Origin of the sequence: Undibacterium sp. Di27W (genome assembly GCF_049340345.1) — a bacterium.
GTDB lineage: Bacteria > Pseudomonadota > Gammaproteobacteria > Burkholderiales > Burkholderiaceae_D > Undibacterium.
Map to the genome: position 1 here is coordinate 172,485 of NZ_JBMPOS010000006.1, position 57,671 is coordinate 230,155.

The 57,671-nt window shown below is 50.3% G+C and carries 40 protein-coding genes, 1 tRNA gene and 2 pseudogenes (2 of these 43 cut by a window edge); 20 read left to right on the forward strand and 23 right to left on the reverse strand.

Annotated features, from left to right (window positions below):
* Positions 1-193, reverse strand: the 5' portion of a protein-coding gene (gene mutM / locus ACO0LF_RS14260; RefSeq protein ID WP_423014987.1) for a bifunctional DNA-formamidopyrimidine glycosylase/DNA-(apurinic or apyrimidinic site) lyase. The gene continues 629 nt to the left of window position 1, outside the view; 193 of the gene's 822 nt are visible here — the first part of the coding sequence; it begins with the start codon at positions 191-193; the stop codon falls past the left edge of the window.
* Positions 194-303: 110 nt separating this feature from the next.
* On the opposite strand from mutM, the gene ACO0LF_RS14265 reads away from it, so the two are divergent.
* The 7 genes from ACO0LF_RS14265 to ggt all read left to right on the forward strand — a co-directional run bounded on the left by ACO0LF_RS14265 (position 304) and on the right by ggt (position 7,591).
* Positions 304-2,178, forward strand: a complete 1,875-nt coding sequence (locus tag ACO0LF_RS14265) for a tetratricopeptide repeat protein (protein ID WP_423014989.1) — start codon at positions 304-306, stop codon at positions 2,176-2,178.
* 105 nt (positions 2,179-2,283) lie between these two features.
* Complete coding sequence (gene lolB, locus ACO0LF_RS14270; protein ID WP_423014991.1) at positions 2,284-2,907, forward strand: lipoprotein insertase outer membrane protein LolB; 624 nt, start codon at positions 2,284-2,286, stop codon at positions 2,905-2,907.
* Positions 2,904-3,791, forward strand: coding sequence for a 4-(cytidine 5'-diphospho)-2-C-methyl-D-erythritol kinase (gene ispE / locus ACO0LF_RS14275; protein ID WP_423015315.1), 888 nt, complete (start codon positions 2,904-2,906; stop codon positions 3,789-3,791). The genes lolB and ispE overlap by 4 nt, the downstream gene beginning before the upstream one ends.
* A gap of 33 nt (positions 3,792-3,824) precedes the next feature.
* Positions 3,825-3,901, forward strand: a tRNA-Gln gene (locus ACO0LF_RS14280).
* Positions 3,902-4,023: 122 nt separating this feature from the next.
* The gene (locus tag ACO0LF_RS14285) at positions 4,024-4,986 is read left to right on the forward strand and encodes a ribose-phosphate pyrophosphokinase (RefSeq protein WP_186956001.1); all 963 of its coding nucleotides are present in this window, start codon (positions 4,024-4,026) and stop codon (positions 4,984-4,986) included.
* Positions 4,987-5,099: 113 nt separating this feature from the next.
* Positions 5,100-5,687, forward strand: coding sequence for a 50S ribosomal protein L25/general stress protein Ctc (locus tag ACO0LF_RS14290; protein ID WP_423014993.1), 588 nt, complete (start codon positions 5,100-5,102; stop codon positions 5,685-5,687).
* Positions 5,688-5,824: 137 nt separating this feature from the next.
* Positions 5,825-7,591: a gamma-glutamyltransferase gene (gene ggt, locus ACO0LF_RS14295; RefSeq protein ID WP_423014995.1), complete on the forward strand. Its 1,767-nt coding sequence runs from the start codon at positions 5,825-5,827 to the stop codon at positions 7,589-7,591.
* A gap of 35 nt (positions 7,592-7,626) precedes the next feature.
* Here ggt and ACO0LF_RS14300 read toward each other — a convergent pair whose 3' ends face one another.
* From ACO0LF_RS14300 to ACO0LF_RS14335, 8 genes and pseudogenes are all read right to left on the reverse strand, one after another.
* Positions 7,627-10,653: a tetratricopeptide repeat protein gene (locus ACO0LF_RS14300; protein ID WP_423014997.1), complete on the reverse strand. Its 3,027-nt coding sequence runs from the start codon at positions 10,651-10,653 to the stop codon at positions 7,627-7,629.
* 508 nt (positions 10,654-11,161) lie between these two features.
* Positions 11,162-11,623: a pilin gene (locus ACO0LF_RS14305; protein ID WP_423014999.1), complete on the reverse strand. Its 462-nt coding sequence runs from the start codon at positions 11,621-11,623 to the stop codon at positions 11,162-11,164.
* A gap of 708 nt (positions 11,624-12,331) precedes the next feature.
* Positions 12,332-12,943 (reverse strand): FHA domain-containing protein, encoded by a 612-nt coding sequence (locus ACO0LF_RS14310; RefSeq protein WP_423015001.1) that lies wholly within the window; start codon positions 12,941-12,943, stop codon positions 12,332-12,334.
* A gap of 29 nt (positions 12,944-12,972) precedes the next feature.
* Positions 12,973-13,779: a Stp1/IreP family PP2C-type Ser/Thr phosphatase gene (locus tag ACO0LF_RS14315; RefSeq protein WP_423015003.1), complete on the reverse strand. Its 807-nt coding sequence runs from the start codon at positions 13,777-13,779 to the stop codon at positions 12,973-12,975.
* Positions 13,780-14,072: 293 nt separating this feature from the next.
* On the reverse strand, positions 14,073-14,954 hold the full coding sequence (sucD, locus tag ACO0LF_RS14320) for a succinate--CoA ligase subunit alpha (RefSeq protein ID WP_186947208.1): 882 nt from the start codon (positions 14,952-14,954) through the stop codon (positions 14,073-14,075).
* Positions 14,955-14,972: 18 nt separating this feature from the next.
* Complete coding sequence (gene sucC / locus ACO0LF_RS14325) at positions 14,973-16,157, reverse strand: ADP-forming succinate--CoA ligase subunit beta (RefSeq protein WP_423015317.1); 1,185 nt, start codon at positions 16,155-16,157, stop codon at positions 14,973-14,975.
* 31 nt (positions 16,158-16,188) lie between these two features.
* Positions 16,189-16,773, reverse strand: coding sequence for a DUF2889 domain-containing protein (locus ACO0LF_RS14330; protein ID WP_423015319.1), 585 nt, complete (start codon positions 16,771-16,773; stop codon positions 16,189-16,191).
* 253 nt (positions 16,774-17,026) lie between these two features.
* Positions 17,027-17,322: pseudogene (locus ACO0LF_RS14335) on the reverse strand (transposase); the annotation flags it as partial.
* Positions 17,323-17,510: 188 nt separating this feature from the next.
* On the opposite strand from ACO0LF_RS14335, the pseudogene ACO0LF_RS14340 reads away from it, so the two are divergent.
* Positions 17,511-18,068, forward strand: a pseudogene (locus ACO0LF_RS14340) (IS66 family transposase); the annotation flags it as partial.
* 192 nt (positions 18,069-18,260) lie between these two features.
* Here the strand turns inward: ACO0LF_RS14340 and ACO0LF_RS14345 are convergent.
* The 3 genes from ACO0LF_RS14345 to recA all read right to left on the reverse strand — a co-directional run bounded on the left by ACO0LF_RS14345 (position 18,261) and on the right by recA (position 23,339).
* Positions 18,261-20,987: a choice-of-anchor tandem repeat GloVer-containing protein gene (locus ACO0LF_RS14345; protein ID WP_423015005.1), complete on the reverse strand. Its 2,727-nt coding sequence runs from the start codon at positions 20,985-20,987 to the stop codon at positions 18,261-18,263.
* Positions 20,988-21,735: 748 nt separating this feature from the next.
* Positions 21,736-22,194 carry a recombination regulator RecX gene (gene recX / locus ACO0LF_RS14350; RefSeq protein WP_423015007.1) on the reverse strand — a complete coding sequence of 153 codons (459 nt, stop codon included), beginning with the start codon at positions 22,192-22,194 and terminating at the stop codon, positions 21,736-21,738.
* Positions 22,195-22,295: 101 nt separating this feature from the next.
* Positions 22,296-23,339 carry a recombinase RecA gene (recA, locus tag ACO0LF_RS14355; protein ID WP_422952273.1) on the reverse strand — a complete coding sequence of 348 codons (1,044 nt, stop codon included), beginning with the start codon at positions 23,337-23,339 and terminating at the stop codon, positions 22,296-22,298.
* A 413-nt stretch (positions 23,340-23,752) separates the two neighbouring features.
* Between recA and ACO0LF_RS14360 the strand changes: the two genes are divergently transcribed.
* From ACO0LF_RS14360 to ACO0LF_RS14370, 3 genes are read left to right on the forward strand one after another with little or no spacing between them, the layout of a single operon-like run.
* Positions 23,753-24,019 carry a hypothetical protein gene (locus ACO0LF_RS14360; RefSeq protein ID WP_423015009.1) on the forward strand — a complete coding sequence of 89 codons (267 nt, stop codon included), beginning with the start codon at positions 23,753-23,755 and terminating at the stop codon, positions 24,017-24,019.
* Positions 24,020-24,026: 7 nt separating this feature from the next.
* Positions 24,027-24,491 carry a hypothetical protein gene (locus ACO0LF_RS14365; protein WP_423015011.1) on the forward strand — a complete coding sequence of 155 codons (465 nt, stop codon included), beginning with the start codon at positions 24,027-24,029 and terminating at the stop codon, positions 24,489-24,491.
* On the forward strand, positions 24,484-25,218 hold the full coding sequence (locus ACO0LF_RS14370; protein ID WP_423015013.1) for a hypothetical protein: 735 nt from the start codon (positions 24,484-24,486) through the stop codon (positions 25,216-25,218). The genes ACO0LF_RS14365 and ACO0LF_RS14370 overlap by 8 nt, the downstream gene beginning before the upstream one ends.
* Positions 25,219-25,244: 26 nt before the next feature.
* Here ACO0LF_RS14370 and ACO0LF_RS14375 read toward each other — a convergent pair whose 3' ends face one another.
* The 3 genes from ACO0LF_RS14375 to ACO0LF_RS14385 all read right to left on the reverse strand — a co-directional run bounded on the left by ACO0LF_RS14375 (position 25,245) and on the right by ACO0LF_RS14385 (position 28,410).
* Positions 25,245-25,601 carry a DUF4238 domain-containing protein gene (locus ACO0LF_RS14375; RefSeq protein ID WP_423015321.1) on the reverse strand — a complete coding sequence of 119 codons (357 nt, stop codon included), beginning with the start codon at positions 25,599-25,601 and terminating at the stop codon, positions 25,245-25,247.
* A gap of 599 nt (positions 25,602-26,200) precedes the next feature.
* Positions 26,201-26,431: a helix-turn-helix domain-containing protein gene (locus ACO0LF_RS14380; RefSeq protein ID WP_423015015.1), complete on the reverse strand. Its 231-nt coding sequence runs from the start codon at positions 26,429-26,431 to the stop codon at positions 26,201-26,203.
* A gap of 215 nt (positions 26,432-26,646) precedes the next feature.
* Positions 26,647-28,410: a DUF4214 domain-containing protein gene (locus ACO0LF_RS14385; protein ID WP_423015017.1), complete on the reverse strand. Its 1,764-nt coding sequence runs from the start codon at positions 28,408-28,410 to the stop codon at positions 26,647-26,649.
* A 486-nt stretch (positions 28,411-28,896) separates the two neighbouring features.
* On the opposite strand from ACO0LF_RS14385, the gene ACO0LF_RS14390 reads away from it, so the two are divergent.
* The 5 genes from ACO0LF_RS14390 to ACO0LF_RS14410 all read left to right on the forward strand — a co-directional run bounded on the left by ACO0LF_RS14390 (position 28,897) and on the right by ACO0LF_RS14410 (position 36,424).
* Positions 28,897-29,571 carry an HAD family hydrolase gene (locus ACO0LF_RS14390; RefSeq protein ID WP_423015019.1) on the forward strand — a complete coding sequence of 225 codons (675 nt, stop codon included), beginning with the start codon at positions 28,897-28,899 and terminating at the stop codon, positions 29,569-29,571.
* A 156-nt stretch (positions 29,572-29,727) separates the two neighbouring features.
* Positions 29,728-31,899 carry a TonB-dependent receptor plug domain-containing protein gene (locus ACO0LF_RS14395; protein ID WP_423015021.1) on the forward strand — a complete coding sequence of 724 codons (2,172 nt, stop codon included), beginning with the start codon at positions 29,728-29,730 and terminating at the stop codon, positions 31,897-31,899.
* Between the two features lie 584 nt (positions 31,900-32,483).
* A complete protein-coding gene (locus tag ACO0LF_RS14400; RefSeq protein ID WP_423015023.1) occupies positions 32,484-32,651 on the forward strand; it encodes a hypothetical protein in 168 nt (55 codons plus the stop codon).
* Between the two features lie 28 nt (positions 32,652-32,679).
* Positions 32,680-34,269 (forward strand): hypothetical protein, encoded by a 1,590-nt coding sequence (locus ACO0LF_RS14405; RefSeq protein WP_423015025.1) that lies wholly within the window; start codon positions 32,680-32,682, stop codon positions 34,267-34,269.
* Positions 34,270-34,303: 34 nt separating this feature from the next.
* On the forward strand, positions 34,304-36,424 hold the full coding sequence (locus ACO0LF_RS14410; protein WP_423015026.1) for a hypothetical protein: 2,121 nt from the start codon (positions 34,304-34,306) through the stop codon (positions 36,422-36,424).
* 206 nt (positions 36,425-36,630) lie between these two features.
* On the opposite strand, the gene ACO0LF_RS14415 is transcribed toward ACO0LF_RS14410, so the two are convergent.
* Entirely contained in the window at positions 36,631-38,043 is a 1,413-nt protein-coding gene (locus tag ACO0LF_RS14415; protein ID WP_423015028.1) for a diguanylate cyclase domain-containing protein, read from the reverse strand.
* 556 nt (positions 38,044-38,599) lie between these two features.
* Between ACO0LF_RS14415 and ACO0LF_RS14420 the strand changes: the two genes are divergently transcribed.
* Positions 38,600-41,440 carry a choice-of-anchor Q domain-containing protein gene (locus ACO0LF_RS14420; protein WP_423015030.1) on the forward strand — a complete coding sequence of 947 codons (2,841 nt, stop codon included), beginning with the start codon at positions 38,600-38,602 and terminating at the stop codon, positions 41,438-41,440.
* Positions 41,441-41,895: 455 nt separating this feature from the next.
* Here the strand turns inward: ACO0LF_RS14420 and ACO0LF_RS14425 are convergent, their stop codons facing one another.
* Both ACO0LF_RS14425 and ACO0LF_RS14430 read right to left on the reverse strand, forming a co-directional pair.
* A complete protein-coding gene (locus tag ACO0LF_RS14425; protein WP_423015032.1) occupies positions 41,896-43,641 on the reverse strand; it encodes a WD40 repeat domain-containing protein in 1,746 nt (581 codons plus the stop codon).
* Between the two features lie 224 nt (positions 43,642-43,865).
* Positions 43,866-45,932, reverse strand: coding sequence for a hypothetical protein (locus ACO0LF_RS14430; RefSeq protein WP_423015034.1), 2,067 nt, complete (start codon positions 45,930-45,932; stop codon positions 43,866-43,868).
* A gap of 459 nt (positions 45,933-46,391) precedes the next feature.
* Between ACO0LF_RS14430 and ACO0LF_RS14435 the strand changes: the two genes are divergently transcribed.
* Positions 46,392-48,083: a chitinase gene (locus tag ACO0LF_RS14435; RefSeq protein ID WP_423015036.1), complete on the forward strand. Its 1,692-nt coding sequence runs from the start codon at positions 46,392-46,394 to the stop codon at positions 48,081-48,083.
* Between the two features lie 123 nt (positions 48,084-48,206).
* Here ACO0LF_RS14435 and ACO0LF_RS14440 read toward each other — a convergent pair whose 3' ends face one another.
* The gene (locus ACO0LF_RS14440) at positions 48,207-49,247 is read right to left on the reverse strand and encodes a cupin-like domain-containing protein (RefSeq protein ID WP_423015038.1); all 1,041 of its coding nucleotides are present in this window, start codon (positions 49,245-49,247) and stop codon (positions 48,207-48,209) included.
* A 123-nt stretch (positions 49,248-49,370) separates the two neighbouring features.
* The gene (locus tag ACO0LF_RS14445; protein ID WP_423015040.1) at positions 49,371-51,401 is read right to left on the reverse strand and encodes a glycosyl hydrolase family 18 protein; all 2,031 of its coding nucleotides are present in this window, start codon (positions 51,399-51,401) and stop codon (positions 49,371-49,373) included.
* A gap of 748 nt (positions 51,402-52,149) precedes the next feature.
* On the opposite strand from ACO0LF_RS14445, the gene ACO0LF_RS14450 reads away from it, so the two are divergent.
* Together ACO0LF_RS14450 and ACO0LF_RS14455 are read left to right on the forward strand one after the other, a co-directional pair.
* The gene (locus ACO0LF_RS14450) at positions 52,150-53,022 is read left to right on the forward strand and encodes a helix-turn-helix transcriptional regulator (protein ID WP_423015042.1); all 873 of its coding nucleotides are present in this window, start codon (positions 52,150-52,152) and stop codon (positions 53,020-53,022) included.
* A 46-nt stretch (positions 53,023-53,068) separates the two neighbouring features.
* Positions 53,069-53,710, forward strand: a complete 642-nt coding sequence (locus ACO0LF_RS14455) for a glutathione S-transferase family protein (protein WP_423015044.1) — start codon at positions 53,069-53,071, stop codon at positions 53,708-53,710.
* On the opposite strand, the gene ACO0LF_RS14460 is transcribed toward ACO0LF_RS14455, so the two are convergent.
* The 3 genes from ACO0LF_RS14460 to ACO0LF_RS14470 form a co-directional block, all read right to left on the reverse strand.
* Entirely contained in the window at positions 53,626-53,916 is a 291-nt protein-coding gene (locus tag ACO0LF_RS14460; protein ID WP_423015046.1) for a carbohydrate-binding protein, read from the reverse strand. The two genes, ACO0LF_RS14455 and ACO0LF_RS14460, sit on opposite strands and share 85 nt — an antisense overlap.
* Before the next feature lie 42 nt (positions 53,917-53,958).
* Positions 53,959-55,476, reverse strand: a complete 1,518-nt coding sequence (locus tag ACO0LF_RS14465; RefSeq protein WP_423015048.1) for a tryptophan halogenase family protein — start codon at positions 55,474-55,476, stop codon at positions 53,959-53,961.
* Positions 55,477-55,724: 248 nt separating this feature from the next.
* On the reverse strand, positions 55,725-57,671 hold the 3' portion of the coding sequence (locus tag ACO0LF_RS14470; protein ID WP_423015050.1) for a TonB-dependent receptor. 1,188 nt of this gene lie beyond the right edge of the window; only the last 1,947 of its 3,135 coding nucleotides appear in the window; its start codon lies beyond the right edge, outside the window; it ends in the stop codon at positions 55,725-55,727.

Here is a 57,671-nt window from a genome sequence, read left to right on the forward strand (position 1 = left end):
GGAAATGCAATAAAAGATATTTACCCCGGCGTCCGGTCGCCAGTATGCGCTGGCCACTTAACAAGTCGGCTAAATTTGCCGGGAAGGGCCAGCGCAGGCCAGCACGACGCAAAATCACATCGGTGACTTGCTTGTCGGTCAGATGCGGCGCTACGCCGCGACGTGTCACTTCTACTTCAGGTAATTCTGGCATGGAGGGGAACTTTTACCATTACAATTTGACACAGTGTATAAGCGCTGCAGAACCCACAGTTCTCCAGCTTCAGCGTAAAATCAGTTATCAACGTCAAATCCGGACTCGTTTTGAAAACACTGCCTACATTATTATTCAAGCCTATTGTATCCGCTATCGTATCGACTATCACGGCTTCGCTATGGCGGCCCGCAACGATACTCTTAAGTGTGGCACTGGTCAGCGGATGTGCGACCGTAGGCAAGCAAAGTAGCCAGGCTGTCGATGACACCCATCATGTCAGCGACGCGGCCCAGGCGGCCCTGTCTGCAGAGCAAACCCTGCACGGAGTCAGCAGTCCGCCAGCCTACGAAGACAAATTGCCGGAAGTGGCGCTGTCAGAAGAATTATTCTACAAAATCATTACCGCTGAAGTTGCCTACCAGCGCGGTAGCTGGCAAGGGGCTTATGTCACCCTGTACTCGGTTGCCCAGCAAACCCGCGATCCCCGCCTTGCACGACGCGCCGCTGAAATCGCCCTGTCTGCCAAGCAATCGGGGGAAGCCCTGCAAGCTGTGCGCCTGTGGCGCGAACTGGCACCGAATTCCAACGAAGCTACCCAGTATTACCTGGGCTTCATGGTCATGAACAATAACCTGGCGGAAATCCAGAGCGTCTATGCCGAGAAGCTGAAGGCCGCCGACCCCAAACAATTGGGTGTGACGATGTTGCAAGCCCAGCGTCTGCTGTCACGTGCACGCGATAAAAACGCTGCCTTCAGCACTCTGGAAACCCTGCTCGAACCCTATAAAGATAGTACTGATGCACATATGGCCCTGGCCCAGGGTGCCTATACCAAGGCCGACAACCAGCGCGCCATTACTGAGGCACAGGCAGTCTTGAAGAACAAGCCGGATTCGCAACTGGCCGTGCTGACAATCGCCCAGGCATCACCACAGCCTGAGGCAGCCAAGGCCTTATCTGCCTTTCTGGTAAAAAATCCGACTGCACGCGATGTCAGACTGGCCTATGCCAGCATCCTGATAGACCTGAAGCAACTCGATCAGGCCACCCATGAGTTTGAAACCCTGTCGCGTGATAAACCCGACGATGTCAGTGCCATCTATACTCTGGGTGTATTGGCAATGGAGCGCAATCAGGCGCAAAAAGCTGAAGCCTATTTCCTGCAATACCTGAAAGCCCTGGATGGCAAGTCTGGTGAAGAACGTGATCCGACGACCGCGCTGGTGAACCTGTCGCGCATCGCTGCCGAACGCAAGGATTATAAAGCGGCACAAGACTGGCTGGCCCAGGTCGAAGCTTACGACGGCCGCAACCCGGCCTGGTTCAATGTGCAGATACGCCGCACTTTCTTGCTGGCCAAAGAGGGCAAGCTGCTGGAAGCACGTGCCTTCATACAGCAAATCAAGGCCAGCAATGAAGCTGAGCAAATTCAGTTGATACAATCAGAAGCACAGCTCTTGCGTGATGCTGGTCTGCCAGAGCAGGCCAAGACCGTGCTCGAAGAAGGCATCAAGCAGCAACCCAATAATCCTGATTTGCTATATGACTTTGCCATGCTGGCTGAGTCGCAAAAAGACATCAACGGCATGGAAACATCCTTGCGTAAAGTCATAGAGCTGGCACCGACCAGCCAGCATGCCTACAATGCCCTTGGTTATTCCTTTGCCGACCGTAATGTACAACTCGACGAAGCCAATACCCTGATAGAAAAAGCCAATCAACTGGCGCCGGATGATCCTTTCATTCTGGATAGCCTGGGCTGGGTCAAGTTCAGGCTGGCCAAGTATGACGAAGCCGAACAGGCTTTGCGCCGCGCTTATCAAATGCGCCCTGACGCCGAGATCGCCGTCCATCTGGGTGAGGTTTTGTGGACCAAGGGGCAGAAAGATGATGCAAAAAAAATCTGGCGCGATGCCCAGAAAAAAGACCCGGATAATCAAACCCTGAAATCAACACTGGAAAGATTAAAAGTCAAACCCTGATTGATGTACTAGGTTTGATGCCAAGGCGGACAGATACTGTCCGCCTTATTTATTGATACTCTGCCATACAATTTATACGATACCTACTGAATCAACTTAGCCCCCATGCCATCTTCTACTCATTTCAAGCTTGTGGCTTCTGCCCTTTTTTTAACACTGCTCAATACCGGTTGTGCCAGCCTGCATAGCCAGGTGCCAGCACCGCATCCCTTGACAGCCAGCACTCAGGCAGCGAATACCCGGCAATACCAGCCGCAGATACAAATCAGCGGCAAGATCTCCATACAATACCAGCAAGCTAACAAGCCACAAAGCCTGCCTGGCAGTTTTGAATGGGAACAGGATGCCCAGGGCATACGTATCAATCTGTTGTCGCAGTTGGGTCAGGTCATGGCCCGCATCAACCAGAATGCGCTAGGGGCAACACTGGAACTCAATGATAAGAGCACGCGCAGCGCCAGCGACCTCGACCAACTCTTGCAAGATACCCTGGGCTGGACTTTGCCAGTAGCAGGTTTGCGTGACTGGTTGCAAGGCTTTGTCGCCATCGATGGCAAACAGACCGTCGCCGTCAAGGCAGAAGACCAGACCCTGAATATTCAGGGCTGGAAACTGCGTTACGCCAGTTGGCATGAACAGCCCAGCTTTCCCAAACGTATAGACTTGCAAAGATATACTGAGCAAGCAGGTGATGTCTCTATCCGCATCGTGGTGAATGAATGGAAATGAAGCGACTCGACAATTGCCCGGCCCCGGCCAAACTGAATCTCTTCCTCCATGTGACTGGCCGCCGCGCCGACGGTTATCACTTGCTGCAAACCGCTTTCCAGCTGATAGACCGTTGCGATTACCTGGATGTGGAAGTACGTGCCGATGGCCAGATCTGCCGGACCAATGAAATAGATGGCGTGCCTGCCGACAGTGACCTCATCGTCCGCGCTGCCAGCTTATTGCAAAACCATACAGGCTGCCCGCTTGGTGCCAATCTGACACTGCGCAAACATTTACCCATGGGCGGCGGTCTGGGTGGCGGTTCATCCGATGCAGCAACGACTTTGCTGGCCCTGAATCACTTATGGGAAACCGGCTTGCAGCGAGAAGAATTGATGCGACTGGCACTGCAACTGGGTGCCGACGTGCCTTTCTTCCTGTTTGGTGAAAATGCCTTTGCTGAAGGCGTGGGTGAAGAATTGCAAACCCTGGTAACGCCAGAGGTCTGGTTTGTGGTGCTGGAACCGGGTGTACAAGTCCCCACGCCTGCAATTTTTTCGGCAAAGGAGTTGACAAGAGACACGAAGCCCGTCAGAATAGCGGACTTTCCTGGTGATGCAAAGCAAACTTGGAAAAACGATCTGCAAACAGTTGCCTGCGCATTGTTTCCGCAAGTTGATGCAGCCATACAATGGCTCTCACAATACGGCGATGCAAAGATGACAGGATCAGGGGCTTGCGTTTTTTGCGCTTTTGCTGAAGAATCAGCAGCTGAGCAAGTGTTACAGCAAGTATCGGATCGCTGGGTATCATGGAAAGCAAAAGCACTGAGCCGCCACCCGATGGCGAAAAAATTGGGATCGAAAAATATTTGGCTTGAAGCCGGTTTAACGCTAAAATAGCGGCGAACTTGGAAACAGGCAAAACGGTTGTGTAGGGGAGTCGCCAAGCTGGTTAAGGCACCGGATTTTGATTCCGGCATGCGAAGGTTCGAATCCTTCTTCCCCTGCCATTAAATTAAAGCCGCCGCATAGATTGTGCGGCGGCTTTTTCAGTTTTATCAGCGGCTTGTTTTGTATAAAACCCATGCAAAATAAGCCAGACCCACAAAATCTCAGCCGATAGGTCCCAGCCATGGCAAATGCGCGCGCAAATGACAACATGATGGTTTTCACTGGCAACGCCAATCCTGCACTGGCTGCCGGTGTTGCCAAACAACTAGGCATCCCCCTCGGCAAAGCAGACGTTTCCAAATTCTCTGACGGCGAAGTGATGGTCGAGATCAATGAAAACGTCCGCGGCAAAGATGTCTTCGTCCTGCAATCCACTTGCGCACCTACCAATGACAACCTGATGGAAATCATGTTGATGGTCGATGCCCTGAAACGCGCATCTGCCGGTCGTATCACTGCTGCCATCCCTTATTTTGGTTATGCCCGTCAAGACCGTCGTCCACGCTCTGCGCGTGTGGCGATTTCTGCCAAGGTCGTTGCCAATATGCTGGAAGAAGCCGGTGTAGGCCGCGTCCTGATCATGGACTTGCATGCTGACCAAATCCAGGGTTTCTTTGATATCCCTGTCGACAATATTTACGCTTCACCTATTTTGCTGGGCGACCTGGTTGCCAAGAATTACGAAGACTTGCTGGTAGTGTCCCCTGACGTAGGCGGCGTAGTACGTGCCCGCGCTCTGGCAAAACGCCTGGGTTGCGACCTGGCCATTATCGACAAACGCCGTCCAAAAGCAAATGTTTCTGAAGTCATGAACATCATTGGTGAAGTTGAAGGCCGTAACTGCGTCATCATGGATGACATGGTAGACACTGCCGGTACACTGACCAAAGCAGCTGAAGTATTGAAAGAGCGCGGTGCCAAAAAGGTATTGGCGTATTGTACTCACCCTGTCTTGTCCGGCCCTGCGATACAACGTATTTCGCAATCACCGCTGGATGAACTGGTCGTGACCGATACCATCCCCCTGTCTGAAGCTGCTCGTGCCTGTCCCAAGATTCGTCAATTGTCTTGCGACAGCCTGCTGGCCGAGACTTTCCGTCGCATCACCAAGGGCGAGTCTGTCATCTCCCTGTTCACGGACTAAATCATTTCCGGCCCTGCCATCTGTTAGATGGCAGGGCTATTTTCTGGGCCCCTGGTCGCGGGGGCTCAATACCGCAAAACAAATCAATGTTTTGCATTTTTTGGAGTAACACCATGAAAGTAATCGCATTTGCACGCAATGTACAGGGGACCGGAGCGAGCCGCCGCCTGCGCCTTGCTGGCCAAACACCTGGCATCATCTACGGCGGTACAGAAGCACCAGTCGCCATCACTCTGGATCACAATGCGCTGTACCATGCATTGAAAAAAGAAGCCTTCCACTCTTCCATTCTGGATCTGGAAGTTGATGGCAAAGCAGAAAAAGTATTGTTGCGCGACTTCCAAGTCCATGCGTACAAACAACTGGTTTTGCACGCTGATTTCCAACGCGTAGATCCTAACCAAAAAATCCACGTTAAAGTGCCTCTGCACTTCATCAACGCTGACGTATCCCCAGCTGTGAAACTGTCTTCTGCAGTGATCAGCCACGTTGCCGTTGAACTGGATGTTTCCTGCTTGCCAGCAGACTTGCCAGAATTCGTTGAAGTTGACCTGTCCAAACTGGAAGCCGGTCAATCCATCCACGTATCTCAACTGACATTGCCAAAAGGCGTGACAGCTGTTGTACACGGTGGCGACGCTACTGTTGCTATCGCAGTTGTGCCAGCTGGCGCAACTTCTGCAGAAGCTGAAGCAAAATAATTTGCATTTGCATGCAAATTGATGAAAGCCGCCTTCGGGCGGCTTTTTTATTTTGTTGACCCGGGATACTTTATCCGCATGCCATGTCAGAATTGGTATTACTATTTATGCCATCACTGATTTCCGGAGTTATTCGCATGCCCTTTCCCTCCTCCTCCTTCGTCTCCTCTTCCTCCCGCAAGCTATACCTGAGTCTGCTCATCCCCCTGTGTTTCGCTGTAGTCAGCCCTGTCAGTCAGGCACAACTCGCTGCCGGCATCAAATACGACACCAGCTATCCCATCATCAGCCCAGTCTATGCCAGACAAGGCATGGTGGCGACTGAGCAGGCGCTGGCAAGCCAGGTGGGTCTTGAGATACTCAAGCGTGGCGGCAATGCGGTCGATGCGGCAGTGGCAGTTGGCTTTGCCCTGGCTGTGGTCTTGCCGAACGCCGGCAATATTGGTGGCGGTGGTTTCATGATGATTCATGACAGCAAATCAGGCAAGGATATCGCTCTGGATTTCCGTGAACTGGCACCAGAAAAAGCCAGTCGCGACATGTACCTGGATGCGAAAGGCAATGTCATCTCCGGCAAATCCCTGTACAGCCATCTGGCCGTCGGCATACCCGGCACCGTGGCAGGCATGGACCTGGCATTGCGCAAATATGGCAGCATGAAATGGAAAGACGTCATCGCCCCGTCGATACGCCTGGCCGAGCAGGGTTTCGAGATCAGCCCACACTTGGCAGAGCTGATCGATTCCAGTAAAAACCAGCTGGGAAAATGGCCGGCCAGCCGGGCGATTTTTTTCAAGGATGGCAAGCCCTTGCAGGCAGGTGAGCGCTTGCTACAAAAAGACTTGGCGCAATCCTTGCGCCTGATTGCAGAACAAGGGCCATCAGCATTTTATGAAGGTGCGGTCGCAAAAAAAATCGTCGCTGAAATGCAGCAGCATGAAGGCCTGATTTCTGCCAGTGACCTGAAGAATTACAAGGCCGTGGAACGCATCCCGGTGCGCGGCAATTATCGTGGCTATGAAGTCGTATCGATGCCGCCACCGAGTTCCGGCGGCGTGCATATCATACAGATGCTGAACATGCTGGAACACTACCCGCTGAAAGAACAAGGGGCCAACAGTGCGCAAACCCTGCATCAACTCAGCGAAGTTATGAAACTGGCCTATGCTGACCGCTCTGAATTCCTGGGGGATCCTGACTATTACAAAGTTCCCCTTAAGGGCCTGACTTCGCGCGCCTATGCGGATGAGCTGGTCAAGAAAATACAACCAGACCGCGCCACCCCTTCCGCCGAAATCAAACCTGGCAAACCCCTGCCCTATGAAAGCGACCAGACCACGCATTACAGCGTGGCCGACAAGTTCGGCAATGTGGTGGCCACGACTTATACCCTGAACCTGAACTTCGGCAGTGGCATCGTTGCCACCGGCACCGGCATCGTTCTGAATAATGAAATGGATGATTTCTCGGTCAAGGCTGGCGTACCGAATGCCTTTGGCTTGCTGGGCGGTGATGCCAATGCGGTACAGGGCTGGAAGCGGCCCTTAAGCTCGATGTCCCCCACCATCGTATTGAAAGATGGCAAACCCTTCCTGGTCACCGGCAGCCCTGGCGGCAGCCGCATCATCACGACGACACTGCAAACCATCTTGAATGTCATTGACCATGGCATGAACGTGGCCGAAGCCACGATCTCACCACGCATACACCAGCAATGGATGCCGGATCAGTTGCGCTATGAAAGAGGCATCAGCATCGATACCCTGCGTCTGCTGGAGCAAAAAGGCCAGGTGCTGCGTCCAACAGGAACCCTGGGTAAAACCCAGACCATACAAGTACTGGAACAGGGTTTTGCCGGATACTCAGACCCCCGCAATCCGGACGGTAGTGCGCTAGGGTTTTAAGACTACTTTAATCAGCCTGGATGGCTTGCTGCCGTTCAGGCCGGAGTATCACACCATTTCTGCCACATGGCGCGATAGGCACTTTCCACTTCGCGGGTGAAACCAGCTTCATCCATCAAGGCACTGTTTTGCATTTCTTCGCGCAGAGTTGACCTTGTCTCAGCCAGTTTTGGAATGTCTTGCGCCAAAGCCACGACTTTTTCCACGTATTCCTCTTCTGTATTTGCTATCCACTCTGGATGCCCTGCGGCAATTAATATGCTACCGCCCAGGCGCCCTACACTGGGACGTCCCGCCAGCGTGACGAAGGGCACGCCCATATAAAGAGTTTCAAACAGCGTTGTCCCGGAATTATGCGGAAAACAATCCAGCCCTATATCCAGCGACCTCAGGGTATTCCAGGGTGGCGTATGAAAGCCAATATCCAGCTGTGAGGCATCAACACCATGGGCTGCAAACTTATCAATCAGCGCCTGGCGTAATTCTGCATCTTGATAATTCGCGCTATCAACGACCAATACAGCATTGTCAATTCGCTTCAAGATGGCAGCCCAGGTGCGTATGGTTTTATGGTTAATTCTTATTGATCGTGTCAGAGTACCTATCCTGATTTTTTGACCAGTCAGTGCCGGCAGGGGGCTGACTTCACCCATACCGGGGGCAGGCCGGTAGACGATGAATGGCGTATTGAGCCGCCACACTTGCTCAGCAAATAAGTGCTCACTACCTGGCGGAGCACTCATATGATCAGTCAGGTAGTAGTCTATCGCCGTTAAACCTGTCGTATAGGCGAATCCTAACCACGACACCTGCACAGGTGCGGGCCGGCGCGCCAATACCGACAAGCGGTTATTGGCAGTATGGCCTGCCAGATCAATCAAGATATCAATGCCGTCATCACGGATGCGCTGGGCCAGGGCATCATCGCTGTAGCCGCCGGTGGGGACCCAGTGCTCAGCATATTGTTTATAGCGTTTGGTGACATGATCTTCCTTGCTTAGTTGTGCATAGGCATACACTTCAACCAGGGCTTTATCATGCTGGCTCATTAAAGGTTCCAGAAAATACTGGACAGGATGATGGCAAAAATCTGGCGATATATAGCCTATTTTCAAGCGTCGCTGAGCATCTCTATCGTTTTTAAAAGCTGACCACTCGCTCTTGTAGTGGAGTGCATAGCGTTTTTCATAATCCTGATAGGCAGCGAAAATATCTTCTGCACTGCGGTCAGGATCATAATTAAGCGCAAAAAGTAAATTACTATAGGTTTGAGCAAAATCCGGGGCAAGCTCGACTGCATGCAAGCTGGCGCTGGTTGCCTCATCAAATTTTCCTTGACCAGCATACAGATTTGCCAGGTTGGTATAGACTTTTGTCACCTCACTGCTCATCTGCAAAGCCTTGGCATAGCAAGCTTCAGCATCATCAAAACGATTGATGGCACTATAAGCATTACCGAGATTGCTATATAAAGTGACAGAAATGGCATCATTGGCGATGCCTTGTTCATACACCGCGATCGCCTCCATGCACCGCTTGCGTTCATATAAAAGCGCACCCAGATTGCAATACGCAGCTGGATTATTTACTTTTACAGCAATGGCACGGCGATAAATCGCTTCCGCCTCTGCTGGCAAGTTTTGCTTGGTATAGACATTACCCAAACCTATCATTGCCTCTACAAAATCAGGGCGCGATTCCAAAACCTGCCTGAAATAAGCGTGTGCAACATCCAGGTGCTCAAGTTTAAGTTCCGTCAGGCCCAGATTGTGGATAGTCTCGATATGCCCGGGATTACTCTGCAGAGATAGCAAAAAGTTTTCACGTGCCAGGTCGTACTCAGCTTTTTGCATGTACAGCAAGCCAAGATTTGAATAGGTAGGTACCTGATCCTGACTACTGACACCCACCATGGCACCATCCATGTCCTGTGCCTTACTACCCAGTTGCAATGCCTTGCGATAGCAAATCTCTGCCTCAGACATACGATTCAAAGAACTATAAGTATTGCCAAGATTATTGTAAAGCAAGACAGATTGCGCATCATTGCTTATGCCTTGCTCATAAATCTCTATCGCCTCTGCATATCGTTTTTGCTCATGCAATGTGATGCCCAGATTGCAATAAGCAGCAGGGTGCTTTGGTCGCACATCTATCGCCTGACGATAACTAGCCTCTGCTTCTTCGAGTTTGTGCTGCATCTTATAAGCATCTCCCAGGCTAAGTATTGCATCTGCATACCCAGGGTGTAAGTTCAATGCACGTTGAAAATAATCAACGGCGGCATCTGCTTGTTCAGTATCAAGCGCAAGCTTGCCCAGATTGAAAACCGTCTCCAGATGCTGAGGATTGATGTTCAAGGATAACAATAATTTCTCACGCGCCTTGCTATACTCCCGCCTCGCCAGGTATAGCAAGCCCAGATTACAGCAAGCCAAAAAATGCGTGGGATTAGTGGATAAAGTCTGTAGGTAATGCGTCTCAGCGTCAATTAATTTACCTTGGCGCTGTAGCAAAATGGCCAGATTAAAATGTGCATGACTAAACTCAGGCCTGATATCCAGGGCCTTTTGGTAAGCCGCCTGTGCCTCAGCGACATGCCCAAGCGAGGTCTGTGACACTGCAAGATTGTAATAAGCGATGTGATGATCCGCCTGCATCTGTATCACGTGCTGATAACAGGCCAGGGCATCCTGATAACGCCCGACGGCATCCAGGCACAAACCAAGATTAATCTCTGCATCCAGAAAATCCGGCTTTAATTCCAAAGCACGACGATATTGTGCTTCAGCAAGTGAATATTGGTTCTGCTCATAAAAAACATCACCCAGCTTATTACATAGGATAGGGTTAGTAGCCTCAATTGAGAGTGCCTGTTGAAAATACGCGGCTGCAGCGGGCAAGTTACCCTCTTTGAATTGCAAGTCACCTAATTGCTCAGCGCCAGGTTCTGGCTTGCTATTTGTCTCAGGAACAGAAATATCCGTCTGTTTTTCTTTTTTTTCAGCCTCAGATATCTTTTGTTCTATCGGGGAAAACCGTTTCTTCAACCAGCTCAGCATGAGCGAACTCCCATTTTGAAATTTACAAGATCACAGGTTTATGGATGCCATACCCATTCTCCATGAAGCAAGCAAGTTTACTCATTTCCTATGAGTCTGCTCATAAAAATAGCCTGATATTTCGAATATATGGGCACACAGAGGAAAGAGGAAGAGCAGTAGACTACTATTGACGATGTCATCCTGGAACATTTATCTATTCAGGACGATTAAATATGGGCTCAGGAAAAAATTGCTTAGCGATACGCGATCAATTATCCAGGCCACTTTCCAGTAAGGGCAGATTCTAGCTACTTACAAGAAGGTCTACAGCGGCACAAAGAGAAAGCAAACATGATTTGAGAGCAGACTCATGCACAAGCACCTGAGGGATACTCCATGTTGGCCTGCAAATTTCCTCAGCAAAATTTACCCGCAATGAACCCAGAATCGTAGAAAGGATAAAAAAGAGGATAAAAAAATGCCCTTCATATAGAAGGGCATTTTTGGGTGCAGCTATGCTAATTGATTAGCAACCGCCGGAACCAACTTTCAGACCGCGGTTACCGTTACAGATAGTACCGGCGTTAGACCAGATCATGTTAGCTTGGTTAACAACTGTAGATGCAGTCAGAACACCTGCCAATTGTGTAGTATCGCTAGTACTTACTGTTGCTGTAGAAGTGAAACTCACAGAACCAGCAGCCAATACAGGAGTAGTAGCCATGAATTTGGTGACTGCAACGATAGGAACACCGTTACTACCACTTGTTATGCAGTTAGTCCAAACACCATTGTCACCTTGTACGCACAAAGCCATACCTGTCAAAGTGCTTTCGATCTCAGCCCTTGCACCAGTAGCGCGAGTACGGGATGTGTAATCGGAGTACTGAGGAATAGCGATCGCTGCCAGAATACCGATAATTGCAACAACAATCATCAACTCGATCAATGTAAAGCCGCGTTGCAGCTGTTTAGGGATAGATTTCATCTTGAACTCCAATAAAAAGTTAAATTCGGGAACAACGCTTTCTCTTAAGCAATCGCCGTGCCAACTCCTTGCAAACAGTAAAAGCAGGGCATTTTGTGATGGAAATAGATATCTTTTGATGTTTACTCAGAGCAACTGACAAAATGCGTCAACAGTTTCCAAAATCCCTTTGCAATTTTTTGTCATTTCTTATGTCAAAATATAAATATGACTGACGAGAATGTCACTCCTGTAACCTAAGTTACATTTCCCCGCATTTTTATTATGTAAATAATAAAAATTTACTATACAAGATGGCAGGTTTAAACAAATGTTGGTGATGTCTGGCCGCGCAGAACAGGTAGCACAGAAATAAAAATAAGCGTCGCCACGCAGATCTCCTCATACGCTGGGGAAAACTGTCATAACAAACTGACTATTTAATACAAATTCTGGTTCAAGGTGGCTGATGGTATCTATTGCTCTTGAGCTACCGAATGGCTATGGCGGCACTTTCAGTGGCTGTTACCCTGTCAAAATAGAGGTGAGTAGCAGGCAAGCAGGAGCAGGATGCATGTCTGACATAGTTAAGGGAATATTTGTACTTATACTCATATTCCCCTTACCTGCCAGCAAGCTCGCATTGGAGCGTCGCTGTCAAAGGCGAACTAGCCAGTGTATATCAGATATAAAAAGAGAAATGTTACTGGACGGTCCAGTCTGGCTTGTTCAATAAAAGATGACAGCCATCTTCGTGCCCGACATCTCTATCATGTCAGCGTGCTTCAAGGTGTGCGGCTTGTCCTTGATGGAGACGGTATTGACGGTTGCCGCAGCACTGCCCTCAACCTGGGCAATCACGTAGTCCTTGCCTTGCTGAGTAATGGCAATGACCTGAGTACCGGGGCTGCCTATGGTCGTAACGGCTTTGACAAGCGTCAGCTCCTTACCCACATTCGTGCCATTCATGACCTTGATCTTGGCCCTTTGCTTGTCGACGATCGCTGGTGGCTGCACTTGACCTGGCTCGGGCACAAAAGTCTGTTTGCCAGACTGCTCCACCTGGAATCTTAATTTGTATTTGCCGATGTCGATAACATCATCATCTTGCAGCAAATGTTTTTTGACCGGTTGGCCATTGACCATGGTGCCATTGGTACTGCCCAGGTCAAGAACAAAAGAACCATTCGACGAAGTATCAATTGCGGCATGCTGACCACTCACCGTCAGATGATCGATGACAATGTCATTGCTGGGTCGCCGTCCTATCGTCAGGCGTGATTTACTGATAGTGATTTCTTGCTGAACCAGACCATTAAAGGTGACGATAATTTTCGCCATAAATCTCTCATCAATTCATAAGCCCCGGACTACCGGGTAAATGTTCTTTGCAACCAGGACTTGTTTTTTTCACCAACCAGGCCAAACAAGACTACCGAAATATTATCCAGTCCCCCTCTGTCCTTGGCCCTGTCTATCAGCGCTTCGGCACAACGATCAAGATCAGATCCATACATCCTGATCAGACTCTGGATTTCATCATGCTCCAGCATATCGGTCAATCCATCCGAGCACATCAGATACAAATCTTCTTCTTCGGTATGGTGCGTATGCAACTCGGTATGCACCTCATCAAGCGTACCAACAGCGCGGGTGATCAAATTCTTGATGGAAGAAAAACGCGCATCTTCTTCCGATATCAGACCGGCATTGATTTGCTCCTGCAATACAGAATGATCCTGAGTCAAGCGACTCAATATACCATCACGAAAGCGGTAAGCACGTGAATCACCGACGTGTGCAAGTAAAAGCTTGTCTTGCAAACAGCATGCCACCACCACTGTGGTGCCCATGCCTGAGCATTCGGGATTGGTTTGCGCTGCATACAGCACGTTGCGGTTGGCCAGTTCAACAGATTCGGTAATCCAGCGCGCCATAGCCAAAGGCCGGGGCCCCATGGAAGGGAACCAGATGGCATCCATCTTGCTGCATAAATATTCTGCAATGATTTGCGCCGTCATGGCGCTGGCGACTTCACCGGCGTTATAACCACCCATGCCATCGGCCAGAATGGCGCAGCCGTAGTCGGCACAAACGATGATGGCATCTTCGTTGTGCGACCTGACTAAGCCCGTATCAGACAGGGCGGCAAATTCTAGAACACGCTGGTATGGCATCAATAAACGCTGGGAATTATCCTGAAGTGTATAAATTTATAATATTTTTAAACCTGTATTCACAGGCTGGTTTCATTCGCCGCTTTTTCTGCTTTTTATTCTGCTTCTTTTGCGCTGCTGCCTGCGGTTAACCATGAATTCAATCACAATTCAATTGTGAACTGTACATCTTGCTTAAGCTTAACATTAAGGAAATCTATTTGCACGGATATCCACAAGAAACCCCGCTATAAACAAAAAAGAGTCGCAAAATTTGCGACTCTTTCTTGCAAAGCAGCTTTACAGCCTCTTGCTTACAGCATGGCTTTCAACAAACGCGCCATTTCTGACGGGTTTTTAGTGGCCTTAATGCCGCATTCTTCCATGATGTCGAGCTTGGCTTGTGCAGTATCAGCACCGCCAGAGATCAGCGCGCCAGCATGGCCCATGCGTTTGCCCGGAGGCGCAGTCACACCGGCGATGAAGCCAACAACTGGCTTCTTCATGTTGTCGCGTACCCAGTAAGAAGCATTGGCTTCATCCGGACCACCAATTTCACCGATCATGATGACAGCATCAGTATCCGGATCATCATTGAACATCTTCATGATGTCGATGTGTTTCAGACCATTGATAGGATCACCACCAATACCAACAGCAGAAGACTGACCCAGACCCAGTGCAGTCAATTGACCCACTGCTTCATATGTCAGTGTACCGGAACGGGAAACCACGCCGATACGACCTTTACGGTGGATATGGCCTGGCATGATGCCGATCTTGATTTCGTCTGGTGTGATCAGACCTGGGCAGTTAGGGCCGAGCAATTTTGTTTTGCTGCCGGACTTAGCCATGCGGTCTTTCAACATCATCATGTCACGGACAGGGATGCCTTCAGTAATGCAAATTGCCAGGTCCAGGTCAGCTTCTACGGCTTCCCAGATGGCAGCGGCTGCGCCTGCTGGTGGTACGTAGATAACGGAAACTGTCGCGCCAGTAGCCGCTTTAGCTTCAGATACGTTAGCGAAAATCGGGATGCCTTCGAAATCTTCGCCAGCTTTTTTCGGGTTCACGCCAGCGACGAAACAGTTTTTACCGTTTGCGTAGTCGCGGCACATGCGAGTATGGAACTGGCCAGTTTTGCCAGTGATACCTTGGGTGATGACTTTAGTGTCTTTATTGATCAGGATGGACATATCTGTTCCTTGCGATTATTAAGCTTGAGCTGCAGCAGCTGCAACAACCTTCTGTGCTGCTTCTTCCATCGTGTCAGCCGCGATGATAGGCAGGCCAGAGTCAGCCAGCATCTTCTTGCCGATGTCTTCGTTAGTACCCTTCATACGCACAACCAGTGGTACTTGCAGGGAAACTGCCTTGGATGCAGTGATCACGCCTTCAGCGATCACGTCACAACGCATGATGCCGCCGAAAATGTTGACCAGGATGGCTTTCAGGCCTGGGTTTTTCAACATGATCTTGAAGGCTTCAGTGACTTTTTCTGCCGTCGCACCACCACCTACGTCCAGGAAGTTGGCTGGTTCGCCGCCGAACAGTTTGATCGTGTCCATGGTTGCCATCGCCAGACCAGCACCGTTCACCAGGCAGCCGATATTGCCGTCGAGGGAGATGTAAGCCAGGTCAAATTTGGAGGCTTCGATTTCAGCTGGATCTTCTTCATCCAGATCGCGGTAAGCCACGATTTCTGGTTGACGGAACAAGGCATTCGCATCGAAATTGAATTTTGCATCCAGTGCGATCACTTTGCCGGAGCCAGTCAGGATCAAAGGATTGATCTCAGCCAGGGAGCAGTCAGTTTCCATGAAGGCTTTGTACAAACCTTGCAACTGTACGCGCGCATCAGCAATGGATTCTTCAGGCACGCCGATTTTACGGGAGATGTCATCCGCTTCAGCATCTTGCAAGCCAGCAGTCGGGTCGATTGCCAAGTTGTGGATCAGTTCTGGATGTTTTTCTGCCACTTCTTCAATATCCATACCGCCTTCGCTGGAGGCCATCAAGACCACGCGCTGGCTGATACGGTCAGTGACCATACTCACATACAGTTCTTTTTTGATATCTGCGCCTTCTTCGATCAACAGGCGACGAACCTTTTGACCTTCAGCACTGGTCTGATGCGTGACCAGTTGCATGCCCAGAATCGCGTCAGCGTATTCACGCACTTGTTCCAGGGATTTAGCGACTTTCACGCCACCACCCTTGCCACGGCCACCGGCGTGTATCTGTGCTTTAACAACCCAGACTGGTCCGCCCAGCGTTTCAGCCGCTTTGACAGCTTCGTCAACAGACAGGCATGGAATACCGCGTGGTACTGTCACTCCGAATTTGCGGAGGATTTCTTTACCCTGATACTCATGAATTTTCATACGACTTCCCTTCAGACACTGAGGTATAAATAATTAAACAAACAAACTAGCTGGGTGATTTCGCGTCAGGCGATACTTTTGCCCAACGCGGGTAATATTGAACAACTGCAGGCCCGTCTATACGAAGAGCGTGACAGCGATCAAGTTGAAAAGGTTGTTGCGCCTGCTGGCCACGATCGGTCGCCCCATCACGAGTATCGATCACATCGCCAGCAAAAGCCTGGACAGCCGCAGTCGGCAGAATTTGTGCCATTTCCGTCAGATGGGTGCAACCCTGCACACCAGCCATGCGTTCTTTGACGCCCTGACGGAACTGTCTCATCAAATTCAAACCGATGAGTTTTTTATAATCTGGAGTAATAGCTTCGCAATAACCCGGATAAGGTACAGCGTCTGACGACGCTTCCACATCAACGATGTTCAATTGCAAGTCTATGGTAATGCGCAGGCTGAGGTCATGCAGCGCGCTGCCATTCAAGCGCACGCCGGATGCGAGCGTAATATCGCGGGGCTTATAGTCAGTGATATGGGCGTCAAGATCCCACAATCCGTCATCGCGCGCGAACGCTTCGATCTGGATAGTACGCGTGTGCTTTAAGGCGCGTCTGTTGGTTGACGAAGATAAGGGCATCATGCCTGCTGGCGGCTAAACCGGAATTACTGAATAAATAGCCACAATTGCGTGTCGTTACCGCAGCTTCTACGATAACAGCCGCTCCTGCGGCCCTGCAAAAAAACCAGCAGAGTGTAGCACAGACCAGCCACGAACTCATCACATGACTACAATTTAAGCAGTTTTCTGAGTAAGCTTATGCAGAAATCTAAGCAGAAAATTAAGTTTTTTGTGGTTTGGCAAAAGAAAACGGGGCAATTATCAGGCAAATGTCTTTCCTTGCAATATCGACATGTACTTGAAAGCAGTGCTCATTCCAGGTTACACCTGCAATCACGGACAAATGTTTCCAGTTGAAATGAAACTGAATAATCGGCGTTTTCCCTTTGAGTGCCCAAGTACGCACGCGGGTAGGCCGTTCGCTGATTCCGGACTCGTCGATGAATACAACCAGCCGATTCTCTCTCAAGGCTTTTTTTTGAGCGCAGGCCAGGTTTTTTTCTTGAACTCCTGTACAGCATCTTCGTTACGTTCAATGGCGCGACGCTCCGGCTTTTGGTTGCCGAATAGCAACAATCGCATTTTGCGGAGCTTCAAAGCCTACTGCTTTTCCTAATGCAAGTGACATCCACTCGACAATTGGCAAGAACTCAAAACCACTTGTTCCTGCTGGCTTGAGAATATGAGTGAATGGTTTCCCCTCAATCGGTGAAAGAAGTCCATCAGCATCGAGAAACATCGGTGCTTTGATCTGTATCGAACCACGCCATGCCGAGCAGGCACTCAATTGGATTGGCGAGCTTTATGCCGTCGAAACACACATTCGTGAGCACAATCTTATTGGGCCTGCCAAACTCACACTGCGCCAAGAAAAGGCCACGCCAGTAGTGACAAGATTATTTGCGTGGATCGATCAACAATTCGAAGCACAGGGATTTTTACCAAGCAGCCCGTTCCTTGGTGTACTCGCTTACATCAGAGAACGACGTGAGGGACTGGAAGTGTATCTGAATGATCCTGATGTATCGATTGATACAAACCATCTTGAGCGCGCTTTGCGGGTGATTCCAATGGGACGTAAGAATTGGCTGTTCAGTTGGACCGAACTCGGGGCCAAGCATGTCGGGATCGTGCAAAGCTTGCTGGTGACCTGCCGTCTACATGATATTAATCCGTATGATTACTTGGTCGACGTATTACAGCGCGTTAGCCAGCATCCTGCATCAAAGGTTCATGAACTTACGCCGAGGGTGTGGAAACAACTCTTCGCGGACAATCCGTTGCGATCCGATCTACATCCGTCGACGCGCTGATACTATGACGTCGTGTGGTAACCGATTACCTTTATAAAAACTCTAGTAACGAACTCTCTAGGGGCTTGGACTATCGGTATGCCCTTCGTCGTCAATAACAATTTCTTGGTCAGCCTCGTATGGAAGATTTTCATTTCGATTGGATGGAGCCTTTGGATGCAAAAAGTCATCAATGCTCTATCCATTGATCTTTTATTTTGGCCGAAAACGAAATACCCGACCCAGGCTGGCACGGCCGTTGGAGCGCATGCTCGACTGCGTAGTCATTCCGTAAAAATATCCGTCGCTGTGCAACATCAACGGCGTGTTGGGATGTACGCCATCGCCGGCAGTTTGGTTAAATGAGTAAAGCAGGTCGAACGAAGAGTTTCCGGGTTTGTAGCGAAGCAGCGCGCCCATACTGTGTTCCCCACCGTTCTTTGATGTGCCATAGAAATTGCCGTCTTTGCCCAACACCATGGAGTCAGGCGAGAGCTTCGCATCAAAAGAAAACAGTGTAGCGATACCAGGCTTAGCGCTAGAACTAATCCGGAACAGAATGCCACCATAATCCCCGCTGTGATAAGCCAGCCCATAAATATCTTCCTCCCTTCCAGCAAATAGTTTCGTCTGAGTAAAACGATTGCCATCGCTGAAAGAGCCGATGCTGGTGACAGTGGCTCGATCTCCTGTCGTTATCTTGAGAATCTTCCCGTCGTCGTCGGAGCTATTGCCCGTGGTCGCCAGGTAAAATGCACCGTCCCCAGCCGCCACCAGTTCGCTGCGACCCGCTAGCCAGCAAGAATGATCGTCAAACGTATGCAGGATTTCGATGCTGCCTGCTTTACCCGGTGCTATCCGATAGATAATTCCGCAGCCATCTTTACTCTGGTATGTTGTCCCATACAGTTGGCCATCGGCCCCGAGAACCAGTTTAGATTGGGGATACCCGGTTTTTTTGTCAAATGAATATAGCTTCGAGAATGGAGTTGACCTTCCTGGTATCAGCTCGAAAACCGAACCCATGCCGTGGGCACCACCTTGGCTAGCAATTCCATAAAATCGACCATTGCCTGCGGCAACTAGAGTACTGTCTGGTTTGCTACCCTCGCTTTCTGACTTGAACTCGTAGAGGCTACTGGCGACGGAAACAACTCCGGTCTTGACCTTGTAGAAGATACCCAGTGATGTTCTTTCGCCCCCCTCAGGCGCCACGCCGTATAAATAGCCATCATTGCCAGCGGCCAGTGCACCATCTGGCCCTCCTGCGCTGGAGTTGGAATGAAATGAGTAGAACGTGCTTACATGAGGATCAATGCCTGTAGACACTTTGAACAAAAGACCATCTGTCTCACAGCAAGTACGAGCTCCGCCATACAGTGCGCCATCTATTCCTTTGGTAAGTGCGCCACCTGATTGAATGATGATATCTGCATCAAATGAAAACAAGCTCGTCAATGTAGATGAGCCTGGCGTCAACTTGAAAATGGAGCCCTTGCCATTTTCCCCACCCTTGGTGGTTGTACCGTAAAGATTTCCATCACTTGCCGCCATCAGAGGTGCTCTCGTCTGATATCCGAGCTGTTGGGTAAAAGAAAGAATCCTTGCAGCTGAAGGAGTGGCTCCCGTGGTGATTCGAAAGATGCCGCCCGGAGCGTCGTTGTTATCGACACGTCCAGGAAGCAGTGTGCCGTAGATCACACCATCGGCCCCTGCAACTAGTGTTGCTTCCGGTTCGACGTAGGTGCAGTCGTAATCAACTCCTTCTGTTGTAAAAGGCAATAAGCTTTTAATATTGGGAGTAGTTCCGGGAGTCAGCACGAACGCGCCGCCACAGCCCTTTGCGATGCCGCGGCTGATGCCATAAAGCCGCCCGTCCTTCCCAGCCACCTCAAGGCGGGCATTTCGAAACTCGGGCGTAATGGACAGCAAGATGGTCGCGACAGGTTTTGGTGTCGCGTTGATAACGAATACTGCACCCAAGCCATGCTTGCCGCCTGCTGCCATGGTTCCATACAGCCGGCCATCTTTCGCCAGCACGAGGGAACTCGGAACCAAGGCAGCCGGACTGTCTTTCCCGTTATCCATAAAAATTTTTTCCGCGCGAGCATGTTCCCCAGGAATGATCCTGTACAGGAAAGCTTTACTGCCCTTCCCACCTCGAGTAGCGCCATACAAATTACCATCGCTGGCGGCAACCAGTCTGAGGTGCTCTGTCTGACAGGTAATAAACATCGGACTAGATGCGAAGGCGGGGCTGACAAAGACATTTACAATGGCGTCAACCACGGCCTCGATTAGTGTGCGACTGTCCGCACGTTTGGGCTCGATGCTGCAAGCATCGCCTTCGAAGGTCCAGACCCGGGATGTTATCGGTTTGGCGCCAGGTGTGATTCGATAAATACCACCTGCGTTGGATGGATTGCCCCGAATTGTGCCGTAGAGTGCACCATCGCTCGCCTGCACGAGAACAGTATCGGCTTCATCACTGCCTTCAAAATAGAAGGGAAACAGATTCACGGTCGGCGTGGGCCCCAACTTGACTTGGTAAAGCTTCCTCCAAACGCTGGTGATGCCGTACAAGCGGCTGTCGCCAGCCACGACCATAGGCGAGTCGGGCGAATAGGTTTCTTTATCGAATCCGTAAATAGGACTGACGCTGGGCGTGGTACCCGGAACCACTCGGTAAAGTGTCCCGTGATTGTTGAGCCCACCTTCCTTTGTGGTCCCGTAGAGGCTGCCATCGGGTGCCTGCACCATAGGGGTAACAGGAGTGCGACCGTTAGAAGCGAGTCCTGGCAAAAATTCTGGGGTTATGCCAGCACCTTGCGCCGAAAGAGCGTATGTGAACAAGCAAAAAGCAAGCACCGAAGTAAGATAATTCAATGCAGTCATGTTGCGCACACAACTGACCCTGTACACAATTAGTTTAAACAGCATATTTTACAAATTAATTCTGAAAAAGATTTTGACACGCTCCGATTTGCTCGCAATGTCAGTAAGCGGTTTCTGAACGGGCTATGATCGGTTGAATATAACGCCGTTCAGGAACCGCTTACCACCAAGCTACGGCTTATCAGCCCAATGTCTGGGATTCAATCAAAGTCAGGGATTTAATAATAAGAATATCCTCCACTTGGTCATTCCTGCCCAGGCAGGAATCCATCGTATTAACACCTTTAGAACCAAATCTACCACAACCTTATTCAAGATTTTTAAGTCTATACAAATAAATCAAGAACAAACAAAATCAAGCAACGCCACTGTGCCCCAGTCTGCGCTCACTGCTGTCCAGAATAATGTTTTTGACAAACAATAACGAGTAAATTCCCTTCCTTTCAAAAGGATGTTGTAGGGGTTTCACAAAGCATGCTTTGTACCGACAGAATCTAAGCCGCCTACTAGCAGCGCAGCGGACGGGTTAAGGTGGGGATGGGTTTCGGTCGATTGCCGATGGACGAATTTGCGTCGAAAACCCATCCCCATCCCAACCTTCCCCTTGAAGGGGGAAGGAGCTTCAAGTATGGCCGTTTGTAAATAATATTCATTTGCAAAATTGAGTCTCCGATTCAGAAAAATCGCTACGAAACTGCTTGTACTTGAGGTTCAGAAAGAGTCAAGGCAATTATTCCAGACAGCATTGAGCCTGCGCTAGGGCGACATTGCTGGAGTATGTGGTTCTCTGTATTTACTCCACATCCTCATCCCGCGACACCCGCATAGCCGCCTGCGTAGCCCGGCTGGAAAAACCCCTCTGCTGCAAAAACGCAGCCTGCTTCATCTTCTCCTGATGATCTTGCGGCGCATGCCGGAATTTCCTGTGCAAGACCTGAACCGCCCTCTCTACTTCAGACTCTTTCAAGTCTTCCTTAACGTTTTCTATATCCTGCGCATCCAGTCCGTGGCTTTGCAGCTCCGCCAGGATACGGTTATTGCCAAACCTGGCTTGTCGCCTGTTCACTAACGATTCAGAAAAACGCTCGCCAGACAAATACTTGGCGGCTTCCAGAAAATCCAGCACAGCGCCAACATCATCACCCTCTTCCGCATAGCGTGCCAGCTTGCGCTCCAGTTCCATGCGGCTATGTTCACGCATGGATAAATACCGCAGGGCTCGGGCTTTCAGGCTAATGGTAGGTTTTTTCATACTTTAAAAGCAAAAATGCCGGTTGGCAGCTACCAACCGGCATGATACAAACTAAGGCACTAGCAGTACTACAACTTAGTACTAAAACTTAGTGCTGCAACTTATTCAGCCGTCGCCGCTGATGGCATCAGCAAAGGCACGCCCAGATGCAAGCGCACTTTGTTTTCAATTTCAAATGACAACTCAGGACGCTCTTTCAGATAAGTACGTGCATTGTCCTTACCCTGGCCGATACGCTCGCCGTTATAGCTATACCAGGCACCGGCTTTTTCTATGATCTTGGCATCTGCTGCCAGATCCAGAATCTCGCCTTCGCGTGAAGTACCTTCGCCATACATAATGTCAAAGTGCGCTTCCTTGAATGGTGGCGCCACCTTGTTCTTGACTACCTTGACCTTGGTTTCATTACCCACCACTTCATCACCGGACTTGATAGAACCAGTGCGGCGGATATCCAGACGTACGGAAGCATAAAACTTCAGTGCATTACCGCCTGTTGTCGTCTCAGGGCTACCAAACATGACGCCAATCTTCATACGAATCTGGTTAATAAAGATCACCAGGGTATTGGTACGTTTGATACTGCCAGTCAGCTTACGCAAAGCCTGGGACATCAGACGTGCTTGCAGACCAGGCAAAGAGTCACCCATGTCGCCTTCAATCTCGGCACGTGGCGTCAAGGCCGCGACCGAGTCAATGACCACCAGGTCAACGCTGCCAGAACGCACCAGCGCATCGGTAATTTCCAGCGCTTGCTCGCCTGTATCAGGCTGGGAAATCAGCAAATCAGACAGATTCACACCCAGTTTTTGAGCGTAACCTACATCCAGCGCATGTTCAGCATCGATAAACGCACAAGTACCGCCCAGCTTTTGCATTTCAGCAATCGCCTGCAGCGTCAATGTAGTTTTACCAGAGGACTCAGGGCCATAAATCTCAACCACGCGGCCACGTGGCAAGCCGCCAACGCCCAGCGCGATATCCAGTCCCAGCGAGCCAGTAGAAACAACCTGCACCTCTTCCACCACTTCACCGTCGGCCATGCGCATGACCGAACCTTTACCAAACTGCTTTTCTATCTGTGCCAGCGCTGCTGCAAGTGCCTTTGCTTTTTCTGAGGCATTTTCTGGTTTCTTATCGTCCATACATTCTTTCATTCAATAAGCGGCGGGTGGAAAAAGGAATACAGGCTTAATTTCCTGCGATTTGCAGTACTGTATAAAAAAACAGTGATTTATGCAAGCGACTTTTTGCATAGATTGTTGAACGGAGGATTTTACAGCGAAGTGTTGGCAATCATTCAATTATTGATCGTTTGATAAAATTTCTGTCGAAATCCACTTAACTCTGAACTTTCTTGCTCTGTGTAGCGCATATGTCCAAGACAGTGCTAATGGCAATGTTTCACATTGGAATAAATAAGGTCAACGGCAACCATGGCGATAAATCACTCAAGCTGGGTACATGAAGACTGAATCCAGGGCTATCCATTCAGAAATTGGGTTGTCGCACATTTCATTTACTGACATAATCGATAATAAATTAACCTGATCACAAAATGTCGCTAAAAGAAAAACAAAATTCAATCGAAGTAACACAACCGCGAAGACCAGGAAGGCCACCGTCAGCCGTGCCAAAAACCAAGTCAGAAGCAGCGGCCGAAAGTCGGAAAAAAAGACTGCAAAAGGGCAGACGAGTTGATTTGATATTCGACGAAGATGATGCAAAGCTTCTGGGTGCAGTTAAGGAAAAACTGCTTGCTCTCTCAGAACAAGAAGCAATCAAACAATTAATTCGTCAAGAGGCAAAAAAATTCAAGCTATAGGAGCAATATGAGTCAAATGTATGCATGGGCTAACACTGTTCAAGCACTAATAAATTTTGGTTCTGAACATACATGGGTAACAACTTATGATCCAGGAACTGGCTCACCAAATGAAACTCTCGGCCACTATTGGTATTGCTGGGGCAAAGAGCGTACACATGCTAGGAATTTGGTAATAGGTAAAGGTGGAGTTGATTTTGCCCTAAAAATTGCGAAACCAAATAAAAAAGATGAATCCGTAGGAATAGAATATGGGATTGACGGTGTTTGCCATCAGATGGCAAATAGATTACTCCGCTTTTCGCTTGATGAAAATAACATGCCTGTAACTGTTCACCAGGCAAAAGGGTATTTACTCTCTAAAATGATGTACGGAGAGTATGGCGGTTCAAAAGATGAAAAAGTTCTCGCTAAATGGAATACATTAGTAAGTAATTATCAAAAATCAATCGACGGTGACAAAAATGTCTGAAACCATAAATCCTAGAATTACGGAGATAAAAAGTCGTTTGCCTCAAAACTCATTTACAGAGACTGATGATGCAACAGTCGTTGAGTTAATTAATCTAGAAGATCGCATGTCTGATAATAAAATATCACTTATATCTCTTATGAATGAAGAGATATTGGAAAAAACGGAAGTTCTGGAAAAAATTGAAATTTGCTTTCAGGTATTTCTTAAAAAAGCAGTAAAAATCCTTGGCCCCGAAAAATGCAAAGCAATATATGATTTTTTGCCAGGAGAGAATTTAACATTCCTTGAATCAAAAAAAGTTGAAGTCCCCTCTGCACTAGCCGTAAATCTAGGCAAAAAATTAAAAGATCTGGAAATCATTAGCAGCTATGACATACCAAATAACCCATTGGTTGTTAAAGGAGTCCGGATTGGTCGGCCTCCTGAAGCGAATTTGAAACGCTCGACTATTTATGATTCAGGCTCACGTGATAAATATAAAACTCTTTTAGAGAAAATACGTCATGAGATGGTGGAAAATAATTTTTTGAATTCTCCTACTGGTGTTATCACCGCCGGAGATATACAACCGCATTTTTATACTGTGCATAATTCATTTCCTAAACCGCAATTTTCAGAAAATGTAACAGCGATTTTCAAAGAATTAGATTCTATTGAAAAACGAATTCCAAAAGAAAATAAGCCGAGACGCAATCGACATGGATTTAAAAAACCAAATTTTTAATTTGAATTATTAAATTTTTTTAAATCTTATTTTGTTTTACTTTTCATATAGAAACATGAATTTCGCATAATTTGGGCTACGACGTCTGGCGTTATATCGACAACACCGTCGTGACCACCAAATACCCTCACCATGGCCAGCTCGTTCGATATTGGAAATACCACTTCGGTTCCCTTGAGCCCAAAACTTGGCGAATAGAATGAGCCTCTGTCTTTTTGTTCGCTCCATTGCAAAACGACTAGATGATCCGAGGTAACAAAACCACCAGCATCTGCAGGCTCCCTCAGAAGCTGCCAATTTCGCCCGCCAAGAAGCGGCAAAACAGTGTCTACCAGTTTAGTTCTGATTGGACATAACTTGTCGTAGGCACTCCAATTGTGTATCGATCTTGTTCAACAAATTGCGCGCTATGGTTTAAAATACTTTTCGTTCGATCCCGTCGACGACAAACAGTTGCGCGTTTCTGCTGCGGCTTTTAGCAAAACCTTTGAGGTAAGTCAATAAGAACGAATCACCTTCACAAGTTGAGTTTGTATAGGCTAACAAGAAATATCACTTGGTCATCTATTTTAAAGTGCCAGCTTTGGCCAGGACAGCATATTCGCAACCCGATGTATCACCTAAACACCTTCAGCGTCTGACACCCAACCTGTTTTTAGTAGCCGCTCATAGTATTGCTGAAGGATTTCGAGCTCTTACATGTGGGCTCGTTTGCCTACCTTCGACTCCAGGGATTTTTCGCTAAACTGCCTTGCTAAATCCTCACATATATCCCATCGCTGAAATCGCTCTGACGAGGAAGTGCCTGGTGAATAGAATTTATCGTTGAATGTTCGTTTGCTAGCTGAATTGATCCGGTCAGTTTGATCTGCCTTCCACTTCTTTGCGAAGGCCGCCCCTCTCTCATAGGCCTCTTTAAATCCCAGTTCTTTCAGATCCAGATGAAGCTGCTTTAAGCTTCGTCGCTGCTTACGATTCTTACCTACTTCGGTTTTAAGCCAGCTTGAAAGCTGCAATGCATATTTGTCGATGGCACTGGTTGTTTGTCGTTCTGCATAAGCTGGCTCTGTGAATTCAGAACGCAGATAGCGTTGCGCGGGTAGCGCCGGACGGTGTTGCGAGAGATGCCCAGTCGTCTGGCGATCTCCCTTAAGGGAATCTGGTCACGAATGTGCCAGCGTCGAATAACACCTGGCAATGCAGCGGCTATCACTCATGTTTCCCCGAATACCGAGAAAGCCTCAGATTTACGGCATAAACCAGTCCAAGTTTTACGCCGCACCTCCAGTGGGTCAATTTTCAGCGCAACTCAACAACATGCTGATAAGCTTAGAGTGAAGACCCAGTTTTGCCATGCTTTTTTCGTTGCCTTTGGTTCTGCTACTAACCCCCGCCAACGCCCGCTCGCTACAGATCGTCAACAGTTTCTTACGCCTGCAAATCCCCTACCGCCACAGAGCCAGTCGTGCCGATCAACTTCACGATGATGTCGCCGCTACCGACCGTTGTGCCCGCAGTGTGCTCAAGCACATAAGTGCCAGCGGCAGCGCCCGAGGCTACGTTGACCATGAATGCCTTGTAGTCATTGTTGGTAAGGTTGCCAGCGCCGTTAGTGATGTTGCTAGCCAGGCTGCCAAAGTCGGAACTGGCGATGTTAATTGTCACCAGGGACGACGCCGCATGACCAAAATGCAGGGCATCGGGGCGGTTGAGCTTGAAGTTGCTGATGGTGATCAGGTTGGTCGCGATGTGACCGATAGTTGAGCTACTGACTGTAATATTATCCACCCCGCCAGTGGAGGCGAGGTAGATGGTCTCAAGTCCAGCACCGCCAGTGACGGTCAGGTTGCCTGTTCCAGAGCCCTTAAGAACGACATTACCCGTGCCTGCCAATGTCACCGTGCCGTTGTCGCCGCCCCCCGCCAGTTCGACTTGATAGTTTGCACTGCCAGCCAGAGTCATGTGTTGATTTAAGCTTCCCACGACAATCACCTTGCTGGTCGTGAACGCAGTCAGGCTTATCGTGCTCCCAGCCCCGGTGATTACTTGCATATCGTTGACCGGATTGAATGTCAGGTTTTCTGAGCCGGCCAGATAGATGATGCCAATCTGGTTCATTTGAACAGCGCTCAAGGTCGCCGTGCCAGCATCCGTAATGGATATGCCTGCGCCGCCGATCGCGTTGCTCATGTCCCACTTTGCGCCTGCGAGATTGGCATTGGTCGATATGATACCGACCTCACCTGTGGTTTTGGTCTGGTTGATCACCTGGTTCGGCGCGCCCAGGTGCACAGTCCGGGAACCGGTAGCATTGTTCAGATTGATTGTCTGCGCAACGCTTCCGAGGTAAAGGGAATCGTAGTCGTTCGTGCTGTTGTCATTGATGGTGGTGAACTGATTCATGAATGCAACCGCTTTTTGCATCAGCCCCCCCTGTTGCAAATTCAGGGTAGTCACGCCAGTGACTACCGCCGGGTGCGCCGCATCGGTGAAAGCAGAGGTGACATTCAACACGTCGGTTCCGCCATTGCCCGAGATGGAAGTGCCTGCTGTCAGCAAAGTGGTATCCGTCGCATTGAAGATATCATTGCCTGTCATACCCAGATTTGGGACGCCAGGGTTGACTACACTGTTCACCCCTGGCACGACTACGGCAGGATTATTGGCTATGGTAGTAAATAGCGCGTCAAGCTTACTTGCTGCGCTTGTGCCGGTAGCGGCATCCACCACGCCCCCCAGCCATGTCTTGACAACACCGTAGGCATTGCCGTTAGTTGCGCTATAGGTCACCTGAGCCGCCGGGCTGGCTGCCATCTTGGCGGTGAATGCGCTGGCGGCGGTGAACTTGGCGGCAACCGTGGCAGCGTCTGTGCCAGTTGCACCCGCCAAGATGGCAATAGCAGCCTGGCCAATGGTGAAGGTGCCGTTGGTGATCTGCCCGACCCAGTAGCTTAAGCCAGACGGATCAGCATCGTGGTTGAACAGGTTACGGTACAGGGCATTGACGGTTTGCGCCATCGTGAAATTGGCAAAGGCGTTGGCGTATTCAGTTTGCTGCGAAAACGACTGCGCAATTTGTACCGCCGTAAAGTTCACCTGTGCGCCGGATGTCCAGTAAGCCAGGCCAGCAACATCGGCAGGGCGGTTAAAGTAAGCGATGTAGAGGTTTTGGATATCAGCGGCGTTTGCCATGGAGAACCCTTGTTAGAATAAACGGCGATCATCAATGTCACCAAAGGCTCGCATGGTAACACGCCAACTTTACCCGGAAAAGGCTTGCAGGCCTCAATGACTGCAGCACCCAGCCCTTGTCAGCCATCGCAGTTACGATCCACAATTGCTCAGATACCACGACGCACGCTGACGCACAGACTGCCTCAACTACCAGAGCAAGGCCGCATTCATTCCAGACGAGCAAGTCCTGCAATGCACTATCCCGAGGAGGCGTCAATGCATCAGACCGGGAGCGCGCAACTGCAGTAGAAAGAAAATCAAACGAGGTGTGTTCTCCCTGGACACGAGAAATCAAAAAAGTCTACATGTGTAGGCCAAAAATGAGATGGGCGACGTCATTACTGATATGATCGCAGCACGACAATCAAACCCGGCCCGGGAAATTTTGGTCTGTCGTGAATAGTGGCGTGAGCAAAATGGAGCGCATGAGTTGCTCTGGACAGTATGGTTCACAAATATCGCATTCGTTACCCCCCTCATCATATGGAAAAGTTAAATGATCTTTTGGCTGATGCTCAAGCAGTAGTTTTCGACGTCTACGGAACAATCGTGGAAATTCGAAATAAGCGCGGCCCATTCAAAAAACTTCTTCAACTCTTGGCAAAAAAAGGCAGGCCGCCGCAAGCGGATGATGCAGCGAAGCTGATGTCAATGTCAGCGGACCTTTCTGAAACAGCAAAATTTTTCGGCTTTGAACTTACTGCTCAAGAACTGGCACCGCTTGAAGAAGACTTGCAACTGGAGATAGACAGCTTGAGCCTGTATCCGGATACCACTTCGACACTTCTGGAATTGCGAAAAGCAGGCTTAAAAATTGCGGTATGTTCTAACCTTGCCGGACCATATGCAGCCCCCGTAATGGCACTGCTTCCGGTAACACTTGATGCATACATCTGGAGTTTTGAGGTGCGGGCAATTAAACCTGAACCCATCATCTATTCTTCGGTTAGTGATGCGTTAAATATTGCGCCATCCAAGATCTTGTTTGTTGGAGACACGCTGCTGGCTGATTATATCGGCCCCCAAAGCATTGGTATGCGCAGCGTGCATTTAAACCGGAACAACACTCCTTCGGCAAATTCTACAATTAATTCGCTGGCAGAATTGGTGAAGAATTAAACACATTACAAATGCTCATTTGGATTCCGCAAAGCTGCTTCCCGCGCTTCTGGCATAAAAACACCATTCTTGACAATACTGGCGTAGCGCCAGATAATTTTCCTGGGAGAAGACAAAACGCGTATCGTATTCACTTTATCATCAGATAAATTTCTAATGCCACGTCGTCTTCTCCTCGTTTCCTTGCTCACCATCGGCATCATTCACGCACAAAAGGAAGCCGCCGCACAGGTTGATACCACGCTGGTGGCCAAAGAATCTGCAGCGGCAGTCGCGCCAAAAGATGCAGCGCTGGCGACACCGTCCGTTGAAATCCGCGGTGCTGTCGATGCGATACGCCGCAACGAAACCGCCACCAGGATCGTCGTCACCAATGAAGAGCTGGTCAAATACGGCGACCAGAACGTGCTCGACGCGATGAAGCGCCTGCCCGGCGTGACCGTGCAAGGCACCAGTGTGCGCATGCGCGGCCTTGGCAATGGCTACACCCAGGTTCTGGTCAATGGCGAGCGACCGTCGGCTGGCTTTTCGCTTGATACGCTGGCACCAGACATGGTGGAGCGAGTCGAAATCGTGCGCGCTGCCACTGCCGAATTCAGTACCCAGGCGATCGCTGGTACCATCAACATCGTGCTCAAAAGGGCAGTTACCAAGGGAACTAGCGAAGTGAAGGTGCTCGCTGGCGGCGCCGATGGCCAACGCAACGCCAGTACCAACCTGTCTACATCGGACCGTTCGGACAAGCTGTCCTATACGCTTGGCGCCAACTTGAATTTCAACCGGAATATCAATCCGTCGTACAGCGCCGTTGAGGCCCATGCTGCCAATGGTGCGCTGACCGAAAAGCGCAACACGACTTCAGTCAACACCAGTCAAGCTGAGGGTATCAATCTCAATAGTCGCCTGAACTGGCAGCTCAAAGGAGAAGACAGCTTTACCTGGCAAACCTTTGCCAGCCAAGGCTACTTCAAAGGCAACAACGACGACCGCACCGCGACTTTGACGGAAGCGGCCTATCCTTATCCTTTGCTGGTGGCTAGCTTCGACGGCATGTTCCGCAACCTGCGCAGCGATATGAACTGGGTGGCCAAGTTCATCGACGGTGGCACGCTTGATGCCAAACTGGGCATCTCCAGTTCGGACAATGAGCGCTTCGTCGGCCGCCGGGGTCGCAACACGGCCAATGCCCTCGTGCTTGACCGCGACTACACCACGCGTGGTAAGGACCGTGGCATAAGCACTACTGGCAAATACACAGCCCCCTGGTTGAGCGGCCACGCGATCGCGTTTGGCTGGGACTTCGGCTACGCCAAATATCATGAAAACGAAGTGCAGGATGACACTGATGTGCAGCTAGACTTCAACAATAACTACGGCGCAACTATCACCCGCCTCGCTGCGTTTGCGCAGGACGAATGGGACATTACCAAGGACTTGTCGTTGTACCTCGGCGCACGCTGGGAAGGCGTGCGCACTCATGCAACGTCCATTGGCATTGATTCGGGCTCACATCTGTCGGTGCTGAGCCCACTGATGCAGGCCCTGTACAAGATCCCTGGCCACAAAGGTGACCAGCTGCGTTTCGCGCTGACCAGGACCTACAAGGCACCGGGATTGTGGCAACTGGTGCCACGCCATTTCTATAATGCGTTCAACACCGCTGTTTCACCTGACTCCAGCGGTAATCCTGAGCTCAAGCCTGAACTGGCACTGGGCATTGATGCTGCCATCGAGCACTACTGGTCCGAAGGCGCATTGCTGTCAGTTGCGGTGTCATCGCGCGAGATCGAAGGTTTGATACGCAATGAAGTACGTCTTGTCGGCGATCGCTATGTGTCAGCACCTTATAACCAGGGCAAGGCCCACGTCAGGGGTCTGGAACTGGAAGCGAAATTCCCGCTCAAGGCAGTGATGAAGGATGCGCCTGACCTTGACGTGCGTGCCAGTATCAGCCGCAACTGGTCGACTGTCGATGGTGTGCCAGGCCCTGGCAGTCGCCTCGATAACCAGCCGCGCCTCTCGGCCAACTTTGGTGCTGACATCAAACTTGGCCCATGGAATGGCGGCGGGAGCTTCTCGTATGTAGAAGGTTCATGGTCTCGTACCTCGTTGACCGATTCGCGCTTCAATTCCTCGCGACGCGATCTTGAAGCCTACCTGCTATACAAGTTCACGCCTAAGATCCAGTTGCGGATCACAGCGCGCGACCTGCTGCGCCCTGACAATGTGAGTAAATTGCGCTTCGATGGTCCGGACGGCAACTACGACAGCATGACGACCAGCCCAGTGCGTCCGGGCTGGCGCATTGCTTACGAGCATAAGCTGTAGGGCGCATAAGGACAATGCAATCATTTACCGAGTAGCAACGCACCTGTCGACGTCTATGCTTGTCCATGGCATATGGGGCCTTGGTATTCGTTTGCCAGTTGAACTGACTCCGTCAGTTCTATCCACCTTCCACTTTCTTCTTTCTAGCGGAGGCTGCCAGACAGTGTTGCGAGAGATGTACAGTCGTCTGGCGATTTCCCGTAATGGTATCTGGTCACGAATATGCCCGCGTCACATCATAGCTAAAACTCATTTCATCAATAGAATGAGATGCGTCTAGCAATGCCACGCCAATCACTCCTGTACCTGCTGATCAAGATAAGGAGCACACGCAAACCACAGCTTAAAATTTGTTTTTAAATTATCAATTGATTAAATATAAATAATGGTATATTTTACATCATAGTTTGCAGGCACTCTGAGCTTTGTCCTGGCGTCCAGCCCAATATTGCATTGATGGAATTAGCACCTCAGTATCAGAGGAACCTGCCATCCCTGGTTCCGGCAATTGCTTCAAGAAAATTGACATTAAACGTAGTCGTTCCCTGTTTGACACACTGACGCACGATTGAACTTGAGTAGCCATGTCCAATACCAGCTTATCTCACCTAGTCCCATGCACACACGGCATTTCCCCAGCCGTTGTTGATACAGATACCCGCATCACTGTCAGCGACAGCACCACTGTTTTCCGCTATAGCGCGCAATTGAACGATCTGCCATTCCGGCATGACTGGCCGTTGGCAAAATAGGTAGGCAAAGGGTGGCCTTCTGTCAGAAGTGACCATCAGTTTCTTTATCACAAAGAAAGGAATGTTTATGAAAAAAATCATCCCGCAGCGCCCGTACTTAATAAGCTTAAAAAGCTTAATAAGCTCAATCAGCTCGGCGGCTGTCATTACAATTGCTGCCTTAGGCGCCATCACTGCATTTCCCACTATGACTATGGCGCAACAGAACCCGGCTGCAGGTCCTGTCAACTGCAACGCCAGTTCTACTTGGGTCAGCAACCCGTCCTTGCCGGGCGACGTGCAGAACATCAATGATAATTGCAGTTTTCAGCAGTATATGTGGCAGACCATGCTGTACTTGGTGCAACCGGTAGCAACGGGCAGCAAGGTGCTGCAATTTGAAACCTTCATGCCTAGTTACGGCATTTTTGTTGATCCGGGCAAGACCCCGACCGCATGGGGAAAAGTACCCAAACCGACTTATTGCAAAGGGCCATCGACCTTAAAACAGAGCTTAAAACAAAACTATGTTTTTTCCAATCTGACCTTGCAGGCAGGCGTTGGACAACCATTGATCGACAAATCGCTGAATCGGGTATTTTACGGCGTATCGGTGAATAAACCGGCCTATGACTTCATCACCGGCTGCGGCTTGTATCAGGCGCAGTGTAGTTTAAGCCTTGCACCCGATCTGGTCGATCCGGCTGGTTACAAGGTGGTGGACATTCCAAGCTTGTACCCGACTTTGGCGTTTCCCACCAATTCGATGGAATTAAAAACTGCCTGGAAGATTTTGACGCCCGACGAACTGGCAGGCAAGACCTTTTATAGCACGAAAGGCTCGGTGCAGGCACCCGGCAAAACCTGCATGGAGAATGTGGATCTGGGGCTGGTAGGCATGCACATCGTGAGCAAGACGCCGAGCCAGCCGGAGTTTATCTGGGCTACTTTTGAACACCGCAACAATGCTCCGTATTGTTCCACGACTGAAGCTAAACCTCCTTTGGGCGGCAACTGGACTTTTTATAATTCCAGCTGTACTGGCAGCAGTTGCACCACCAATCATTATGCCGAAGGCAAAGCCACCCAGGTTTGCACCATGCACCCCTGGGGCGACCCCACTCTTGGCATCATGCCCAATAATTTGAATTGTGGCTCCACCCCGCCGCCTGGTTATATTTGTGAACCGGATACCCAAAAATTCGTCATACAGCCCAGCACCGCCAATTTGCAGGCATTGGATTTATCCATGCAAAAAATGCTGGCCGCATTGCCTGCGGGCGACGCCAATAAATTGTGGGCCAATTATTCACTGGTCGGCAATGTATGGACTGCCAAGGGGACATTACCGCCTCTGGTGCAGGCCCAGGTCGGGTCCTTATCGGGCGCAAACAATAGCATGGAAACCTATGTGCAAAATGGCGTCTCCAATATTCAAAATCCCTACAATTGCTTTAGTTGCCATAATCTGGATGGCAAGAACAAAGGCCAATCACTGAATGAGGCAGTAAAAGTTCAATTGCCGCCAGCGGGGCTTTCTCACATCTTCAATTTACTGAATTTGAAAACCAAGGGTTGCAGCGCAAATGTGCTGCCAAGCGACCCCATATGCGCTGCCAACGGTGGTCCTAAAAAGTAAAAACCGTGTTCAAAAAATAATGAGAGGAATTGGCATGAGCTATTTGACATATCCAAGATTGCACTTTAGCGGTGGCTTTCTGGCTGATCCAAGCACGGTGAACAATACGCCGGACAATTACACCGATGCGAATGATGAGGTGGCAAAGTTGCAGCTTTACTGGAATCCGAATGGCACCGGTATTTTTGATTTTCAAGGCTGTCTGGTCACCAAGGTAGTCTATGGTCCCGGTGATGAAACCACTGATCCCGCTGTTGATCCGGTGATCGGGCAGCCAGTTAATGCCGTCTATGCGATGGCCGCACCGAAACTGGTTGACCTCGACCCAGATCAGCAAAATACCAGCGAGATATGGGGGCTGAGCCTGCAAGTGGCAGGCATTAGCGCCAACCCGGCATCGATCAGCGATTTTGTCCGTGGTGATTATGTCGCTGGCTCGTATAACGCGGTGTGGGCGCAGGCAATCAACGGCCCACGAAGCTCGGGCAGTGGTTGCGGGGTATATCAATCAAGCCTGACCAACTTGAGCTGGACAACGACGACAACGCCACAGTCTAAATTCCTCAGCCTGCTCCAGCAACAATCGCCGAAACAATTGAGCGTCAATTTTGTGGTGAATGCGCATAATAATGCGCCTGTGATTTATCTGTTCAATACGGACACCCTGCAGGCATTGCAGAAAAAGGGCGTACCCGCCAGTATCACTGCCAAATTACTGCCCATGACCCAGTATTTCATGAACCTCGATAGTAAGGGCGCACCCGCCAACCGCGGCTGGATTCCGACTGAATCCTATGTGAATAATCGCCTCACTATTTTGTTAGGGCAAGCTGACGCTGATACCTATCGCAACACTATCCTGGCGACTACACTGGCACCTCCACCATCGCCAGTACCACCGCCCAATATCAATACCTTGTTTCCCACTGGCTTGCTGACTGGCACGATAGGACCAATGGCTACGGCGACTCCTGTGTTCTACACGCCATCACGCATGATGGCGCCGATTAATGTCCCAAATAGCTCAGCCCAGTGTAATTTTGCGCCGTTCTGCACGCAGACGCATGCCAGCGGCAATAATGGCAACGAGGTATTGATCACCGTTAATCTGGGCAATTCGCTGGCTACTGACAAACCCGGTTATAACGATCCAGCGCAAAGGTTCGGGGTTGCATTGCAAGCGCTGGGCGAACTGTTTTTGGTCTATTTTGATCAAAGTCTAGGGACAGGCATTAACTTGAGCAACGCTGTTACCATCGCCGCTTTGCCAAATGATCCAGCCCAGATGGCGCAGTTGATGACAGTGAGTGGCGGCATACTGACGGTGAAAGTCGATCCTGCCTTATTGCCACCTGGCTTGACCGTGCAACAGGCAGAACAGAAGATCCTGACGATGCCCCTGGGTCTGATGGGCAAAAAAGCGCCTGCGCCAATTATCTGGCTGGCAGAAAATATCAATGGCTATAATTTGCGGGCTGATCAGTTTGTCTTCAGGATGAACCCTGGTGTGACATCGGGACCTAACGGTGCAACGGCGCTGGTTCGCTTATACGCCACTAAGTTTGGTCAAGCTGCGGCCAATATCAGCCTCCAGGCAACGCTGATGTCGCCGGAAGACTCGGTAAAGTACACCAGCAATACCATGGGTACTGGCGGCACCTCAGGGTTGAAAAACATCGCAATACCGCAAAATGCCTTGTCCTTCAACACGGCACCTTTGCTGACCAATGCGCAAGGCATCGTCGAATTGAAAATCCTGGGCACTGACCCTGGTTTTCCGCGCGCCAGTCAAAACGTTGATGGGCAAATTTACTTTGTGCGCTACAACTTCGCTGATAAAACCATCGCACAAAGCTACACCCAGCATCCCGATGATTTGATCAGTATCCTGCTGTTTAGCCAGCAGACCTTCCCCGCTTGTCCGACCTGGGATAATTGCATCAAATTCATTCTGCCGCAGTATGCCAAGCTGTACCCTATCATGGGCCGTTTCAAGCTCAACGACTATGCTACGGTGGTTCAATATGCCGAACCTATCAGGGCGGTGCTAGCAAAACCTATGGATGATGCTCTGCATATGCCGGTCATTCGGGATTTATCGATACAGCGCACGCAAATTATCCTGGACTGGTTTGACAACCATACGCCGAAATAAGGCATGCTCCATTGCCTACATGCGCTTAAATTAAATGCAGTAGTGTAGTTTTCTGCCCGTGTGGTGGCCATCGCGATGGCCACTGCACGTGAATTGACTGCACATATAAGCAGCGCCATTTGCCAGACATGGGGCAGTATCGATACAAATCCAAAGTGGCGCAAGCTCACTGCAAATCAAGGAAGAAATTAATTGCCCGACAGACCTTACTCTACAAATGCCGCAATCGCACTGCGGCTGGATGCGCCCTGTTTTGCCTTGTACATGGCGATGTCGGCTTCTTTGAGGAATTGTTCGGCATTCGCCAGAGAATCATGAATACTGATCCCTATACTGGTGGACATCATAATCGCAGAGCCAGGTACTGGCACCTCCAGTGTGGTGACAATTTTACGGGCTAAAACCTGGGCATGTTCCAATACCCGCACACCTTCGGCAAGCACCACAAATTCATCGCCCCCAAGGCGGGCCATGGTATCGCTCTCGCGCAAGCAGCCAGAAACTCTTTTTGCGAATTCTTTTAATACCTGATCACCAGTATCATGGCCGTTAGTATCATTGATTTTTTTGAAACCGTTCAAGTCCATGAACAATAAAGCCAGGCCATTGTTTTGTCGTAGTTGCCTGACTATCGACTGATGCAAGACCTCCATAAAATGCCTACGGTTTGGCAACCCGGTCAGGCCATCTGACAAGGCCATTTCGTTCAGCGTTTCTTCCCATTTTTTACGCTCGGAAATGTCATGCAAAAACGCCGTGAATTCGATTCGGCCTGCAATATTATTCACGTTCAGGCTGACCTCGACGGAAATCTCTTTACCGTCTCTGTCAACAGCGAGAAATTCCCGCCGCGTAGTCGTTGCTGTTTTTCCACTGTTATCCAGGTGGGCCAGGATATTGACGAAGGAATTTCTAAAAACAGGTGGCACGATCAGGTCGGCAATATTGCGCCCCATGGCCTCATGACTGGTCCAGCCAAACAGAGATTCGGAAGACCGATTCCATTGTGTCACGACCCCAAGATTGTCTATCGATATCACGGCATCATTGGCATGTTCCAGAATGGTGCGTATGCGTTCTTCACTCGTGCGTAATTGTGCCTGCACACGCAGCATCTCATCAAAAGCGACTTGCTTGCCGAGCGCGGCCCCCAGGGCTGCGCCCATCAGTTCCAGCGTTTGCAAGTCTTCTTCATCAAATCCGCATGCCTGTTCTGACATGACTTTCAGAACACCAACCGGCAAGCCTCTTTCAAAAAGCGGCGTGCATATCATGGAACGAACACCGACTTTTTTGCAGGCATTTGCATCGACGCGTGGATCGGTTTCTGCATCATCACATTGCAGGATTTGTGCGCTACTGACACAGAGACCAGACAAGCTATTCGCTCTCAACAGACGCAGGCCCACATGCTGGGATATTGCACCGCTGGCAGAGCGATACACCATATAGTCACCGTCGACCAGTTCAACTACTGCACCTTTGGCATCTGTCAATTCTTGCAAGGTATTGACGACAAGTTGCATGAATGCAGTGAGATCCAGATCTGCCTGGGCGAGCAATGATTGTGTCGCTATGATGCGCTCTAAGCGGTCTAGTTGACGTTTATTCTTTTTCATCTTCCGATACCAGGCAGTTTCCAGGTTCCATTTATTTTAGGGCATTTTTGAGTGATTTCATTTTTCAATATATCGCGGAATCACCATTTTTTTGTTAATTATTGATGCTTGAGCTTTAAGGAATTTTTAAGACATTCCATGGGTTTCTATTGTGCTGTTAAAACATAAACTACTTGTGTCTTTAACCTATTTCATATTGAATATTAGTCCGGCATTTTACTGCTCTTTTTCACTACTGAATTAGTCTTTTAAAACAATTCTGCAGACCAGCTTAATAAGAAAAAGACATTAAATTGAGTGAACCAGAATTTGCTGTAAAAGGCTTCAGCCCCCCAGAGCAAACAGGCAAAACTCAACATCTCATTTCACTCTGCGTTTTTGTTGGCGTGGCACTTTTCACACTCGTTCTGGTGTTGGTTACCAATTGTAGGTTTTGGTAACAAAAAATCATTAAGATTGTGGATACATACTAAATCTGCCAGCATTTGATTTATTTTCCAACATGGCAAGCTCTTGCCTGTTACACCAGTAAGCACACTTTCAAAAGGTACAAGTAATGTACACAATTCGCCAATCTGGATGGATCTCCTGCGTGCTGCAAGTCAGCGTAGTCGCTGTGCTAAGTGCATGTGGAGGAGCAAACAATAGTACAGGTTCAAGCACCCAGCAGACGCTTACCTCAGACCCGCCACCAGTGTCTGCTGACAGCTCCTCCGCAGTTAATGCGCAGACGCAAACGGTGAACACGACAAACACCACAAACACCACAAACACCATAGCGAGCCCAGCCCCGGTGAAAGCGACGGCAGCCAGCAGCAGCCCTGCGCCGCAAGTCTTATATACTGACACACTGAGCGCGCCGACCACAGGTGGAGAAAACAACCTGGGTGGCTACCTTTCTATTTTTGGTAAAAATTTTGGCACTGCGAGTGACCTGGGTACGAACACCAGGGTGTATATCAACGACAAGGAAGTTGCCAATTATCGCTACCTGGGTAATGCAAAATCCAGCAGCAAGACAGGATTGCAGCAAATCACTGTACAGCTAGGCTCACTCGGCGGTGCAGCTGCGGGCGGCGCACTGCCTGTCAAAGTCGTCTCGAATGGCGCAGCCTCGAATACGGACAATAGTTTTACGCCTAGTTCTGGCCGGGTACTTTTCGTTTCGCTATCCGGCTCCGATACCAGCGCAGTCGCCAATAATATTGCCAAACCATGGCGCTCACTGCAAAACATGAGCACCTTGAAAGGTGCCTACTTTGCCATGCAGGCGGGTGACCAGGTTGTCATACGCGGCGGTGCCTGGCATGACAGCAATGGCCAGGATAAAACCTGGATGCGCTTTGGTAGCGGCATCTACGCCAGGAACGGTAGTCCCTCAGCCTGGATACATGTCACTGCCTATCCCGGACCTGTCAACGGCAATGCCATAGAAGATGTCCACTATACGACGCCAGCCGGTGCATCTGGCGGTATCGCCGGTCCCTGGTCTGCCATCGCAGGTACGACAGGTGAGTACATCTCGGTGTCTAATTTAAGGATGGATGTGGCTGGCGGTGCCAGCCGTGATGCTGCGCCTGTCAACTTCCAATACACCGCGGGCCCATGGCGCGTGGTGAACAATGAGCTAGGCCCCTGGATTGCAGGCAGCTCTACCACACTCAATGCCGCAGGTGTGTCTGGCCATGGCAACGGCAACAAGATTTTAGGTAACAACATCCATGATATTGCCGGCACAACTGAGCTGCAAAACCATGGCATTTATGCAGACACCACGGCGCAAAACTGGGAAGTTGCCTATAACTGGATACACAATATCACCGGCGGCTCGGCTATACAGTTCAATGACAACGAAGGTGGTGCAGGTTCCTACACCCTGCCCCATGGTGGCATCTGGCAGGGCTTTACCGGTATACGCATACATCATAACTGGCTGGAAAACGCCGCGAAATACGGCATCAATTTCAATGACCAGGGCAGCACCCACAAGGGCACGTATGAAGCCCAGAGCTGGAACAATGTCATCACCGGCACCAGGCTCTACCCGATACGCATCAACTCAACCGCCACGACGCAAAACATGTGGTTTGCCTACAATACGGTGTATAACGCCATGACAGGCGCTTCTGGAAATAAAGCCTACATCATGGATGAAGGCTTTGGTAGTGGTGCAGGCATACGCAACAAGTTCTACAATAATATTTTTGCCTTTGGTCCTGACACCCAACCGGGCACAACCTGGCTGATTGATTACAGTACGCCATCAACCACCACCAGCTACGACTTCAAACAAAACCTGTACTTCAGCAATGGGCAAATTGTGCCATTGCCCGGCACACTGGGCGACAACCTGGCCATCTCCGGCAACCCGCAGTTCAAGAATGTAGCGACAGCCAACTATACTTTGCTGCCAACCAGCCCGGCGGTGGACGCAGCTACCCAGCCGGGTATTTTTGCCGTCAATGATGACATCAACAATACCCTGCGTCCGCAAGGCATGAGCAAGGACATAGGTGCTTTCGAACTCAGCGGCGCGGTGATACCTACCCCGACTCCTGTGAATGGCATGTGCGGTACGGCTAACGGGCAGTCGTTCAGCGCGTCACCCAGCAGCCAGCTTTGCTCCTCAGGCATCGCCTCACTGGTTTCATCTACAAGTAGCGGCTGGGCATGGAGCTGCGCTGGCAGCAATGGCGGCACAACGGCAAGCTGCAGTGCCAACCTGGTCAGCAACCCTGACCCATCCACCCCGCCCAGTGTGCGCCAGCAATACTCGGGGGTGATCACGGCAGGAACCAGCAAGCATCAATTATCCAGTGCTGTGTCAGCAGGCAACTGGATACTGGTGACCGTGGGCGTGAACAATAATGCCTTAGGCGTATCTGGCACCTTGTCCGACAATCAGGGGCATGCCGATATCAATTCTTTCACCTCGCTGGGCCGCATCTATGTCGATGGCATGGGGACCGATCTGTATGCAGCAAAGGCCGCCACATCCGGTGTCTACACCCTGAGCGTTGGCATCCCCAACCAGGGCAGCATACATATGGTGGAAATCCAGAATGCCGACGCGCTTACTTTACTGGATGTACCGACAGAAACCAGCTCAGGCCCACGCTTTGCATCTACGACCCTGTCTTCACAAACACAAGTCAGCACCAAAGCCAATGATCTGGTGCTTGCACTGGTTGACCTGGGCATAGGCAATGCCATCCCATTCAGCCCGAACGGCGCCTGGCAACTGCTGAGCCCTGAGGCAGGCACCTATATCACTTCACGCATCTATGAACAGCGCCCTAACGCCACTGGCACATTTGGCATTTCCGGTACGGTAGGCGGCAGCGGTGCTGGTTACCCTGGCTGGGAAACCGTACTCATCGTCGTAAAAGGACAGTAGTTATTATTATCTGGGCAGCATCGGGATGCGCAGAAATTATTGCCATAATTTTTACAGGAAAAACTGAAGTAAAAATAATCCCGGCCAGATGATCACCTTTAAAAAACCGCCCTTGCCAGGGCAGTTTTGCATTGGTTTTGATTAAATGCGATCAGGTCAACGGATGCGAGAGTTTAGATGAGAAATACAACCGAAATTAAACGAGTTTACAAGGGAAGACCCGGCAGTATCCAAACTTCGACACATCCAAGTCAAAATCGCCCGACATGATAGATGCGCATATCACCCAGGATGAGCGATATTTTCCTTATCACCAAAGGGGCAAGTCACATTCAAAGCGGGATATCAGAGAGGATTATGCCGACTAATTTTCTTCAACTGAATGCTGAAAAAGGTAACTGACTATCGCCATATTCAAATCGCCTGACTATCAACTCAGTTCAGCATTACTACAATCAAGATATTGTAGGTCGCAATCCTAAGGTTTTTGTATTCAAACTCCAATCAACTCCAAAGCCATTAGCATTTCTTGGCTCAATATACTGAACAACTTCTGAATAATTTTCGGGCACCTTATACCCATAAGTTTTCACGATTACACCGCTCTTGCAATTCCAAAGAATTAATTGTCGATCTTTTCCTCCTGTAAGAAGAAAATTTTTATTGGGACTGATTGCTGCACAAGTAAGATATTCTCTATGCCCCTTCAAAATATATTCACACTCGTTCGCATGCACATCCCAAATCTCGGCAGTTGGTGCATTCTTATCTCGAACAATGACTTTCGAATCATATATACAAACTGGCATTCGCAAGTTTCTTTTGAAATTCTCTTTAAAAAATACAGTTTCCCTATTAGTTTCCAGGTCCCAGGATTTCACTAAAAATTGTCGGTCACGCTCATCCTTAACATAATAATAGATGCTATTTTCAATTTGCGTCGTCATTGTATTGGACAGATTTTTACCAAAAATCGAGTCAATGACATCTATCCGTTTTAGGCACGCATCACTGTCAACATCCCAAATGCACATAGTTTTATCTTCAGAAATAGAAATAAAACTTCTGGCTCCAGAAAGAAATTTCAGCGTGACGACCTGCCTCTCATGTCCTTTATAGGAGAACTTACAAATACCTGTTTGCGTATCCCATAAGCGTATCACTGGCGGATTTATATACAAAGGAGTAGATTCGACAGATATAGCAAAGCGACCATCGGGACTTAGATCCAGACTCGCAACACCATCTGTGTGATTAGCAAACACGTTCAAGCATTGGCCGCTGCAAATATTCCAAAATCTTGCCGTGCCATCTGAAGAGCCAGAAAGTGCATAGAGTCCATCGTGGGAAAAGGCCAGGGAGGTAATACTTCCAACATGCCCTTGAAATACTCGTATGCAAACTCCCGTTTCAACATCCCAGTACCTCAACATGGCGTCGGTTGAGCTTGATAAAATAAAACGGCCATCTTGAGAGAAAATCACATTGGTTATTTCCCCAAAATGCCCCGCCTCCATTAAATTCTCTTGAAAATTGTCACGCTTTTCGTTAGCTGCCTCAGATTTATAGGATGCAGGTAAAAGTGCAAAAGTAGGAACCAAGAATCTAAGTCCAGTATGAATTTCTTCAATTTCTACTTGCGCAATAAATCGCCTAACTTCATGCCACTCACCTATTCTCAAAATATTGCCACGACGAAGACTGCTCTCACCAAGGAAGTTGAATTCAACTTCCTGACCAACATAAAGCAGCTTAATAATTTCTTCGCTACTTAACACATCTTCGTCGCCCACTATACTAACGACAACCGACTCATGCGATTCAATGTTCAGATGTTCAACATGAAAAACACCTGCACTCTCAAAGGCTGCCAATAATTTCAAATGCGGCAAAAAATAATCACTATATTGATCTTCAGGCGAAATATACACAGAACTAATAATTGGAAAACTGTTTCTCTTATAGCAATTGACCCAAGATTCAATTTCTCGAGTTAACGCTCGAAGACCTGGCCGCGAAATAATGGCGTCTAATTTTCCTAAGGTGATTGCACCCTCACACAATATGGGAAAAATAAAGTCAGGATCGATTTGTGTTAACACCCGAACAAATAGCTCTGCCGCATCACTTTCATGCCCGGTAACATATAAATAAACTTCAGCGTTCCATAATTCAGATTTTATCTTTTCAATATCCAGCATTTCAAACCTTAACAAGATTAGTAGGACTTACGCAAAATTGTCCCCACAAGGTGCAACAACGAAGACAGTACTTTAGTACAGCTAGGAGCTACAACACAGTTGGGGCGATTTTGCATTGGTTTTGATTAAATGCAATCAGGTGAATGCATAAGCCCAAGCTCATCGCCGCCGTCTATCTTGGAGGGAGTATCGCTTGCACCATGGCACTCCCTATAGATGATTGGCTATCCCCGTGAAACCGTACCATCGCCATACTCGTCTATCGCAGGGTCAAGATTTTGCGGTGAATGAAGAATAGCCGGGCCCCTGGAACAGGCTTGACGTGTCAGATATTCTGTCAATCCTTCGGCCAGCACTGCGGGTGGAATGATCGCCTTCATTTCGTTCAACAACTCTTCGGTCGCCCTGACTATCCATTCCACGCTGCGGTATTTTGGTGAGACGATCTGGATGTTTTGGGAATCAGTCTGATCAAAAAACCCATGCTGCAATTTATGTCTGACATAAGAAAGTGCCGTGATGCCAGGGATCGTGCGCTGTTCCAGATAGGCTTGTTTGCCACTCTCATCATAACGGACGACGATATCCGGGAATTCATATCCCTCATCTTCCAGCAACGCTTCGCTGACGATGTTTGGCAACAGCGGCCTGGCGTCTTCATGGCCCACTTCGAACAAAAGTATTTTCTTGAGCTTCTTCAGTTCTTTTTGTTCTTCTGTATCCGTCTTTTTAATGGCGATCGTCGGGAAGTACTCGCGGATGAAGGCATTGGATGTGTTGATCAGTTCATCCCTGCTTGTTTCTGGTCTATGCTGGAAAAACCGGTCGTCCATGTCCATCATCTTCCAGGCATGGTTCAGATCGTGGATGAGGAATTCCAGTGGAGATTGCCAGAATTCATCGACATACACAGGCTCGGTTGATACACCGATAAAATACACCGGCGTACCGCGTATTTTCATGAGGTCAGTAGCAGAAATATTATCAAAAGTCGGGATGATGATGACTTCAGGGATCCTGTGCATCAGCGCTTCATAACGGTACCAGTATTTCTTTTGAAAATGCGTACTCAGGTTCTTCTCTGTGCGGCATGCCACATCAAAAAATCCCACCGCCTCAAACAGGATACGTAGTGTTGGCGCATACGGGCACATGGCACCATTCTGTAGGGTGACATGATGGAATTTATGCAGCAACTGGTCCCGCATAAAGGAAAGTGCAGGATTATTGAGGCACTTCTCATCCATCGCCGGTAGCATCATCTGGCTACGGAAATAGTCAACCACGGGCAACAATTCCATGACAGAGGTATCGAGACTGTTGTCATGCGACTCGAACCGTGTGCGCAATTCTTGGTATAAGTCGACAGAATTTCTGACCCAATCCCGTATCCATTCATGATGGGAAATACCTTGCGTCCGGGTGAAATTTTTTGCCACCAGTGCAGCGGCAATCTGCTTATGATGACCAAAGGCGAATGCGCCTTCTTTTGCGTTTGGCGTTGTCATCACGCTCTCAGGCAACCACCTTCCCTGTATGCCCGCTGTGTCTGTGGTGTCGGCAATCTCTACCAAAAACCCAATAGTGTCGACGATATGGCGTGGGTCTGATGGGACGGCAATTTCTTTGAGATGGTCGCGATAGCCGTGCGTGACGGTTCTGTCCATGTAGATGCGGGCCTGGTTTTTTGTCTGGTTTTTTGCTTCGTTTTTTGCTTCACTTTGCACAAAATAATATTTACGCCCATCTGCTTCTGCAATTCCATATTCTGGCGCGATAGCGCCAAAAACTTTGCTACCTGTTACCCGCAGTGCTGCAAAAATATTGGCTGGAATGCCAAGACCATTGTGTTCATCTTCATCCTGCAACAAGCCACCTGGCAAAGCGATACCCTCAGGGAAAATCGTCCTGTCCAGCGTCAGAAATTCACGGCCACTTTGCCCATCGCGCATCACCAGCACATCAACCGTCTTGCGCACCATGACGCCCTGATCTATGCGCTGTTTTGCCAGGGCTTGAAGCCGCGTATCCGACAACAAGGCTTGCACGGCAGCCGACTCACGGGCTAATTCCAGATATTTTGCGATGCAATCTTCCATGCCACTCTTGCGGGCCGGGTCACGCAAACGATGGAACCAGTAAATCATGTACAGCAGCGATTCTGCATACAGGCTGGCTGGATAGTTTTGCGTATTGAGGCTGACCGCATAGTTATCCAGTATGGCAAGAACAAGATCCCTTGCGTTATCTGCTGACAAGTCGGGGAAGGAAGCTGAAGATTGGATGATCATTTCTGTAGACTCATTGTTATCCGATAGCCCGGAGTTTGGTGCAGACATTATCATGCTTTCGCCTTTCGCGATGGCAGTAAACCATTGCTGAGGTTTGCTGTCTATCAAGCTATCTATCAGGTTATCTGGTCGACACTGGCGATGACGCAATTCAGTTGCTGGCTGGTTCGCCAAATCTTCGTAATACCAGTGATGCTAACAGGCACACTGGTCTGATCAAGCATCATCAAAAAACGCTAGCAAAATGGCTTTACAGTCTTACTGCAACAGTATTGTATTTCCGAAAACTAAGTGGTATTTAAGTGGCCAGATAATAGTAAAACCAGTTGACCACCGCATTGCTGACACACATGCTGAATCTCTGGGTGGCTGGTTTGCGATAAGACCAAGCATCCCGGGACTGCATTTTTTAGGAGTCAACACATTTTCTGAATTCACAAAATCATGGGGGAGACGGCAATGGAAAATACAACTTTAAGAAACTTGATTCGAAACATGCTGCTGTGCGCGACCAGCGGTGGTTTGCTGGTGGCATGTGGTGGCGGCAGTGACACTGCTGGTAATGGAGCTGGCCCGGGAACCACACCGCAAGCCCCGCCTGCTGTCGCGTCTACAGCTTGCTATGCCGCCTGGGATGCAGCAACGGCCTACAATGGCGGTGCTTTGGTCAGTGCGGGCGGCAATAATTATGTCGCGAACTGGTGGACGCACAATGAAAACCCTGCGACCAATAGCGGAGCCTCTGGCAGTGGCAAACCCTGGACGACAAAAGGTGCATGTGATACCACGCCAACGCCTACGCCTACGCCTACGCCGACTCCAACACCTACCCCCACTCCAACACCGACTCCAACACCGACTCCAACGCCCACACCAACCCCGACACCTACGCCGACTCCCACACCAACTCCGACGCCAACACCAAACTGTTCTGCGTATGTCGCTGGCACTCAATATCTTGCCGGAAGAGTGGTCAGTAATGCAGGCGGCTACTATCGTTGCGACGTGGCGGGCTGGTGTTCGACCGGGGCATCGGCTTATGAGCCTGGTGTAGGCTGGGCCTGGACCAGCGCATGGACATCAGTCACTGCGAATGCCTGCCCGACGCCGACGCCAACTCCGACTCCGACGCCAACTCCGACTCCGACGCCCACACCAACTCCCACTCCTACTCCGACACCTACGCCCACTCCTACGCCAGTCCCTGGCCTGGCCAAACATGCGCTGGTAGGTTACTGGCATAACTTTACCAATCCCAGCGGCAATACCTACCCTATCGCGCAAGTCAGCAATGACTGGGATGTTATTGTTGTGTCGTTTGGTGACAATGCCGGTGGTGGCAATGTGAGCTTTACGCTGGACCCAGGTGCCGGTAGCGAAGCGCAATTTATTACGGATATCAAGACCAAGCAGGCGCAGGGCAAAAAAGTCGTGTTGTCACTGGGTGGCCAGAATGGCTCAGTCTCGGTAGGCTCAGATGCAGAGGCAACTAACTTCGCCAACAGCCTGTACGACATTATGAGCAAATATGGTTTTGATGGTATTGATCTTGACCTTGAAAACGGCGTCGCACAGGGTGCAGCTATCCAGACTTATCTGCCTGTCGCCGTCAAGAAACTGAAAGCCAAAGTGGGGGCGAACTTCTACCTGTCGATGGCACCGGAATGGGTGTATGTGGAAGGTGGCTTTACCTCCTACGGTTCTATCTGGGGTGCCTACATCCCCATCATCAATGCGCTGCGTGATGAGCTGACTATCCTGCATCCTCAGTATTACAACAATGGGGATATCTATACACCTTACCAGGCTGCGCCACTCAGGGCGGGGTCGGCAGACCAACTGGTGGGCACGGCAAAAATGTTGATCGAGGGCTTTACTTATGCTGGCAATACCTTTGCCGGTCTGCGCCCTGACCAGGTGGCTTTTGGTGTACCGTCTGGCCGTAGCTCAGCCAATTCCGGCTTTACCACTTCAGCAGATGTCAGTAATGCGCTGAACTGTTTAACCAGGCTGCTGAATTGCGGCACCATCGTCCCCAAACAAGCCTACCCTGGCTTCAGAGGAGTCATGACCTGGTCTATCAACTGGGATAAGCATGATGGCTATAATTTCTCAGCACCGACCAAGGCTGTCTTGAAAACTCTGCCTTGATGTGAAAATGCGTTGAAATGCCTTGCCTGTCAGATGACAGGCAAGGCATGAATAGCTGATACAAAAAAACTGCGCTCCGACATTTTCCGGAAGCGCAGTTTTCTTCTTAAGAACGACTGTTGATCAGAAGTCGTGGTTGGCCGGATAATTACTGAAGAAATCATTATCCCAGCGAAAATTCGTCGCGGCGATGGTGACAGAAATATCCAGTGATTCTACAAAATGCCACCAGCCTACAGGCAGGAAGAGTATCTCGCCTGGTTCCAATATACATTCCAGCACAGGCACATCCCGCATCTGGGGGAAGCGTGTAAGATCGATGTTGCGGCCATCCACCGGCGTAAAGCAGTGGCGCTCATTTTGCAGCCTGGCGAGGTGACAGGGCGCGATAAGTTTGACGCGTTTGCGCCCCATGATTTGCATCATGAAATTATTGGTCAGGTCATGGTGGAAAGGCGTAATCGTCCCGGCCGGACCAAACCAGAAAAAGCCCTGCTTGCCCTGATCTGTCTTCAGGTATTCTGGCAATGAGGGTACGTCTTCCCATAATTCATTAAGTGCTTTGCGGTTGCTGGAGTCATTATTGGCGGTCATGTACATATCGTTGCTGTGACCGTTGTTTTCCACCAGATCGACATAATCGCCAAAGCGCATCTGGCGCTTGTGGGCGATGCTGTTCATTTCATAATTGGCGTCGCTATTGCGGCCAAATTGCACTTCCACCTGACGTTCAGAAAAATGCTCACGGAACCAGGGCAGATTCCAGCGGCTGCGCGCCGGGCAATCATTGAGCATGTCGGTAATGATGACGGGGCGGTTTTGCTGATAATAATCATGCAAAAACTGTTCGCCAGATAATTGATGTTGACGCTCCAGTGCAAGCGGTTCTATCTGATCAAGTTTGGCAGTAATAGCCAACACCCAGTCGCGCTTGTCCAGGCGGTTCTTGAGTCTTTGCACGCCTTGAAAATAAGGGCTGGACAAAGCCGCACTGATTTCCAGCCTGGCTGTGTGAAGGCTGAAGGAATTTTGTTGCAAGACATTTTCCAGGGTGGCCGGATGCGCGCCGAGTAGCAGATTTTCTGCGATCCAGCGACGCCAGTCATCACTCATGGACTGAGGTGTTTGACTTGCTGCTGCATGCAACCCAAGTTGTGCATTCATTTGCTTTCCTCTCGCTGAAAAAACTGCGGATGTGATTGTGGATCATACTCACATCCGCAGCCCTACACTATTAATGGGCTATAGAGGGACTATAAAGCGACTATAGCTTGCCACTAATCAGGCTTATCGCCCTTTCCAGACTTCGCTACCCAGGGCACCGCCAGCATCACCATCCAGTTCCCAGGTAAATGCGCCACGCAGGTTCTGGTCACGCACATACTTCATTTTAATGGCGATGACAGCCGGGTCATCATAACTCCACCATTCGCCATTATTGGTCAACAGCATCAACTGCTTGGTCACGGGGTGCAGGGTGCGCGTACCGGTCTTGTTTTTCAAGACCTTGTAGTCTTCTATCCCTGCTTCATAGGTGGCCGCTGCTGGCCCACCTGTTGCCTGGTACAGGCCATTGCCATTTGGCCCGGCACTGACAGTTTTCCAGCCGCGCCCGTAAAACGGAATACCCAGCAAGATTTTATTGCGTGGCATACCGGCTGTGACCAGGGTCTGGATGGCATCATCGCTATTGTACTTGGCAAGCACACCCGTCGATGGGTCTGCAGGGTCATGGTACAGCGGTGAATGGAAGTTGGTGGTGTTTTCCCAACCGCCATGGAAGTCATAGGTCATGACATTCACCCAATCCATATACTGGCTATACAAGGCAGGTTCGGTCTGGGCGATCTTTTCAGTGCCCGCACCTATCGCTGCAGTCAGTGCATAACGCTTATTGTCGAGAGCCCCTTGCGCATCGAGTTGCGCGCGGAATTCTGCCATCAACAAAGTGAAGTTATGCTTGTCATTGGCAGCATCCACCGTGTTGTATGGCTGCCCGCCACCACCTGGATATTCCCAGTCGATGTCGATACCATCAAACACGCCTTTCGCCGCACCAGGACCACCGCGCCCATCCTGCACAGGCAAATCACCTGCGATGAATTGCTTGACGCAAGACTTCGCCAATTGCTTGCGCAAGGCATCTGTCTTCGCTGCTGCCGAGAAGTATCTTGACCACGTCCAGCCACCGATTGAAATGAATACTTTCAGGTTTGGATGTGCTGCCTTGAGTAATTTCAGTTGTGCAAAATTACCGGTGAGATTGGCATCCCAGGGTATGGTTTTGCCATCGACGGTGCGCGCAGGCTGACGCTGATAATCGGCAAAGGCATCACCGCCGGTACCAGCATCGGCAGGCGGCGGGTTGTTATTACCCGTCTCTGTCCTGGTGACCATATCGCACTCATAGCCACCATTTTTTGCATACACATTGCCAAAGGCATAGTTAATGAAGGTCAGTTGATCAGCCACGCTGGTCTGCACGCCATTGACTGGCGTCTGCGTGGTGTGAATATCTGCCACTTCATAGGCGCGGCCATACACGCCCCATTGCGCAAAGTAGGAACCAACTTCGCGCCCGCCGACTGGCGTCGGCGTCGGAGTCGGAGTCGGTGTCGGTGTCGGTGTCGGTGTCGGTGTCGGTGTCGGTGTTGGTGTTGGTGTTGGTGTTGGTGTTGGTGTTGGTGTTGGTGTTGGCGTTGGCGTCGGCGTTGGCGTCGGCGTCGGCGTCGGCGTTGGGCAGGCACTGACAGTCACAGAAGTCCAGGCACTGGTCCAGGCCCAGCCTACACCAGGCTCATAGGCAGAAGCACCGGACGAGCACCATCCCGCGACATCGCAGCGATAATAGCCGCCAGCATTGCTGACGACACTACCTGCCAGATAACTGGTCTTCGCCACATAAGGTGCGCATCCTGGTGTGGGAGTGGGTGTCGGTGTCGGTGTCGGCGTTGGCGTTGGTGTCGGAGTGGGCGTAGGTGTTGGTGTTGGCGTCGGGGTTGGTGTGGGAGTTGGAGTGACCGCACTTACTTCCCATGGCCCCCACTGATCCGCTCCCGGTACATTCCCTTGCGTCCACCACTTGGCCTTGTAGGTAATGCCCTGGTAGGTAACGCAATTGCCCTGGGTATAAATCTGGATATTGCTCCAGACTTGGCAACTGCTGGGCACCTCTGCTGGCGGCATTGCCACATGCGCGCCTACTTTGGGTGTGTCTGTCAAATTGCTGGTGTTATTTCCACCGCCGCAGGCTGCCAGCATACCGCCGACCAGACTGAGCATGAGGTGATTAATGCGAATTCCAGTTCTATGTCTCATCCTATTCCCCCTGAACTGTTGATAGAGAAATGCCCCGATTCTGTGAGGTCATTTCGGGTTTGTGGTCTCATTTTTGTCCGAAACCGATTCCAAGATGTTGCTTAAATATGAGGCGGTCAAGTGGTTTTTTTTGAAATAAAATATTGTTACAAAAGAAGAGTCCAATTAAGAAAGCTGCAATTTGGAAAATAAAAACTGTGAGGCGTAGCGATGAAATTGGTATCAATAATTAGATACCTTAACAATACCAATAATTACAATTAGCCAAAGTGGTATTATTGCGAAAATGCAGCTACCAGATGGCTGGACTTATTTCTGCTCGCCGGAGAATTTGCAGGACTGAATAGATATGCAATTGAAGCTTGCCAATGAAAATCCAGCATCCACGAATGACAGGACAGGTTTTACCATCTGGAAAAAGACGCCCCTCTTTTCGCCCAGCCTATGCTGACAATAAAGTTGCAAGGCCTGGCCTGTACCTTGCTGCGACCGTTGCTGCGACTGTTGCTGCCAGTCTTGCTGCCACTCGCCCGACTCCTCCTACTGTGGCACAGGGAAGTTTAAAAAATTTGACTGGCCTGGCACCAAATTCGACTTGTACAGCACAGAGTCAGATCGCTACGGCAGCTATACTGAGCTTGTTTACATCACCAGCTGCGGACATGCCTGCTCACTCATATTTCTACTTGCTGTCTCATACCCTGGTCATTGCAAAGTCCCGGCTGAGCAGCGCCGCAAGGGGCGCAATTTGACTAGCCACATCGTCGATGAACAGAACAAGGCTCTCACAACAAGAGAGATACATGCCAGAAAAGGTATAGGTATTGCCGCTCACGTCATACAGGGAAACGGGCTGGAGGTAAGACGCATTCATGTACAGCACCCCTCACTCATCATCGTTGAGAAAGGCAGCAAATCTGTGCGGGCTGATCTTGGTGACTGTGTTCAGGCAAAAGCCGGGCAAGCCATACTGCTTGGTGGAAATCAAATCCTTGATTTCACCAACCTGCTGGAAGCTGGCATGACTTATGAAGCGCGCTGGCTGGTCTTTGATGTGACATTACTTGAAGACTCTTATTATCGCTGCCAGGCAGAAGCGCTGGAAGCCAGCAAGCAGAGTCAGGCACCGGTGCGCCTGATTCCAGAAGTCAGGGATAGTTTGCGCAGTGCCTTTGGGTGCGCATGGCATGCGCTGGTTAGCGGCAATGGCATCCCGGATGCGGTAGCGCGCCAGCGCGCTCTTGAGGTGCTGCACTGGCTGATGGAAGAAGGCATAGCACTGCGCAATCCCAAATTGATCGAGAATGTGTCGCGCAAGGTAAGGGACTTGATTACCCAGTCTTTGGACTATGCATGGACGGCTGAACGCATCGCCAGGGAGCTGGCGCTGTCAGAAGCAACGCTCAGGCGTCGCCTCGCAGCAGAGGGCAATACGCTTACGGATTTGCTGGTGGATGTACGTATGGCAACGGCACTCACACTCTTGCAGGCAACAACGCAGCCAGTATCTGCAATAGCCCTAGCGCTTGGATATGAGTCACCGTCCCGCTTTGCAATCAGGTTCCGGCAGCGTTTTGGCTTCGCGCCGACCACTGTGCGTGGACATCAGCGGGCGTGCTGAGTTTTCAACTTCTGTTTTTGACTTCCATAATCTCTCTAAAAAGATCATGATAACAATCCATCACCTCGGCCATTCACAATCTGAACGCATTATCTGGCTATGCGAAGAACTAGGTCTCCCGTATGAACTGGTGCATTACAAGCGCGATGCTGTCACCAGGTTATCACCACCTGAATTAAAGGCCATGCACCCTCTTGGCGCAGCGCCACTGATCGAGGATGAGGGTCTGCTCCTGGCTGAATCAGCAGCAATCGTTGAATACATTATCACCAAACATGGCAATGGTCGCCTCAAACCAGGCCCTGAGCACCCTGACTATGCAGACTTTCTTTACTGGTTCCATTTTTCCAATGGCAATCTTCAGCCAGTGATGTTGCGCCTCATGACGGTGCGTAGCGCGAAACTGCCCATCGATCATCCTATGCAGACATCGGTACAGGACAGGCTGGACAAGATCCTGCGCTCCATGGACACGCGCCTCGGCGATGTCCCCTATCTGGCAGGGCAAGAATTAAGTGCCGCCGATATCATGAGCATATTCTCCCTGACGACCATGCGCCTTTTCCAGCCTGTTGATCTTAGCCCCTATCATCAAATCCGCGCTTATTTGCAGCGCATAGGAGAGCGTCCGGCATATCGCAGCGCAATGTCCAAAGGCGACCCGGACCTGACGCCATTGCTGACCTGATCCTGATTGCTGGCTGGCTCGCTGGCTGGTGTCGGTGTCGGAGTTGGAGTGACCGTGCTTACTTCCCATGGCCCACACTGCTCCGTTCCCGGCACATTCCCTTGCATCCACCACTTGGCCTGGTAAGTGATCCTCTGGTAGGTGACGCAATTGCCCTGAGTATAAATCTGGGTATTGCTCCAGATTGCACGACTGATGCTGGGCATGGCGCCCCTCCAAAATGCAAACCATGCTTCATCTTTCTATCGCTACGCTGGCGCCTTCCAGTACCGGTCTAGCCATTGCTGATGCGTAGGCATGGCATCTGCGGCATGCAATAGTGTGGTGCGCATGCTTTCGACATAATCGGCCAGCTTGTCTTCTGGCATGTCATCGACAATGGGGTGGTAGCCTTGTGGCAGAATGCGCTGACCCAGCATGACCTGGACCCAGCTTGGCAGGGCAAAGAAATCTTCGCCGTTACGGAAATAGCGGCCATCGTAGCGGAATAAATCGATAGCCTCGCGCAAGCTGTCTGGTATCTCCATGCTGCGGCAGTGCTTCCAGAATGGTGTGTCGTCCCGCTCGGTTGCGTGATAGTGCAGGATGAGGAAGTCGCGGATACGCTCGTATTCAGTCACAGATTCACGGTTATAGCGTTCCGCCAGCAGCGGATGGAAATCACACTTGGGGAACAGGCTCAGCAAGCGCGTGATGCCGGACTGGGCCAGGTAGATACTGGTCGACTCCAGTGGTTCGAGAAAGCCGCTGGCCAGCCCCAGTGCCACCACATTCTTGTTCCAGAATTTTTTGCGCATGCCGGTGGTGAAGCGCAATTGTCGCGGCTCAGCCAGCGCCTTGCCATCCAGATTGGCCAGCAGTGTCGCGGCAGCTTCGTCGTCACTGAGATGCTGGCTGGAATATACATAGCCATTGCCGACCCGGTGCTGCAACGGTATGCGCCATTGCCAGCCTGCCGCACGTGCGGTGGCGCGCGTGTATGGAGTGATGGGGTCGACACTCTCGCTAGGCACTGCCAGGGCGCGATCACAGGGCAGCCAGTGCGTCCAGTCGGCATAGCCGGTCTTGAGTGTCTGCTCGATCAGCAGCGCGCTGAAGCCTGAGCAATCGATAAACAATTCGCCGTCGACGACAGCACCATTTTCCATCGTCAGCGATTCGATAAAACCGTCGCTGGCACGCTGGTTCACGCCGACGATCTTGCCTTCTATGCGTTGCACGCCGCGGCCTTCTGCCAGCTCGCGCAAATAGCGTGCGTACAGGGTGGCGTCGAAATGATAGGCATAGGCAATATCGGCCAGTGGCGAACTGGCTGCGGCATTCTGGTCGCCAGGCGCAAACTTGCCACGTGCTGCCATCACGGTCTGCGGTGAATAATCGCCTATCGGTGACGCGCGGCCAGACAGAAACAGCTTGAGCCAGAACTGATGAAACGGCAACGGCCCCAGTGAACGACCGATAGCTCCAAAGCCGTGGATATAGCTGTCGCCTATGCGGCCCCAGTCATTAAATTGTATGCCTAGCTTGACGGTGCCCTGGGTGCGCTTGACGAACTCGGCTTCATCTATGCCCAACCATTGTCCATTGAATAGCCGGATGTGCGGGACGCTGGCCTCGCCAACGCCGACGATGCCGATTTCCTCCGACTCGATCAGGCGTATCGTCGCGCCCTTACCCAGGTAAGTGGCCAGGGCGGTAGCTGCCATCCAGCCCGCACTGCCACCACCGACGATAGTAATCTTGCTGATGCGCTTGTTCATTGTCATTGCGTCTCCCAGAAAAAACGGCAGTGGCCGCTTGGTCGGCCACTGCCTGTAAAGACACTCCCCGACCTTGCGGCACGAGGAGGTAGCGGGTTGGAACTTATAAAGTTGAACCTGTTTACGATCTGTAGCGAGCGGGCGTCAGCGGGGTGAAGAGCCGCGCAAAAAGCGGAATGTACTGTAGTACATGAGCATTTTGAGCAGCGCATGAGCCCCGATCACGCCCGCGCAGTAAGATCGTGGACAGGTTCTTAGAACTTATAATTCAGGCCCACGTATATAACACGACCAGCATAGCTGTTGGAGTAGAAGCGGTCCTTGGTGTCGTTGCCAAGGTGGGAGCTGGACTCTGCCCGGGTCAGGTTCAACACGGAAGCAGTCAGGCTGAGCTGTGCGTTATAGTTATACGCTGCGTTCAGATCCAGCTGAGTGTAGGGATCCTGATACACGTTCAAACCATTCACCAGTCCACCCACGACTTCACCACGACGGTTGTATGAAGCCCGCACCAGGTATTGATCATTGCTGTAGAACACAGTGAGATTGGTCTGGTTCTTGGCGCTGCCTACCAGTGGCGACTTGCCGATTTCCTTGCCATCCGCCAGCGTGATAGCAGCCTGGTTGGTGTTGTTATAGGTATAGTTGAACTGGAAGCCTATGCCGGATTTCAGTGTATGCTGCGCATACAATTCTATCCCCTGGGAGACGGCATCGCGGCCACCAGCGCTGGTTGAATAGTTTTGCACGGTCACGGTATTGCCACCGACGACCATGGGCATGCTCAGCACGACAGGCACGGCAAAGTTGCTGACGTTCTTGCGGAACAGGCCGGCACCCAGCACAGAGCCACGCTGGAAATACCATTCCAGGCCAAGGTCAAACTGGGTCGCCTTGTACGGTTCCAGCGCCTTGTTGCTACCCTGGCCAAACCAGCCCTGCTGGTCAGCACCACCGATCAGGCGACGGTCATTGACATATTCCTGGCTATAGTAATTCAAGCTGCCTGGCGAAGCGATGTCGCCATAGCCTGGCCGTGCCACTACCTTGGAAGCAGCTGCGCGCAACACCAGATTGTCACGGAGATCATACGCCAGATTGAAGCTGGGCAGTACGTCAGTGTAGCTGCGATCCAGCGAGCTGACCACGAAGGAGGATTTGCGTCCCGTGCTTTCTGGCAGCGTGGTGTAGCCACTGACGCAACCAGAACCAGCTGGCGCGCCGACGGCAGGCAAGCCACCCGCCAGGCATGGTGCTGGCGTACCATTGGCACCGTTGAAGAAATAATCGTTGTAGTAGTCTACCTGGTCGGTGGAATCAGCATGCTGCCTGGTTTGCACCAGTCGCAGGCCGAAATTTCCGCGCAGGCGATCGGTCTTGATATTGGCTTGCAGATAAGCCGCAGAAATTTTCTCATTGACGTTGTAGACGAAATTGTCTTCGTTACGCGTCCGCATCTGGCCGTAAGTCTGGTTCAGGTAAGCGATATAGGCCGGGAAATTGATGGCCGGGAAGGCACTGGCGTTAAAGCCACCTGCAATATTGTCCAGCGATGTCGGGTACAAAAAGCCAGGCTGGAATTTGGACGCACTGGAATCGCAACCTGCCTGGTAGCGATTGTCGTAGTTGCTGCCATCTGTGCCCTTGCAGGCCCAGTAATTATTGCCAGTGCTGCGGTGCGTGCCGCCGTCGCGGTACTTGGCACCGAACTGCAGGGAATCAAGCCAGTTGCCGTCGGTATGCCAGGTAAAGTCAGCCTGAGCATATTTTTGCTCGGTACTGTTCTTGGTCCATGACGAGGAGGTTGAACCCAGGTCGATTTCGCCTATGCCTTTTTGCAAATTCGCCATCAGTTGCGGCGAGAAGTTCATGGTGGGCGTGCCTGCCGTGCTCCAGGAACTGGCGTAGTTACCCAGTGTCCAGCTATTGTCGGCGTTTTGCATGCGCGGCTTGATCGGCATGGTGAATTGCATCTCGGGGCCACCGCTGGCCCAGGTACGGCCAAGCTTGAAAGTCGCGTCAACCGATGTGCCACTCCATTCAGCTTCAAAATCAGCCGTCTGCGATAAAGAGCGTTCGCGGTTATAGCTGCCGGTGATTTGTGGCGTTGGTATGGTGCAGTCATCAGGACCAAAACCGCCCGTGTTTTTAATGCCGCCTGCTGCCGCTGCATCGCCACTGCAATAATAGGTCTTGCCTGC

Coding starts and splice junctions, on each gene's coding strand:
- lolB (WP_423014991.1), top strand. CDS start 2,284: ATGCCATCTTCTACTCATTTCAAGCTTGTGGCTTCTGCCCTTTTTTTA.
- ispE (WP_423015315.1), top strand. CDS start 2,904: ATGAAGCGACTCGACAATTGCCCGGCCCCGGCCAAACTGAATCTCTTC.
- ACO0LF_RS14285 (WP_186956001.1), top strand. CDS start 4,024: ATGGCAAATGCGCGCGCAAATGACAACATGATGGTTTTCACTGGCAAC.
- ACO0LF_RS14290 (WP_423014993.1), top strand. CDS start 5,100: ATGAAAGTAATCGCATTTGCACGCAATGTACAGGGGACCGGAGCGAGC.
- ggt (WP_423014995.1), top strand. CDS start 5,825: ATGCCCTTTCCCTCCTCCTCCTTCGTCTCCTCTTCCTCCCGCAAGCTA.
- ACO0LF_RS14300 (WP_423014997.1), bottom strand. CDS start 10,653: ATGCTGAGCTGGTTGAAGAAACGGTTTTCCCCGATAGAACAAAAGATA.
- ACO0LF_RS14305 (WP_423014999.1), bottom strand. CDS start 11,623: ATGAAATCTATCCCTAAACAGCTGCAACGCGGCTTTACATTGATCGAG.
- ACO0LF_RS14310 (WP_423015001.1), bottom strand. CDS start 12,943: ATGGCGAAAATTATCGTCACCTTTAATGGTCTGGTTCAGCAAGAAATC.
- ACO0LF_RS14315 (WP_423015003.1), bottom strand. CDS start 13,779: ATGCCATACCAGCGTGTTCTAGAATTTGCCGCCCTGTCTGATACGGGC.
- sucD (WP_186947208.1), bottom strand. CDS start 14,954: ATGTCCATCCTGATCAATAAAGACACTAAAGTCATCACCCAAGGTATC.
- ACO0LF_RS14330 (WP_423015319.1), bottom strand. CDS start 16,773: ATGCCCTTATCTTCGTCAACCAACAGACGCGCCTTAAAGCACACGCGT.
- ACO0LF_RS14345 (WP_423015005.1), bottom strand. CDS start 20,987: ATGCTGTTTAAACTAATTGTGTACAGGGTCAGTTGTGTGCGCAACATG.
- recX (WP_423015007.1), bottom strand. CDS start 22,194: ATGAAAAAACCTACCATTAGCCTGAAAGCCCGAGCCCTGCGGTATTTA.
- recA (WP_422952273.1), bottom strand. CDS start 23,339: ATGGACGATAAGAAACCAGAAAATGCCTCAGAAAAAGCAAAGGCACTT.
- ACO0LF_RS14360 (WP_423015009.1), top strand. CDS start 23,753: ATGTCGCTAAAAGAAAAACAAAATTCAATCGAAGTAACACAACCGCGA.
- ACO0LF_RS14365 (WP_423015011.1), top strand. CDS start 24,027: ATGAGTCAAATGTATGCATGGGCTAACACTGTTCAAGCACTAATAAAT.
- ACO0LF_RS14370 (WP_423015013.1), top strand. CDS start 24,484: ATGTCTGAAACCATAAATCCTAGAATTACGGAGATAAAAAGTCGTTTG.
- ACO0LF_RS14385 (WP_423015017.1), bottom strand. CDS start 28,410: ATGGCAAACGCCGCTGATATCCAAAACCTCTACATCGCTTACTTTAAC.
- ACO0LF_RS14390 (WP_423015019.1), top strand. CDS start 28,897: ATGGTTCACAAATATCGCATTCGTTACCCCCCTCATCATATGGAAAAG.
- ACO0LF_RS14395 (WP_423015021.1), top strand. CDS start 29,728: ATGCCACGTCGTCTTCTCCTCGTTTCCTTGCTCACCATCGGCATCATT.
- ACO0LF_RS14400 (WP_423015023.1), top strand. CDS start 32,484: ATGTCCAATACCAGCTTATCTCACCTAGTCCCATGCACACACGGCATT.
- ACO0LF_RS14410 (WP_423015026.1), top strand. CDS start 34,304: ATGAGCTATTTGACATATCCAAGATTGCACTTTAGCGGTGGCTTTCTG.
- ACO0LF_RS14415 (WP_423015028.1), bottom strand. CDS start 38,043: ATGAAAAAGAATAAACGTCAACTAGACCGCTTAGAGCGCATCATAGCG.
- ACO0LF_RS14420 (WP_423015030.1), top strand. CDS start 38,600: ATGTACACAATTCGCCAATCTGGATGGATCTCCTGCGTGCTGCAAGTC.
- ACO0LF_RS14425 (WP_423015032.1), bottom strand. CDS start 43,641: ATGCTGGATATTGAAAAGATAAAATCTGAATTATGGAACGCTGAAGTT.
- ACO0LF_RS14430 (WP_423015034.1), bottom strand. CDS start 45,932: ATGATCATCCAATCTTCAGCTTCCTTCCCCGACTTGTCAGCAGATAAC.
- ACO0LF_RS14435 (WP_423015036.1), top strand. CDS start 46,392: ATGGAAAATACAACTTTAAGAAACTTGATTCGAAACATGCTGCTGTGC.
- ACO0LF_RS14440 (WP_423015038.1), bottom strand. CDS start 49,247: ATGAATGCACAACTTGGGTTGCATGCAGCAGCAAGTCAAACACCTCAG.
- ACO0LF_RS14445 (WP_423015040.1), bottom strand. CDS start 51,401: ATGAGACATAGAACTGGAATTCGCATTAATCACCTCATGCTCAGTCTG.
- ACO0LF_RS14455 (WP_423015044.1), top strand. CDS start 53,069: ATGATAACAATCCATCACCTCGGCCATTCACAATCTGAACGCATTATC.
- ACO0LF_RS14460 (WP_423015046.1), bottom strand. CDS start 53,916: ATGCCCAGCATCAGTCGTGCAATCTGGAGCAATACCCAGATTTATACT.
- ACO0LF_RS14465 (WP_423015048.1), bottom strand. CDS start 55,476: ATGACAATGAACAAGCGCATCAGCAAGATTACTATCGTCGGTGGTGGC.